The following is a 41614-nucleotide window of genomic DNA, read 5'->3' as shown; positions in this document are numbered from 1 at the left end:
TCGTCTCCTCTCTATCGTCTCCTCTCTATCGTCTCCTCTCTATCGTCTCCTCTCTATCGTCTCCTCTCTATCGTCTCCTCTCTATCGTCTCCTCTCTATCGTCTCCTCTCTATCGTCTCCTCTCTATTTTGCTTGGCGCGAGCTCCACCGCCGGTTTTACCCGATCGCCTCCTCATCTTCCGATCTCTTCCCTCGTCAGGGACTCGTTTTCAGATCGGCGGCCCCGCCCCATCCGCTTCCCCCTCTGCAGACCCATCTTCCGCCCACAACCCTTATATATAATGTCAATATTTAGACATTATCGTACAAAATCATACATTATGGTGATCTCATGGAGTATCTGCAACAGATCGTGGAGGGGAGGGACCTATCCGTCCCGGAGGCGGAGGCTCTCCTCGGGGAGGTCTTCGAGGTAGCGACGGACGCCCAGATCGGGGCCCTCCTCGTCGCCCTCAAGATGAAGGGGGAGTCGGTCTCGGAGATCGCGGGGCTCGCGAAGGCGATGAGGTCCTCATCGGTGAGGATAAGCCCCCGGGTCCCGGGTCCCTTGATCGACACCTGTGGAACCGGCGGCGACGGGACGAACACCATCAACGTCAGCACAGCCGCTGCCATCGTAGCCGCATCCTGCGGCGCCTTCGTGGCGAAGCACGGAAACTACGCCGTCAGCTCGTCTTGCGGGTCCGCCAACGTCCTCTTGGAGCTGGGGGTCGAGGTCGCCCCCGGCCCCGAGAGGGTCTGCGAGGCGATCGAGACCCTGGGGATCGGTTTCATGCTCGCCCCCGTATTCCACCCCTCCATGAAACGGGTCGCCTCCGTCAGGAGGGAGCTGTCCATGAGGACGGTCTTCAACATCCTGGGCCCCCTCACAAACCCCGCTGGAGCGAGGTTCCAGCTGATGGGGGTCTACGACCCAAGGCTCTGCGATAAGCTCGCCGCCGCCCTCAAGATCCTGGGGGCGGAGAGGGCGATGGTCGTCCACGGCTCCGGCCTCGATGAGATCACCAACACCGGCCCGACCCGGATCTCCGAGCTCGACGGGGGGAGGCTCTCGAGCCGCACCGTCACCCCCGAGGACTTCGGCTACCCCATGGCCAGAATCGAGGATATCAGGGGTGGGACCCCCCAAGAGAACGCCGCAAAGCTGGTGGAGATCCTCTCGGGGGCGAGAGGCCCCTGCAGGGACGTCGTCGCGATGAACGCTGGGGCCGCCCTCTTCGTCTCGGGGATCGCCGAGACCCTCTCCGACGGAGCGAGGATGGCGGAGGTCGCCATTGACTCGGGCAAGGGCCTCGAGACGCTGAAGAGGATGGTCTTCTCCTGCGGCAGCCCCGAGAAGCTGGAGAGGTTCCTGTGACGAGAGCCAAGATCTGCGGGATCAGAGACGCTGCGGCGAGGGACGCGGCCGTGGCCTTCGGAGCCGATGCCGTCGGCTTCGTGGTGGAGATCCCCCGGTCGAGGAGGTCCATAGGCAGAGGCGAGGCAAGACGGCTCATCGAGGGGCTTGCCCCCTTCGTCTCCAGCGTCATCGTGGTGGAGCCCGACTCTGTGGCGGAGGCGGCAAGCATAGCCCTGGATACCGGGGCGGACGTCCTCCAGGTGAACGACTCCCTCAGCATCGAGGACCTCTCGGCCCTCGCCGAGATCATCCCCCAGAAGCTGGTGGCTGCGGTGCCGGCGATCCCGGGGATCCTGGACCGGGCCCGGGATCTCGAAGAGGTCGCCGACGCCCTCCTCGTCGACAGCTCCGACGGAGGAGAGCTCGGAGGGACGGGGACGGTCCACGACTGGAAGCTCTCCGCCGATCTGGCGAGGAGGGCAACAGTACCCGTCATCCTGGCGGGGGGGCTCGATCCCGGCAACGTCGCCGAGGCGATAGAGACCGTCCGCCCCTACGCCGTGGACGTATCCTCCGGCGTCGAGACCCATGGAGAAAAGGACCCGGATAAGATCGAGGCGTTCCTTCTGGAGGTGAGGGGTTGCCTATAGCTTCAGAGCTCTTCATCGAGGGGACGGGGAAGGTGCATCAAGATGGTCCAGCTCCGAGGCTCTTCGAGGTCACCGACCTCCTGGACCCCGAGGCTCCCCTCGCCCTCTACTCCGCCCTCCGGCGGGAGAGGTTCCCCTTCCTTCTGGAGTCCGTCGAGAAGTCGGGAGATAGGGCCCGGTTCTCCTTCGTCGGCGCAAGCCCCGCCGCCGTGGTGACGGTGACTGGGAGGCGGTTCGCTATCGAGATATGCAGCCGGGGAAGGGGCCTTGAGGAGGTCTTTAAAGAGAGGCTCGCCGCCTCGGCGGTGATAGACGGCGATGACGGATCGACGATATCCGGGGAGATACGGCGGGGAATGGACCTATTCGACCTCCTCCGGTCCGCCCTTCCCGTCGGCTCTTGCCCCTCGAAGTTCGGAAGGCAGGCCTTCCTCGGGGGCGGCATCGGCTACCTCGCCTACGACCTGGTGGGCGATAGGATAGGAAGGCCCAAGACCTCCGGCGCCCCCGACGCCAAGTTCGGGGTCTTCGAGGAGAGCTTCGTCTACGACCACCTGACGGGGAAGGTCTACCTTGCGGTGGCCCCCCTCCTCCTCGCCGGAGACGACCTCGAAGATATCGCAGCGGAGGCGAGAGACCGGCTCAAAGGCCTCCATCTGAAGGAGCCGGAAGATGGAGGTCTCTCTCCCCTCTCGGTGGAAGCGGATCCCGCCGGCCCCTTCGAGGAGTCGGTCCGAAAGGCCAAAGAGCACATCCTTGCAGGGGACATATTCCAGGCGGTCTTATCCAGGAGGACGAGGGTGAGGCTCGCCAATCCCGACCCCATCATCCTCTATCGGAGGCTCCGGGAGATCAATCCCAGCCCCTACACCTACATCTTCGAGTTCGAAGATCAAGCCCTGGTCGGGGCGTCCCCGGAGACGCTCTTCAGCCTCAGCGACAGGATCGTGACCACAAACCCCATCGCCGGAACGTGTCCCCGGGGCGGGTCCCCCGAGGAGGACGACCTTCTGGCGGCTAAGATGCTGGCAGACGAGAAGGAGAGGGCTGAGCATGTGATGCTCGTGGACCTGGGGAGAAACGACGTCCGGTCCGTCTCGAAGGCCGGGTCGATAAAGGTGGAGGATTTCATGTCCGTCCTGCGGTACTCTCACGTTCAGCATATCGAGACGACGGTCCGGGGGACGCTCCGGGATGGGTGCGACTCGTTCGACGCGGCTAGGGCGATATTCCCAGCGGGGACCCTCTCGGGAGCCCCCAAGATCCGGGCTATGGAGATCATCGACGACCTGGAGGAAGCGAGGAGAGGGATTTACGGCGGCGGGGTGGGCTACTTCTCCGCCGACGGCTCCGCCGACTTCGCCATCGCCATCAGGTCCGTCGTCATCGAGGGCGATACTGCCGTCGTCCAGGCGGGGGCGGGGATCGTCGCCGACTCCGACCCCCACCGGGAGTATCTGGAGACGGAGCGGAAGATGGCGGCGATGAAGCGGGCCCTGGGGGTGGCTGCGTGACGGCAAAGACCATCCTCTTCATCGACAACCAGGACTCCTTCGTCTGGAACCTCGTCGACTATGTATCCCAGTTCCACCCCGAGACGCAGGTGGCTCCAAACAGGATCGAGCCCTCCCGGGTGAAGGAGATCGACCCCCTGGGAATCGTGATATCGCCGGGGCCGGGCCATCCCGCAAACCCCAGGGACATCGGAAGCTGCATCGAGGTGATGAGGAGGTTTCAGGGGACGCCGATCCTGGGGGTCTGCCTCGGCCACCAGGCGATAAACCTCGCCTACGGCGGAACCATCGACCGGACCGCCCCCGTCCACGGGAAGGCCTCCGATATATTCCACGACGGCCGGGGGATATTCTGGGGGCTAAAAAGCCCCCTGAAGGGGGGGCGCTACCACTCCCTGGCGGTGGAGACCCTAGCACCGCCCCTGAGGATCACTGCCAAGACCGCCGAGGGTCTGGTGATGGGGGTGAGGCACATAGCCCTCCCCGTAGAGGGGGTCCAGTTCCACCCCGAGTCGGTCCTGACCCCGGAGGGAAAGAGGCTGATCGCCAACTGGATTGAGGGGCTCGTCAGATGACCTCCAAGGTCGTAAGAGAGATTCTGAGGGAGACCGAGGCGAGGCTCTCGGTCCATCCCCCGACCGCTGATCGGATGAAGGTCGGCGACCCCCGGGACCTCCCGGCTCGGGCGGCGAGCCTCCGGGCGAGGGGGCTATCTCCCATCATCGCCGAGATCAAGCCCCGGATCCTGGATAGATCCCTAAAGGCGGAGGAGGTGGCGGTCATCGCCCGGAGGTACGAGGCTGATGGGGCTTGCGCCGTCTCGGTCCTCACCCAGCCGACATACTTTATGGGGTCGCCGCAGAACGCGAGGGTGGCCAGGAAGGCATCGTCCCTTCCCATCCTCAGGAAGGACTTCATCCTGGTGGAGGGGCAGCTCGACGAGGTTGCATGCGACCTCGTCCTCCTCATCGCCGCATTCTCCGAGGACCTCGACGGCCTGGTGGAGGCGGCAAAGTCCAGGGGGATGGAGCCTCTCGTGGAGGTCCACACAGAGGAGGAGCTCATCGCCACCCTCAAGACCAGCACGAGGGTGGTGGGGATAAACAACAGGAACTTGTCCACCCTGGAGGTGAGCCTCGATACCTTCGAGAGGCTGGGGCCTGTGGCGAAGGGCTCGGGGCTCTTCGTAGTCGCCGAGAGCGGCATCATGACGAGGGAAGACGTCGTCAGGATGGAGGAGGCGGGGGCCGACGCCCTCCTCGTCGGAACATCCCTGATGCGGGAGCCTGCGTTCCTACCCATCCTCAATGGGGCGGCCCATCCCTGAGGGCGGAGCATATACGGAGCGGATGACCATCCTGAGCGGATGACCAGATAGAGATGGGAGCTGATGAAGATTTGATGAAGATCACAAATGCGTCGATGACGAGGTTTGGGAGGTTCGGCGGACAGTTCGTCCCCGAGACCCTGATGCAGCCCCTGAAGGAGCTGGCGGAGGCCTACGGCCGCCTCAAGGTGGACCTGGAGTTCAGGCGGGAACTCTCGGCCCTTCTTTCGAACTATGCCGGAAGGCCCACCCCTCTGTACCTGGCCCGGACCCTATCCCGGGAGCTCTCCCGGAAGGTCTACCTGAAGAGGGAGGACCTCGTCCACGGGGGGGCCCACAAGCTCAACAACGTCCTGGGGCAGGCCCTGGTGGCCAAAGCCATGGGGAAGACGAGGCTCATCGCCGAGACGGGTGCGGGGCAGCACGGCGTCGCCTCCGCCATGGTGGGGGCGAACCTCGGCCTCGATACGGAGGTCTACATGGGTGAGGTGGACATCGAGCGGCAGAAGATGAACGTCTACCGTATGGAGCTGTTGGGGGCAAGGGTGATCCCCGTCAGGTCAGGGTCGAGGACCCTCAAAGACGCCATCAACGAGGCGATGAGGGACTGGGCAGGAAGCTACGAGAGCACCCACTACCTGATGGGTACCGTGGCAGGGGCTCACCCATACCCCCTGATGGTGAAGGAATTACAGTCCGTCATAGGGACCGAGGCGAGGGAGCAGATCCTCGCCGCCGAAGGACGGCTCCCCGACTCCGTCGCCGCCTGCGTCGGCGGAGGCTCCAACGCCATGGGGATCTTCTCCGGCTTCTTGAACGACGACGTGAAGCTCATCGCCGTCGAGGCGGGGGGGAGGGGTACTTCCTCCGGCCGAAAGATCGCCGACCACGGAGCATGCCTCAACTTGGGGGAGGACGGGGTCCTCCACGGGGCGATGACCAAGATCCTCCAGGACCCCTATGGCCAGATCCTGGAGTCCTACTCCCTGGCCGCAGGCCTCGACTATCCCGGCGTCGGCCCCGAGCTCGCCCACCTCGTGGAGGTGGGGAGGGTAACCCCCGCCATCGCCGACGACGGCGCCGCTCTGTTGGGGTTCAGGCGGCTATCAGTCCTGGAGGGGATCATACCGGCCCTCGAGTCCGCCCACGCCGTCGGCTTCGCCCTCAACGACCCCGAGGCCCTCGGCGAGATCTCGATCATCAACCTCTCGGGGCGGGGGGATAAAGACCTCGCCACGGTGATGGACCACGAGGGGAGGGGGGGGATATGAAGCTCGCCGAGGCCTTCGAAAGGCGGCCCCTCCTCATAGCCTACATATCCGCCGGCGATCCCTCACCCGAGTCCGTCCCGGAGATCGCAGAGCTCCTCGCCCGGGCCGGGGCCGACGTCGTGGAGCTGGGCCTACCCCACTCCGACCCGATAGCCGACGGCCCCGTCATCCAGGCGGCGGCCATGAGGGCGATCGAGGCGGGAATGAACACCGACGTATACTTCGAGATGGCCTCTCGGATCCGGGCGGACGTCCCCCTCGTCTTCATGGGCTACTACAACATGATCTTCCGCCGCGGCCTTGAAAAGTTCGCCGGAGACTGCGCTGATAGCGGGATCGCCGGCCTCATCGTCCCGGACCTACCCCCGGAGGAGGCAGGCCCCCTGAGGGCGGCCTGCAGGAAAGCCGGAGTCGACCTGATATCCCTCATAGCACCGAATACGCCGGCCGAGAGGATTCCCCTCATCGCAGAAAGTTCCAGCGGCTTTCTCTACCTCGTCGCCCGCTCCGGGGTGACCGGCGCCAGGGCAGAGGTCCAGGATTCTACGAAGGCGCTGATCGAGAGGGTGAAGACCCCCCTCCCCAAGGCCGTAGGGTTTGGGATATCGACGCCGGAGCAGGCGGCGGAGGTGATCCGGGCCGGGGCCGACGGTGCCATCGTAGGGTCCGCCTGCGTCGACCTGATCTCCCGGGGGGACCTGGCGGGCCTGGAGGATCTCATCCGCCGGATGAAGGCGGCGATCAGAGAGGCGAGGCCGATCGAGGCGGTGGGGAGGGTCTGAGGGATGAGTGAAGGGGGCAGGTCGGTTCTATCCACCCTGCCATCCCCACTTTTCACGGTCCACGGATCGAGCGGTAGTCTCCCTATTTTGAGTTGATACAATTTGGAACTACGACAGTCCTCATAAGCTCTTCAATCGTCCAGATATGATCTGTAAGGCCTGCCGCCATGGCAGACGATCTTGATTTACAGCGACGTTTGCCATCATTAACCTCGACTCTCAATGATTTAACAGGTCTTGTCAGGTTCTAAACCCAATCCTCCCAGACGCAAGATGCTTCAAGCATCTCCTCTTTTTTGGAGAATGATAGTGTTTTTCTAACCATTCGGCAGTTCATCTGCCGCGAGGTCAGATTCGTTCTTTCGACATAAGCTGTGTTAAGGCCCATCAGATTGAGAACTTCTTTAGGATTGCCATAGACTACTCGGTGAATGATACCGATTAGCCGTCCCCCTGAGCGGTGCTTAGTTACCTGAAGACATTTCCACCCAGGTTGTGGTTTTTTACGAGTAGGTGGTCGTCCTCGACCAGCGTATTCCGGTATCTTACCCCACGTTTGAAGCATTGCTTCCGGATAGCTATCGTTTCCATCGCTAGCTATTGCCGGCGGTTCGGTAGGGTTGCTGCGGTCTTTGATTTGAGACATCATTACCATAGCAACATCCTCTTCGTTCTTTCCGATGGCTCTCCCTACTCTCAACCTGGTGTCGATATCTATGGCAGTGCCCCGCCAGAAGCTGCCTCGATCGGGTTCTTCGAAATGTCCACTTTTTTCCCTTTGTGACCCACATAGGTCCACATGGCATCAAGCTGAACACGAGTCAGAGGATAGTTAGCGAGAAGCAGCGACTCGATCTTTTCTACATGGTTTGATGCTTCGCGAAGCCAGCTCATGACGGTCTCCTCTTTGATTCCCTTGATTCTATGGATGGAGGCAAGACTATTCCTTTCGGCAACCATCGCCAGGCATTCAAGGATCTCTTTGGGATTATGATGCCGACCATAGAACACCGTTCCCTTGTTCTCTACGAAGACTTTATCGCAGGTTGTACATTTCAAACGTTGAGTGCCCTTTCCGGTTCGCCCATACTTGACAATATTTCCGTGGTCAACCAGACCGTAATCGGGACAATCTTTGTTCCAGCAAAACGAACCAGCTAAGACCAATCGATTTGCCTTCATTGCTTACCTCGAACATAATATCGATAAAAATAATATATAAACTTAATTGGGGCGAACTACCGAATTATGCCCTTCTCATTTAATGATCTGATTGCCCAATGATGGTCATAGGTGAGTAAAGAAGCCAAAAATGAATCTATAAGCGCCAAATATTCGATATATGGTTCGGTCCTAAAGGGGTGCATTATCTAGGATTGGAATCGTAACCTTAATCTCCGATCGGAGGGCAAAAGCCGGGTATGCCCCCCAAAGTCCTCTTCACCACCGTCTACAAGAACGACCCCGAGCCCTACGATTACATAGGCTCCAACGCCCGGTCGAAGTGGTTTCGGTTCCGCTGGCCCCGGATCCAGTCCTTTGGCCTGCGCTTCCTCAAGCAGAACATCCCCGAGATCGAGATTTTGGAGTACCCGACCTTCGAGGAGTACAAAAAGAGGCTCGCCGAGGACTGGGACGTCGTCGGCTTCTCCTTCTACCTGAACGAGACTTGCGAGATCCTGGAGATGGTCGACGCCGCCAGAGCCTCCGGGACTGTAGGGGAGCTGTGGGCCGGAAACTACGGCGCCCTGACGCCTCAAATTCAGGACAAATTCGACCGGATCTTCGAGGGGTACGCCGAGGGAGCGGTCGCCCCCTACTTCGGCCGCAAGATCGAGCAGAATCAGGTTCTTCACCCGCCGCTGATCGAGTACCTGGCAACCCCCTTCAAGAAGAAGCTGAACATCTACGGGATCATGTTCACGACGAGGGGCTGCGGCGTCGGCTGCAAGTTCTGCCAGACCCCCAAGTTCTGCAACCGTCCCCATCCCGTCCCCCTCGATAGCCTGGAGCGGGTGATATCCTACTACAAGGAGCGCGAGATCAACGTCGTTTTGATCGAGGACGAGAACTTCGGCGCCAACCGCCGCCACGCCGACAAAGTCGTCGAGCTCCTGGACGAGTACGGGATGGTCTGGGGGTGCATGGCCCGGGCCGACTACCTGCGAAAGAAGATCCCCGAATGGGTCGAGATGAGGACGCGGCCCGACCCGACAACGGGGAGAAAGCCCCGGATGGTGAAGGGGTTTGCGGGGGCGGCGATCGGGATCGAAAACCTCCACCAGGAGAAGCTCGACGACGTCAACAAGAAGGAGGGGACCGAGGACGTCCTGGAGACGGTGAGGCTCCTCCAGAAGTATGGTCTGGGAACGGTGGGCTACTACATGATCGGATTTCCCGACGATACGAGGGAGTCCCTCAAGACGGACATCCAGAGCCTCGCGAGCCTCAAGCTCGACATAACCCAGATCTGCATCATGACGCCGCTGCCCCAGACGAAGCTCTGGGACGAGCTGGACGCTGATTACGGAATCTTCGAGGAGGACTGGCACCGCTTCGACATGAAGCACCTCGTCTGGAACCATCCCAACATTCCCCCAGCGGAGATGGAGGAGATATTGAGCTGGTCTTTGAAGAGGGTCTACAACCGGCTGACGCCGCTGCGGACATCTTTCAGAGTATGGGCGAACGCCTACCGGTATGCAGGGATCGACGGTATGAAGGAGGTCGCCTCCTACGTCTCCCGGGCGAACCGGTTCGACTTCCACCCCGAGAAGCCCTGGCTCCTGGACTCGGAGGCGAGAAGGTAACATGAAGGTCCTCCTCCTCTCCTCGCCGGTCGTCCAGCCCGACTTCGACCGGATAGCGAGGATCCCCAGCTACGGCCTTGCGTCCATTGCCGGAAACGTCGACGACCTCTGCACCGTCTCCGTCGCCGACCTCCACGGGACGAAGAGGCCGAAGGAATATCTCGAAGGGGTTCTGAAGAACGGCTACGACCTGGTGGGCCTCAGCTGCATGAGCTTTCAGTATCACGCCGTCCTCCCCCTCGCAAAGATGGCAAAGGAGAGCGGCGCTGCCACGGTCTTCGGCGGCTACCACCCTACCCTCAGCTACGAAGAGATCGGCGATAGTCAGGAGGGGCGGCTCGCCGACTACATCGTCAGAGGCGAGGGGGAGGCGACCTTCAGAGAGCTGATCGAAGCGATCGACGACGGCCGCGACCTCGCCGAGGTGAAAGGGCTCTCCTATTGGAAGGGGGACGAAATGGTCCATAACCCCCCAAGGCCTGTCCTCGACGTCTCACAGATAAGGATGCCCAACCGCGACTGTCGGCTGATCACCACAGGCTTTGAGAGCTTCGGAGTGCCCATAGATTCCGTCGAGACGAGCCGGGGGTGCACCAACGGCTGCAAGTTCTGCTCCATCCAGCACATGTACGGCCGCTCCTTCCGCAGGTACCCCTTTGAACGGATCCTCGAGGACATCCGGGACGCCGAGGCCCACGGCGCAAAGTCGATCTTCTTTCCCGACGACAACATGACCCTGGACGTCAAAAGGATGGAGCGGCTCTGCGACGCCATCGTCGAGGCCGGCCTCTCCCACCTCAAGTACAAGGTCCAGGCCTCGGCCCGGGGGATCGGGTCGAGCAGAAGGCTCGTCGAGAAGATGGCGGCGGCCGGATTCGACGGCGTATTTCTGGGGATCGAGAACACCAGCCGCGAGAACCTGCGGTTTTTGGGGAAGGGGAAGATGTCGGACAACGCCGACAAGGCCGTCCAGTACATGCACGAGAACGGGATCATCGTCTCCGCGGGGCTGATCGGAGGAAACCCCGAGGACGACGCCGAGGACCTCTGGTCGAACTTCGAGCTGGCTCGGAAACTCAAAGTCGACATACCGATCTTCTACATCAGCACCCCTTACCCCAAGACGGAGATGGCGGTGGAGCTAGAGGCGATGGGGCTCGTCGCCTGTGACGACTACCGGTTCTACGACGGCCTCCACGCGAATTTAAATACGAAGCACCTGACCGCCGAGGAGGTCGCCTATATCACCTGGGAGATGAACGCGAAGTACTACGACCTGGCGTGGTTTAGGTACAACAAGATCAAGAGGCTCTACCCGAAGTGGTTCCTAAAGGAGACGCTGCGCCTCGTCCCCTTCTACGCCAAAAGGAAGCTTGGCCTCCTCCTGGGGCTCAAGACCCCCCGGGACTACTTCAGAGAGGACCTGGAGCGGGGGGAGCTGTGCAAGGGGGTGGCCTGAGATATCGAAGTCGGATCTCAGGTTGGACGAAAATTAATCTGACTGCTCGACGGCGGCGTTGCAGGCCCCGTAGAGGCTCACGTCATAGTTCGTGATGACATAGACCGGCGTCCTCTCCAGGATCTGCCGCTGCTTTTCGGCGTTGAGAAACTCATCGGAGAACTCGGGCATTACGAAGACCTCTCTATTTTTGGCGGCGATCCCCCCGGCGATGTAGAGGCCGCCGGTGGCGAGCGCCTCCAGGACGAAGTTCTTGGCGCACCTGCCGAAGCATCTCGCGTAGACGGCGAAGGTCTCCCGGCAGAGAGGGTCGGTCGTTCTGTATTTCGAGATGGCGGCGGCCTTATCCTCGGCCTCCTCGATCTCGGCGGTCAGATCCGTCCCGCCGCGCCTCCCCTTCAGAAAATCGTAGATCCCCTCGATCCCCCGCCCCGATAGAAGATCCTCGTAGCTCGCCGGGGCCTTCCTCCCGCCCCGGATGAAATCGGCGAGGTCGAGGTCGAACTGATCCTGGACCGGAAAGTCCGCGTGGCCCCCTTCGCTCGGGACCGGTCTGTATCTTTTGCCGTCATAGACCAGGATCGCCTTCCCCATGCCCGTCCCGGCGCCGATGACCGCCCGTCCGTCTCCGAAGGCCGGGTCGCCCCCCTTCGCAGAGAAGAGGTCGACCTCCTTCAGGGATTCTATCCCCTGGCCCAGGATCATAAAGTCGTTTTCTATCCTGAACTCATCAAAGCCGAACTCCCTCCTTATCTCCTCGGCGTCCACCGTCCAGGGGAGGTTCGTCGGCTTCGCCCTCCTGGGGTCGGCGACGGGACCTGCGACCCCGACGACCCCCCAGCCGACCTCGATCCCGTATTTCTCCCGGCCATAATCGAGGGCCTCCCGGATCGCCGGGACGAGGGAGAAGAGCCTTCTGCTCTCGAAGTGGGCTGAGTAGAGGAGGGAGGCCTCCCCGTCCCTCACCCCGGCGACAGCGATGTTGGTGTTAGTCCCGCCGACGTCCCCGCCGAGGACGAAGCCGTCAAACTGACCGACCTCGAACTCCGTCTGGTGGATCCTCGTCTTCATCTCATCTATCGCCCCGTTCCTCTTCATCCACGTCTCCGATTATCCTGAAAAGATCCTTCATTTTGAGACCTAAACCCCCTCCAGCCTATCGAGCGCCTCTGCCGCCTTCCTGCGGACATCGGGGTCCTCGTCCTCCAGAGCCCTCTTCAGGGGCTCTTCTGCCCTCGGATCTCCGATCTCGGCCAGGGCCGCTGCCGCCGCAAACCTCACCACCTCGTCCTCATCGGCGAGGGCTTCGATGAGCGGCTCTGCCCTTCTATCGTCGTCGAACCCCGCGAGTCCGACGACGGCCATCAGCCTCACCGCCTGATCGTCGTTCTTCAGAGCCTCAATAAGCGGATCGACGGCCTTCGGGTCGCCGATCTCTCCAAGAGCCCAGGCAGCCCAGATCTGGACGGAGGGGTCTATATCCCCCAGGGCTGCGATGAGGGGATCGACGGCATCGCCGCCTATCTCGGCCAGGGCCGCGGCCGCCACGGTCCTTACCCCCTCCTCCTCGTCGCCGAGGGCGGCGATCAAGGGATCGACCGCCCCAGGGCCGCCGATGGAGCCGAGGGCGAGGGACGTCCAGGTCCTGACGCTCGCCTCCTCGTCGCCCAGCGCCTCGATGAGAGGTGTCACCGCCCTCTCGTCCCCGACGGTCGCCAGGGCGTGGGCAGCACCGGCTCTCACCTCGGGCACCTCATCTTCGAGGAGGTCTATCAGGGGGACGGCCGCCTTATCGCTCCCGATATCCCCGAGGGCGACCGCCGCCATCGCCCTCACCTCCGGCTCGTCGTCTCTTAGAAGATCGATCAGCGGGCCGACCGCCCTCTCGTCACCCAGCCCCCCGAGGATCGTTGCTCCATAGACTCTAAGGGCAGAATCATCGTCCTTGAGGGATGAGATGAGGCCGTCGATGGCCCTCGGATCGCCCCCCATCTCGCCGAGGGCGTGGACCGCTGCCGCTCTGACGGCGGGCTCTCCATCCTTCAGAGCCTCGATGAGAGGATCGATAGCCTCCGGTGATCCCGATCCGCCGAGGACCGTTGCCGCGATCATCCGAACGGTGGCGTTCTCATCTCCGAGGGCGGCAATCAGGGGGCCGACCGCTCTTGGATCCCCGATCCTTCCCAGGGCCTCCGCCGCCATCGCCCGGACGGACCAGTCTCCATCTCCGAGGGCCTCGGCGAGGGGATCGACGGCCTCTGCCCCTCCTATATCCCCCAGGAGGGTGGCGGCGATGACCCGGACGGTGGTGTTCTCATCCCCGAGGGCGGCTATCAGGAATCCTGCCGCCTTCTCAGAATTGATCTCGACGAGGGCGCGGACGGCCGCGGCCCTGACGGCAGGATCGCCATCTGCGAGGGCTTCGGTGAGGGGCTCGATCGCCCTCGGATCAGCGAGCCTTCCCAGGGCGGCCGCCGCCAGGGTCCGGACGGCTGGGTCCTCATCCAGAAGGGCGCCGATGACGGGATCGACCGCCCCGGGGTCTCCGATGCCGGCCAGGGCTATCACCGCAGCCCCCCGGACCTCCCACTCGCCGTCCTTGAGGGCTTCGACTAGGGATCCGACCGCCCTCGCATCGCCCATCTCTCCGAGAGATAGGGCGGCGGCCACCTTCTCCCCAGGATCGCCGTGCTCCAGATCGAATATGAGGCGGGATAGCTCGTCATCTTCTTCTATCGCGCCATCTTTTTCTTTTTCTTCTTCTACTACTTTTTCTTCTTCAGCCACCTCGCCATCGGCAGGAGCTTCAGCTATCTTTCCCAGGGCCTCCGAGGCCTTCGACCTGACCCACGGGTCCTCATCCTGGAGGGCTTCTCTGAGGGGGATTATAGCCCCCGGATCTCCTATATCCCCGAGATGGGTCGCGGCCCACCCCCGGACCCATTTGTCCTCGTCTTTTAGGCCTAAGATCACCCTGTCCAGATATTCGGGCCTGCCGAGCTTGACCAGAGAGCTTGCCGCGTGGAGTCGGACCATGGAGACCTCATCGGATAGGGCCTCGATGAGGGGGTCGATCGCCCGGGGGTCGCCGAGATTTCCGAGGCTCGCTGCCCCGCCGGCCCGCAGCCCCCATTCTGGGTCCTTCAGGTATGCTATGGCATCGTCGACCTTGTCTGCCGCGACTAGACTCGCCAGCGCCGCGATGATCATCAATGTAAAAATCGGCTTAAATTTCATATCGGCATCCCCTGATGAAAAGAGACGGTCCTGAAGGTTGAAAAGAATATCGTCGCTTTACAGCTATAAACAGCCTGAAGCGATCCGGCGGATGCCACCATCCAAGAAAGATCTCTTCATCTCCGGCGACCCCGGTCCATCCGATCGCCATATCTGCAACCTCTCGATATCCCTAACCCCCTCGATCTCCTCAGCTTCTCGATATCCGCAACCGCTAAATCCTCCGGAGGATCTTTGGAAGATGGTGCCATGACCCTCAAAGATAAGCCCCTGGACCTCCTGGAGGAGTCGGAGATCAGGGCCCTTTTGGACGACGAGGTCCCGGAGAGCAAGGTCATCGACTACAAGAAGTTGCTCCCCGGCCCGTCGGACCTGGAGAAGAGGGAGTTTCTCCGGGACGTCTCCTCCTTCGCCAACGCCTCCGGAGGCCACCTCATCTACGGGATAGACGAGGAGAACGGGATCCCCGTCAGGATATGCGGCCTATCTGATATCGATCCGGACCACGAGATCCTCCGCCTCGAGTCGATGGTCCAGACGGGGATCGCCCCCCGGATCCCCGGAATATCCATGAGGGCCGTCCCCCTCTCGGGAGGCGGGTCTGTCATCGTAGTCCGGATCCCCAAAAGCTGGGCCTCCCCTCATATGATCACCAAAGGTTCCTCCCGGTTTTACTCTCGAAACTCCGCCGGCAAGTATCCCCTCGACGTCTTCGAGATCAGGACCGCCTTCTCCCTCACCGGGACCGCCGCCGAGATGATGAGAGAGCACCGGGCCGAGGCCCTGGCGAAGATCGTCGCCGCCGAGACTCCGGTCCCTCTGGGGGTAGGCCCCAGGATCGTCTTCTCCATAGTCCCCTTCGGAGCCTTCGAGCCGTCTTCGTCCTTCGACGTATCGTCCCTGGTCAGGGACTACAGGAGCGGCAAAGGCGCCCTCCCTCTCCCCCTGACGGGCCTATTCACGGGGTGGAGGTACAACTTCGACGGCCTCCTCACCTACGACGACCGGGGCTCCTACACCCAGGTCTTCGTCAGCGGGATCGTCGAGGCCGTCGACTCCGTCATCCTGGGCGACCGTTCGAAGGATCTCGAGGAGAAGACGATACCGAGCCTCCGATACGAAGAGGCGCTCCTGGAGGGCCTCCCTCGGTACACCTCCGTGATGGAGCGGCTGGGGGTCGAGCCTCCTGTCTTCGTGATGGTGAGCCTCGTAGGCGTCAAGGGGAGGTCGATTCTGGTCTCCACCCCGGAGTTCTCGGGAAATAAGGACGTAAAGATCGACCGAGACTCCCTCATCGTCCCCGAGATCATGATGGAGAGCTTCGGCCGGAAGGCCGATGAGGTCTTGAGGCCTGCCTTCGACGCCGTCTGGAGGGCCGGAGGGTGGGAGAGGTCGATGAACTACGACGAAGAGGGCCGCTGGATCGGGAGGATTTGATCAGGAGGAGGTGACCGGGGAGGCAAAGCCCCCAGGACATCAATGGAAAGGATAAATACTTGTAAATCCATACTAAAAGATACAAAATAGATTGGGGTGTTCTTTTGAAGTACGAAGTCCTCGATAAAGTGGCGGCTCTGATGACGGCGGCCTTTGGCCTGGTGGCGGCGCTGGCCTGGAACGACGCGATAAAGTCTCTCTTCGCAGAGGGTGGGCCCCTCTATTTCATGGCAGCTTACGGTATATGGGGCTATGCGATCCTGGTCACCATCATCGCGGTCTTCGCGACCATATGGATCGGAAAGATGGCCGAAGAGGCGAAGAAGAAGGAGAAGGCGAAGGGGGCTTGAGGCGGATAGGTCCTCATTTTTCTTTGGCGATTCCGTCGGTTAAATCCAACTTTTCTAAATGGCGACACTTTTCACCTTCTTTCGCTCCTCCTATTTTTCACCAGCCCTTGAGAAAGCCTTTTAGGGAACCGGGCCGTTCGCCCTCTCATTGCCTTTACATCGGACTTGATCGCCATGTTCCCCGAGGACGCTTACAATCTGGACTTCTTCAAAGAGGAGGGGTTTTTCCGGAAGAGCTGCGATAGATGCGGCGGCCGGTTCTGGACGAGGGACCCCTCCAGGACCACCTGCGGAGACCCCCCCTGCGACCCCTACACCTTCATCGGGTCCCCGGTCTTCCGCCGGGAGATCGGCCTGGACGAGATGAGAGAGCACTACCTCTCCTTCTTCGAGGAAAAGGGCCACACCCGAATAAAGAGGTACCCGGTGATCGCGCGATGGAGGGACGACATCTACCTCACCATAGCCTCCATCGCCGACTTTCAGCCCTTCATAACTTCGGGGGAGGTCCGGCCTCCCGCAAACCCCCTGACGGTATCCCAGCCCTGCATCAGGCTCGACGACCTCGACTCCGTCGGAAGGAGCGGCCGCCACCTCACCACCTTCGAGATGATGGCCCACCACGTCTTCAACACCCCCGATGAGGAGATCTACTGGAAGGAGCGGACCGTCGCCCTCTGCGACGAGCTCCTCCTGGGCCTCGGCGCCGACCCCATGGCCATAACCTACAAGGAGTCGCCCTGGGCCGGGGGCGGGAACGCCGGCCCCTCCGTCGAGGTGATGATGGGAGGCCTGGAGCTTGCGACCCTCGTCTTCATGGACATGAAGGCCTCCCCCGGGGGCGAGTACGAGATCAAGGGGGAGCGGTACGAGAAGATGGAGAACTACATCGTCGATACCGGCTACGGCCTCGAGAGGTTCGTCTGGGCCTCCAAGGGGACCCCTACCATCTACGACGCCATCTTCCCCGACGTCGTGGAGCACATATCTGAGCTGGCGGGGATCGAATCTGCCGTCTCCGACGAAGAGAGGTCCCGGATCCTCGCCCACAACGCTCGCCTCGCCGGGATGGTGGACCTGGAGGATGCGAGCCTGCGGGACCTCCGGGGTAGGATCGCCTCCGATATTGGGATCTCGGCGGAGCAACTCGACGAGATCATCGCCCCCCTGGAGCGGATCTACGCCGTCGCAGACCACACCCGGTGTCTCGCCTACATGCTCGGCGACGGGATCATCCCCTCCAACGTCAAGGCAGGCTACCTCGCCAGGCTTGTCATCAGAAGGACCATAAGACAGATGAGAGACCTCTCGATAGAGGTTCCCCTATCCAGCCTGGTGGCGATGCAGCTGGCGAAGCTCGACTATGGCGACCTCGATGAGCGGCTCGATACCATCGTCGAGATCCTCGACCAGGAAGAGGAGAGGTACGCCGAGACCCTGGAGAAGGGGCGACGGCTCGTGAAGAGGATCGCCGAGGGGCGCGGGAAGAAGGGGGAGACGATCCCCCTCTCGGAGATGATATCCCTCTACGACTCCCACGGGATACCCCCGGAGATCGCCAAGGAGGCGGCCCTGGAGGCGGGGGTCGAGGTTGAGCTGCCCGACAACTTCTACTCCCGGGTCGCGAGCACCCACATAAAGGCAGAGAAGGCCGGAAAGGAAGAGGTGAAGATCGACCTTCCCGAGACCCGCCGGCTCTTCTACGAGCGGCCCTCCGAGAGGAGGTTTGGCGCCCGGGTCCTGGAGGTCGTCGACGGGAACGTCATCCTCGACCAGACCCTCTTCTACCCGGAGGGGGGAGGCCAGCCCGCGGACCTCGGCCTGATTCGGAAGGGGTCGAAGGCCTTCAGGGTCGTCGACGTCCAGCCGGCGGGAAAGGTCGTACTCCACAGGATCGCCGATGAGGAGTCGGGGGCGGCAGCCGCCGAGATCCGCCCTGGGGACGCGATCGAGGGTGAGGTTGATATGGGCCGGAGGACGGCCCACGCAAGGCACCATACTGCGGCCCACATCGTCCACGACTCGGCGAAGAGGGTCCTGGGAAGCCACATCTGGCAGGCTGGAGCCCAGAAGTCGGAGGACCGGGCGCGCCTCGACATCTCCCACTACAAGCGGATATCCCGGAAGGAGCTGAAGGAGATCGAGCTATTGGCCAACAGGATGGTGATGGAAAGCATCCCCATATCGACGGGATGGCTGGATCGGACCGAGGCGGAGAAGAGGTTCGGCTTCGAGCTCTATCAGGGGGGCGTCCCGCCAGGAAACAGCATCAGGGTCGTCCAGGTGGGAAGCGACGTCGAAGCCTGTGCCGGAACCCACTGCACCAACACCGGTACTGTGGGCCCCATCAAGATCCTCAGGACCGAGAGGGTCCAGGACGGGGTCGAACGGATCGAGTTCGCGGCCGGCGAAGCCGCCGTCCTCCGGGGACAGGAGAGAGACGACCTCCTCTTCGCCGGTGCCGAGGCCCTCAGCGTCCCCCCTGAGCAGCTCCCCAGGACCGCCATTCGGTTCTTCGAGGAGTGGAAGGACCTGAGGAAGGAGGCGGCCCGGCTCAAAGAGGACCTGGCTAGAGCCCAGATGGAGGGGCTCACGTCCAAGGCGGTCGAGGTCGGAAGCCTGAAGGTCGTCGTCGAGATCGTCGAGAACGCCGACGTTGAGGAGCTGATCAAGGCCGCCTCTATGATCTCGGCAAAAGACTACGTCGCCATCCTCGGAAGCGAGAAAGGGGGGGCCAAGATCGTCGCCGCCGTCGGGAAGGCGGGCCTTGAAAAAGGCCTGAAAGCCGGAGATATCGTCAAGGCTGCGGCGAAGGTCGTCGGCGGCGGTGGCGGCGGAAAGCCCGAGATCGCGCAAGGCGGAGGCCCCTCGGCGGAACGGCTCTCGGAGGCGCTGGAGGCAGGGCTGGCGAAGGTCAGGGCCGCCTCCGGGGGCTGAAATCTATTTTTCGTTCTCTCGACCTTCACCCAAAAAAATCGGCCCCCTCCCCCACCGTGTCCGCGAACAGCGGCAGGATTCGCGATCCTTTAAAGATCGATCGCCTCGACGCTTAAAAGAGACCTCCATCCCCTTATGGGCGGCCACTCGTCCTCGTGGAAGGTGAAGATCCTCTCCTCGGCGTCAGCCTCGCCCAACTTGATTATGATCCGATTCGTCTCGATGGTGTAGCCCTGGGGCCAGTCGGGGTTCAGCTCCTCCTCCGTCTCGATGACCATCGGCTGGTCGGAGGCAAGTTCAAGATAATTCTCTCCTTCAAGCTCTGCCTCCAGATCCTCGATCTCCACAATCCTCTCGGAAGCGTAGGCGATCTGTCGCAAAAAGGTCATGGTGCTTCTGTTGAGGGCCTCGTACCGGCCAGATCCAGGCGGAACCGCCGCAGACGTCCCGTTCGCGCGGTGTATCGTGTACGATATGGCCGCGGTCATTGAGGTCTCGTTGAGTTCGGCGTAGCCGTCATCGCAGAAGTCCTCTTGGGTCCCACTGCAGATCGCCGTCGAGACGAGTACCAGAACCGTCGCAAGAATGGCGATCCTTGAAAGTATCCCCTTCGCTTTCATCTTCGCTTTCATCTCCGTTTCGAGATTCCTTTATCATCCAAAAAGGGTTGGGGACCCGGAAGAGCGAGTCCCTCGTCGACCTCTACACTTTTATCCAGGATCCTTTGACCCGAGAATATCGACTTGGCTCAGTTTCTTCTGTTTGTAGTTTCTAGGTCACCTGTGAGAGGGGCGTCGTGCTCAGGCGAGGCGTCAACGACACTTCTCTGATGGGTGCTATCGTAGAAATTGTCCTCGACTCAGCGTCCTTAGTACCCTTACCCGGCTCCTGGATGGTGCTCCTGTCGACGGCTCTGCTCCTGTCGGGCTGCTGCAACGGCGTCGTTCCGGCCTTCGTCTTCAGTGCGTACATGAACTCCTGGAACTCGAACTCGCCGTCAGGTCCAGTGGCTAATCCAGAAAAGACGTAGATCGGCTCGGTCACGTCCTGCCTCTCATCTCCTGAGGTCTCGTAGTAAGCGAGATGGACGTCAGTGACCACGGCTTTATCAACGTCGGCAATCTCGGTGGTCAGCCCCTTCTCCTGGAGAAGTCTGAAGGCCTCTTCGGGGACGAGAAGCTCGTAGGTTCTGTCAGCTCTTCTGGGGGTGGCGGAGGCTACGGCCATTCTATCGCCGATAACCCTAGATACTTTGGTATAGCCCTGGACCTGGCCGCCATCGCCCAGGAGTACTGTGATCGTCGAGCCAGCACCTTCCACCGGGAGGCCCTCTAGGGTTCGGGAGTACTTTGCAATCCCCATCATGTTTTCAGCCCGGCCCGTCGGCCCTCTCTCGCTCAGCTGCTGCCGGGTCAAAAAGGACATTCCCGAATACAGATAGCCGTCAGGCAGAAGCCTGTTTTGACTGGCGTAGGCGTCGGCGGTCCGTTTCAGGACGTTTGCGTCAGGAAGTCCCTTCTCCGGATCGGCAAATGCGTTCTTGTAGTCGAGGAATAGAGTCTCCGCGCCGGAGGCCTTCTCGACGGATACGTATTGCCTCTCATTCAAGATGACGAAGTTGGACTCCTCATCCAGGACCTCTCCTTTAGCTCCCCTGCTGCCAGCGACCTCCGAGGCGTAAGCCCTCGTCACGTCGGGGCTTTTCAGGGCGTAAATTCCGAGGGTGTCGGGAACGTCGGGAAGCTTCGCCTCAAGGACGAATTCCGGCGTGGTATCGAATCCTTCTTTTTCGGGCAGCGTCATCGTCAGAATAGAGCTATCCGTGCAGAATCCTGGTTCATGATTCGGGATCAGGGCGTAGGCACCTATCACCAGAGAGAGGCCGATCATAAGGTAAGTGTATTTGCTCATCTTCATCTACATCACCTCTATTTCGTTAGCGTCCACACCCACCATGTCTGTCCCGGGCTGGGATCTGAAGCAACAGAACCTTTGCCCCATATGTGGTCGTTGGCGGTCGCCTGGGTTGCGATAACCCTTGCTGTTACGCCGCTGGGCTGTTTTTCGATGTGCTGTTGGAACCAGGCACCTTTGACGGTCCATCCGCTTAACATCAGCTGAGCCCAGCGGTCACCTGCGTTTCTGGCATAGACGGTGTTCTTGTGGCTGCACATCATATGAGCGCCATTGGCCCCTAAAACCGTGTAGGCCCAGGTCGCGAGGTTTGAGTCCGCAAGAACTGAGCAGGAGTGGGCCCCTATCCATTCCAGGTCCAGGTCTCCCCATCGGGCGTCATCTATTGAACACTTGTTGTCGTCGCAGCAGTCGTTGGGGAAGTAGATGCCGCTTGGAGATCCATGACCTTCAAAGAAGGCGAGATCGGCCGCATCGGCATATCTATCATCCCATCCACCTTTCGTAACGTCTTTCCAGTCCTTCTCAAAGGCAGCGTTGTTTCCCCAGAGAAACTGTCTGTGCCATCCGGCGGCGTCCATCCTGGAGGCGAAGTTGGTGGCGGAGTCATAATTGACGCCGAGACCTCCTGTCGAGTCGTAAGAGACGCCATACTCAGCCGCTTCCCCTGTCCACATCAGGCAAAGGATAAGGGTACAGCCGATCATGTAAGGCTTCAAACCTATCATGCAAATCCCACATCGCTTCTTATAATTGATCATAATTAAATGTGTTGGTTAAATTATACTATAGAAATTATGAAATCAGGCAATTTTTAAAATATTAATATAATAATTTGTGGTATTAAAACTCAAAACCATCGTTTATCTGAATATATCTCAGGTTGCTGCAGGATCCGTTGCCGCCAGTTTGACAGTTATATCAACAGAAGGCAATATTAATATAAACAAATATATATTATAGCATCAATTTTCCTATGAGATCGATGCAAAAAAAGGTTTACCCTTCAACAATAGCGGGCCAAATGCTGAAATTGGCGTCGACGGTTCTAAGTCGCTCAGAAGAGCCGTTATGGATCGCTCTCATCTGTAGGCCGCGTTGTATGTGAAGGGATCGCGGCTCCGCCAGGATCGGGCCATGTAGATCAGGTCGGCCTGCATCTCGGAGTCGTCGACCCCGAGCCTCTTCATCAGGGTCAGGAGATCCCGGCGGGAGTAGCCGCTGCTGCATAATAACTCTGCCACGATCTGCATCATCTCTCTATAGGACAGCTCCCTCCCATCCTCAAAAGCCCGGACGAGGAGGGAGAGGACGGCAGGGCTCAAAGAATCGGAGTCGATCCTCATCCCGATCCTTTTGCTCACTAGATTCTCCAGGATTCTCAATTCTTTAACGTCGAAAACGGGATGTAACACCTTCACGCACCCCCGAAATCCGCCATTTCGGGCCGTATGCTCCGCTTCCAGATCTCTTATGGAACCGCACAAGCCATCAACTAAAACTCGATCTTATTTATAACTTTCTAATATAAATAAGACATATCTTATATTATCCCCAATGATTAATTATGTTAAATTGCTGCGTCGTTCATGAATTGAAATTATAAAAACGCAAAAAAAGGGGGGAAGGGAGTGGGCGGTGAGGGATGGAGGATGAGGAGGTGGAGGAGGGGCGCCTCAGACGTAACCGACGTTGTAATCGATGGGCGTCGATTTTCTTCCACATTCCGCCCCGGTGGAGACCCCTTCCTCCACCAGCCTCTTGAGGAGGGCGGGGTAGGCGGCGCCCACCAGATCCTGGACCGGCCTTCCGCCGCAGAAGAGCTTGAAGGTCGGGGTGGCCATCACCCCGTACCTCTCGGGGACGAAGGAGTTCACCATGACGTCGATCCTCACGAACTTAACCTTCCCCGCAAAATCGGCGGCATACTCCTCGAAGTAGGGCATCATCGTCTGGCAGTGGGGGCATGTTGGGGAGTAGAACATGGCGAGGACAGGGGTAAGAGATCTCTCGACGACCTCCTCCCAGCTCCGATCCGTGGCGTCGATTACATCAGTCATATCATCACCATTAATATGGTATGATGGGTTTCTGTGATTTATCCTTTGCTCTATACGAGAATCTCAAAATGCGGTCGGGAGAGACTTCTCAAAATGCGGTCGAGAGAGATGGCAATACCCCAAGGGGAGTTGAGAAGTAACCTCCGGCAAGATTGGGAAGAGGGGAGACGGCTTGAGAAAACCGGAAGATCCCAGCGGTGACGGCGGGGCGGAAAGCTGCGACCTATCCTTCCTTGACAGCCCCGAGGTGACGAGATGGGTATTCCATCCCAGGAGGACCGGACCGACCCCGAAGGTCCCAGGCAGGCTCCATCCCATCACCTTCATTGTGGATGATATGGTCAACGTCGACGGCGCCGTTCACTTCGCGGAAAGGTCCGTCGAAGACGCGCCTAACATCCTATTCTTCCACGGCAACGGCGAGACGGTCGCCGACTACCGCGAGATGGGCTCCCTTTACGGCAGGATAGGGATCAACTTTGCAGTCATCGATTACCGGGGTTACGGCACCAGCGGAGGAGACCCCTCTTACTCCGCCATGATGAGGGATGCCGTCAGCATCTTCCCCCAGTATGCCGACCTTCTCGCATATTGGGGCCTATCGGGGCCGATCTTCGTCATGGGCAGGTCCCTGGGATCGTCCCCGGCCCTGGAGGTTGCGGTCGGCTTCCAGAAGAGGATATCAGGGCTGATCCTGGAGAGCGGCTTTGCCGATACATATCGGCTCCTGGAGAGGCTGGGGGTCGACCCCCAAAATCTGGATGCGTTGGGGGAGAGGGCCGCCTCAAACCATGAAAAGATGAAAAAGGTGATGCTTCCAGTCCTCATAATCCACGGGGAGGGTGACGAGATAATCCCCCTCTCCGAAGGCGTGATCCTCTTTGAGGATCAAAGCTGCCGGGAGAAGGAGATCCTCATCATCCGCCGGGCAGGCCATAACGACCTATTGATCTTGGGAATTGATGAATACTTCAACGCCATAGCTCGTTTCGTCGGAAGGGTGAGGAGGCTTTAGTCAACCTCCCCCTCGATCTTGAAGGATACCCTCACCTTCGCCCTGTAGGCGACGATCTTTCCACCTTCGAGCTTCACGTCCAGCTCTCTAACCTCGGCGACCCTCAGATCTCTCAGGCTCTTGGCCGCCTTCTCGATGGCGGCCTTAGCCGCATCTTCCCAGCTGGTGGGAGAAGACCCCACCAGCTCCACAACTTTATAGACGCTCTCAGGCATAGGTTATACCTCCACAGAAATGTGATCTCTTATTATTGAAGTCAAAGTTTATATAATTTATTGACGTCCTGCCGCCTCAACAATCGAGATAGATACGGTTTTGGGCCTCCTGAAAGCTCAAAAATCGAAGATACGGATGCGAGACCGTCCGCGAGAAGGAGTTCATGGGGAGCGTCCTGAGATTCCTGGAGAAGAATAGCGGGAATAGGTTTAAGAGATCAGAGCCGATGATGAAGGGATGAACGACGCTGATGGCCCTTTATTTGAGGAGGAGCTCGCGACCCTCGCCAGGATCTCCGATAGGGCCGCAGAGGCGATATGCTGTAAGAAAGAGGTGGTGGTGGCGTCTCACGTCGACGCCGACGGCCTCACCTCCGCCGGGATAATTTCGGCGGCCCTGGACCGGGCAGACGTCGATCGCAGGACCCTCTTCTTCCGGCAGCTGGACCTTCCCGCCCTGGAGACGATCGCCGACCTGGGCCCCGACCTCGTCATATTCACCGACCTTGGCTCCGGGATGCAGTCTGAGATCCTGGAGATGGGGCTATCGGCGGTGGTCGCCGACCACCACCGCCCCCAGGGCTCGGGGGTAGAGCTTCACATAAACCCCCACCTGGTGGGGCTCGACGGAGCCATCCACCTCTCCGGGAGCGGCTCCACCTTCCTCCTGGCAAGAGCCCTCGCGAAGGCGGAGGGCAGACCAGGCGAAGACGACGACCTGGCGGGGCTTGCCATCGTCGGCGCCGTAGGCGACCTCCAGGATATGGCCCTAGGCAGGCTCATCGGCCTCAACCGGTGGATCCTGGAGGTGGGGGTCGGGGCAAAGGTCCTATCCTTCGGGCGCGACCTGAAGCTCTTCGGAAAGCAGACACGGCCTGTATTCAAGATGCTGGAGTTCTCCTCTGACCCATACATACCAGGGCTCTCTGGGGACGAGGACGCCTGCATATTCTTTCTCAAAGAGCAGGGGATAAGGCTCAAGGGGGAGAGGTGGCGGCGGTGGATAGACATGAACTCCGGGGAGAAGGGGAAGATCGCCTCCGCCCTGGTGAGGAGGGGGCTTCGGGCCGGCCTCTCCAACCCCCAGCTCGAACGGCTAGTCGGGGAGGTCTACACCCTCCTTTTGGAGCGGGAGGGTACGGAGCTCCGGGACGCCAGCGAGTACTCGACACTCCTCAACGCCACCGCGAGATACGGCCACTCCGACGTAGGCCTCGCCGTCTGCCTGGGGGACCGGGGAGCCGCCCTGGAGGAGGCGAGGCTCCTTCTCAACAGCCACCGTCAGAACCTGGTATCCGGCCTGAAGCTGGTAAAAGAGGAGGGGATCGTCCCCCTCGCCCACCTTCAGTACTTCGACGCCGGTGACCGGATCCTGGAGACGATTGTAGGGATAGTGGCGGGGATGAGCTTTCAGACCGCCGACAGGAGAAAGCCGATCCTGGCCTTCGCCAGGTCTGATGACGGAAGACTGAAGGTCTCGGCGAGGGGGACCCAAGATCTGGTGAGGTCGGGGTTGAACCTGGCAGATGCGATATCAAAGGCCGCAGAGAAGGTGGGAGGCGTCGGCGGAGGGCACAACGTGGCCGCGGGGGCGACGATACCCCCGGAGGCGAAAGAGGAGTTTTTAGAGCTGATGGACGCCCTGGTAGGCCAGCAGTTTCAAGGTTGAAGGGGTGGCGGAGAGGGGGGGTCCATCGGTACGGAGCCCAAGGGTGGCAGTAGCTTCCCGGGATGATGCTGACCAATCCTCGAGTGGTGGGAGAGGATTCTGATCAGCTCTCCCCTGAGGATCTTCCAGCCTCCGGCTAAGGGCAGCCGAAGAACTCGGTCTCGTTTATCTGCCTCGTCATCACCAGGACCTTCTCGTCGATGCTGAAGTTTCCGATGAACTCGTGGCTGACGTCCACCATCACGTCTCTTATGTCCATCGTCTCCTGGTTGAGGACCAGGTACCCCATCCTGCCGAAACCACTGCTGAAGTTGGCCTGTAGTTCTATGTCAACCCAGTCCGGGTTGCTCTCGAGGCGGATGTTGGAGGATAGCCTCTCGCACGAGTCGAAGTCCTTGTAGGCGGACATACCCAAAAAGTAGTTCTTGAGAGTGGTGGTATCGCTGATCTTCTGGTCGTAGGAGAAGAGGGAGGCTTCAGGGTCGCTCTTGCTCCCCAGCTTCAGCGGCTCGGGACCCTGAAAGGCGAGGCTGCACCCAGCCAAAAGAAGGACCGACGCCAGGACCATCACCATCTTCATCATGCAGATGCCTGCCCCCTTATCAGCTATAATTCTTGCGAGATATCCCAGTGGAACTCGTCGCTGAGGACCCCAGAGTAGACTGTGGAGGCGGGACCGTCCATGTATGCCTCATCCCCCTCGAAGGTTATCAGGAGGGGGCCGCCCCTCGTCTCGACGAAGACCTCGTCATCCACCATCCCCATCTTCCGGGCGACGGCGGCGCTGGCCACAGAACCCGTCCCGCAGGATAGCGTCTCTCCTTCGACCCCCCTCTCGAAGGTCCTCACCTGGAATACCTCGCCAACGAGAACGAAGTTGACGTTCGCCCCCTCCGGGAAGAGGGGGCTGTGCCTTATGAAGGGCGCTACCTCGTCTATCGGCAGATCCAGAAGGTCGTCGACGAAGATCACGGCGTGGGGGACTCCGGTGTTCACCGCCGAGACCTCGAACCCCTCCAGGGGCTCCATCAGGAACTCGCCCTCGCCGACCGCCGGGATCCCGGGACGATCGAAACAGGGGACCCCCATATCCACCCTCGCCCAAAAGTCGCCGCCGATCCCCCTCACCTTCAGAGGGATTATCCCCGCCAGGGTCTCGACATCGAAGGACCGCCCTACCATCCCCGAGTCCCAGGCGTACTTGGCGAGGCAGCGGACGCCGTTTCCGCACATCTCGGCCTCGGAGCCGTCGGGCTGAAATAGGCGCATCCTCAGATCGGCATGATCCGACTGCGATAGAAAGAGGACCCCATCTCCGCCGATCCCGAAGTTGCGATGGCAGCATTCCACCGCAAAAGAGGGCTTTAGGGGGTCTGCCACTGCCACCCGATCGTGCTCATCTATGAGGACGAAGTCGTTTCCGTTCCCCTGGAGCTTGGTGAAGGCGATGCCTCCGGCGCCGGACGGTCCCTTCTCCAGCCTTATATCTGTCATCTCCTCCAGCTTCATTTTATATACCATGGTCTGTTCTCTATCAACTCGGCTTTATGGTGGTGATCTTATTAAACCCATTCTACAGGTTGCCCTGGACCTGCTGGAGCTGGATAGAGCCGTCCAGATAGCTCTGGAGGCGGCAGATGGGGGTGCTGACTGGATAGAGGCCGGAACCCCCCTCATCAAGAGCGAGGGGATGAACGCCGTCCGCGAGCTGAAGAAGGCGCTCCCCGGCAAAAAGATCGTGGCGGACATGAAGACTGTGGACACGGGCTCCATGGAGGTGGAGATGGCGGCGAAGGCCGGGGCGAACATCGTGGCGATCCTCGCCTCCTCCGACGACTCCACCATCCGCGACGCCCTGATGGCGGCGCGACAGTACGGCGTCGAGATCGTTGTAGACCTCCTCGGCGTCCCCGACATCGTAACCAGATCAAAAGAGCTGGAGGCCCTCGGCGTCGACTACATATGCGTCCACGTGGGGATCGACCAGCAGATGGTGGGGATGAGGGCGATAGACCTTCTGAACCAGATCGTCGACGATGTCGATATCCCGGTGGCCGTCGCCGGCGGGATCGATGCCGCCTCGGCGGCGGAGGCGGTCTCATCGGGAGCCTCCATCGTCATCGTCGGCGGGAACGTCACCAGAAGCTCCGACGTCAGAGGCTCCGGCATCGAGATCCGGGAGGCCATGGACAGAGCCCTCGTCGCCTCGGAGAGAGGGGCAAAAAAGAGCATGGAAGAGGAGATGATGGAGATCTTCAGGGAGGTATCGACCCCCAACATCTCCGATGCCATGCATCGGAAAGGGGCGATGCGGGAGATCCTCCCCATAAATCTGGGCACCAAGATCGTGGGGACGGCGATAACCGTCCAGACCTTCGAGGGGGACTGGGCAAAATCCGTAGAGGCGATCGATCTTGCGGGGCCTGAGAACGTCATCGTGATATACAACGGCAGCAGGTACGTCTCCTGTTGGGGCGGCCTCGCCACCCTCAGCTGCCATGTGAAGGGGGTAGCTGGCGTCGTCATCGATGGAGCCGTGAGGGACGTCGACGAGATCCGAGATATGGGATACCCGATCTTCGCCAGCGCCATCACTCCCAACGCCGGAGAGCCCAAGGGGATGGGGGAGATCAACGCCGAGATCACCTGCGGCGGCCGGTCGGTGAAGCCCGGAGATTTCATCGTCGGCGACGACTCCGGCGTCGTAGTCATCCCTCGGGAAAGGGCGTACGAGATAGCCCGACGGGCTAAAGAGGTCGAGAAGACCGAAAGGAGGCTATTTGAGGAGATTAAGAGGGGTAAGACCCTCTCCCAGGTGGCCAACCTGAAGAAATGGGAGAAGAAATGACCTCTGCCCACCGATTCGAATTAACCTCAGACCAAACTCGCTTCGTTGATCCGAATTAACCTCGCTTCGTTGATCCGAATTAACCTCGCTTCGTTGATCCGAATTAACCTCGCTTCGTTGATCCGAATTAACCTCGCTTCGTTGATCCGAATTTATGAAGAAAAGCCGACAAACGACAACCCGTAAATACGTTGAACGCGGTTTGCGCGAAAGAGGATACTTGTATGGACCCAGAGACCTTCATCTCTAAATACGAACCCAAGAAGATGGTGGCGATATCCCTCGCCGTGCTGGCGGTGGCTCTAGCCATCCTGGGCTTCACTTACCTTAAGACGGGATCCCCCGTCAACCTGGGGGTTGAGTTCACGGGCGGTACGATAATCACCGTTCCCGTCGTCGAATCGGAAGGGGAGATTACTGCAAAGCTGGTGGGATACCCAGTCCTGGACATAAGGGAGGTGGGCCACAGGTTTATGATCCAGCTGGGGCCCATGGACGACGCCGAATACAGGGAGCTATCGGCGATGATCGACGCCGAGTACCAGGACCCTGAGATCAAATACATGGGGCCGGTCTACAGCAAGCGACTCCAGGAGCAGGCCAAGACTTACATCCCGCTATCCTTCCTCTTCATGGCGGTGGTGGTCTTCCTGATATTCAGGACGCCCTTCGTCTCCATGACGGTGATCCTCGCCGCCTTCTCCGATATAGTTATCGCAGCCGCCTGCATGACCTTGGCGGGCGTAGATCTCTCCCTGGGGACGGTGGCAGCCCTCTTGATGCTGATAGGCTACTCGGTGGACAGCAACATCCTCCTCAACAACAGAGTCCTGAAGCGGAAGGGGAGGACCGAGGAGAAGGTCCTGGGGGCCTTCAAAACCGGGATCGCTATGACCAGCACCACCCTAAGTGCTGTATTTGCCCTCTTCCTCGTCTCAGCCTTCTCCTACCTCGTATCATCTTCCTTCACCCAGATCAACATCCTCTTTGACATATCCGTAGTTCTGATCTTCGGCCTCCTCGCAGGTCTCATGAACACGTGGGTGATGAACTCCAACGCCCTTCGTTGGTACCTGGCCCGTCCCAAAAAGGCGGGAGCAAGGAGGCATAAGAGATGACAGAGATCACCAAAGATCCAAGGGTTATAATATTCTTCGCGGCCGTCATAGCATCCCTCTTAATCCTGGCTCCGATGCCCGGTGACGGCGGCCTCCAGACGAGGCTGAAGTACGGCCTCGACCTGGAGGGAGGATCCTGGCTGCAGCTCAAACTTCAGGGCGCCATAGTACAGCCTCAGCTCGATCCTATAAAGATCCTGGAGAAGCAGTTCGGCGACGCCCTCAATAGGCCCGTCGAGGTGGAGTGGCGGCAGGGGAGCACCGAGTACACCATCGCCGTGGAGGGAAGGGCGACCAAGGCCCAGGTCGACGATCTCGGCTACCCCCAGTCCACCGTCACCCCGAGAGGGAACGCCACCAGGATCACCATCTCGGCCTCTCCGGTCGGAGTGATGATGAACTACCTGCAGACCTCCCTCGACTCGGACGTCAAGTACCTTGGTCCAGACCCCCTATCCTTCGAGATCAGGTCGAACGTCACCAGGGAGTCCCTCGAGGAGATCCTCGCCGTAGTCGGCGGGACCCTCGCCCCTGGGGATGCTGGCTTCTCAGAAGGGGTGACTGAGGAGACGGTCGACGAGACGAAACAGATCCTGGACAGGAAGCTGAACCGTCTCGGCCTCGCCGACATCAAGGTCAGAGTCGTGGACAACAAGTTCATCCTCATCGATCTCGCCGGGGTCACCGTCACCGACGCCCAGGATATCGTCGGAAAGCCAGGCATCTTCGAGATCAGGATCCAGACTACGGCCAACGAGTCGATCCACGTCCTCTACGGCGGCGAGATCGTGGACGTCTCCCTCCCCACCGGGGACCAGTCAGGAAACTGGGGCGTCCCCTTCACCCTCTCTGAGGAGGGGGCCCTCGCCTTCCAGAAGGCGGCGATAGATACCGGAGCCACCAGAAACAGGATGGATCACGAGGTATCGATGCACCTGGACAACGAGCTGATATTCTCGGCGCCCCTCGCCCCAGACCTCGCCGGGAGCCTAGAGGTGGCTCCCTTGAGGAGCATGGTCGCCCAGGTCGGCGGCGACAGCCAGAGGGCTCACGACCTCTACATTCACCTGAGGGAGGGGGCTCTCCCCGTCAACGTCGAGATCATTGGCTCCGGCCAGGTGACGGCGGCCCTCGGAGATCAGTTCAAAAAACAGGTCTTCATAGCGGGGGTCCTGGCGATGCTCGCCGCCGGCCTCATGGTATTTTTGAGGTACAGAAACCCCAAGATCGTCGTTCCCATGGTGGCCACATCCTTCAGCGAAGTTCTGATGATGCTGGCGGTGGCAGCCCTCCTCAACTGGCAGCTGGACCTCGCGGCGATCGCCGGGCTGATCGTCGTCATAGGGACGGGGATCGACCATCTGGTGATCATCACCGACGAGCTCCTCTACGAGGGGAAGATGCCCAGCGGCAAGGTCTACCTGGCCAGGCTCTCCAGCGCCTTCGGGATCATCATGGCCGCGGCGGCGACGACGATCGTCGCGATGCTGCCCCTGTTCGGGATGGGCTTTGGAGCCTTCAAGAGCTTCGCCCTAATCACCATAGCAGGGGTCCTCATCGGCGTCTTCATAGCGAGGCCCGCCTTCGGCAGGATCGTCGGCAAGATCATGCAAGCGGACCAGTGATCGATACGAAAAAAGGATCCGTCCGGGGTTTGGGTCGGTGACCGGCCCAAACTCGTAATTATTTTTTAAGCTTCGTTCCTGCCCTTCGTTATTTCAGACTCATATCAGCCACTTCAACCCGTATCAGCCACTTCAACCCGTATCAGCCACTTCAACCCGTATCAGCCACTTCAACCCGTATCAGCCACTTCAACCCATATCGGCCATTATGGACCGTATCAACCCTCTTCATTCCTCTTCATTCAGCCAGGCGGCGATATCCTGGGCCGCGCCGATCGTCTCCGGGCAGATGGTGGAGATAAAATCTTCGGGGAGGCTCTGATGTAGCGGGATCGTCTCGCTGGCGGCGAGGGCGTTGGAGCCGTCGAAGTTGACGTAGGCGACCCTGGCCGAGAGCTCGCTATCGGGCCTGCCGAAGGCCGATCCTGGAAGGATGGCGACGCCCCTCTCTGCCAGGAGCCGCTCGCATAGGGTCTCGCCGTCTCTTATCCCCCTCCTCGCGAGGGATTCAGCCATGGGCGAGAAGTCCAGAAATAGGTAGAAACCGCCCTCGGGAGCGTGGACCCTGATCCCGGCGTTGCTTGCTATCTCATAAAACTCCGAGCCGAGGGCCGAGAGGATCCTTCGGGCGTGCCAGAGGTACCTCTCCATGGCGATCCCGCCCCGGAAGGCGTGTACTGCGGCGAACTGTATGGGTGCCGAGACGGAGGTGTAGGTCTCGCTGGCGACGGTGGCCATCGCCTCCAGAAGCCAGTCAAGGTCCGGCGGGAAGGTGAAGGTCCCAAGCCTCCAACCACCGGCGCCGCACCACTTGGAGAGGCCTGAGCTTATGATGGTACCCTCGGGGTAGAAGCGCGCAACGGAAACGTGCTCTCCCCGATGGTGGAGCTGGCCGTAGATCTCGTCGGAGAGGAGGACCACCTCGTACTCTCGCGCCACCCGAGCGATCTCCTCCAGCTCGGAGGAGGTGTATGTTACCCCGTCGGGATTTCCCGGGTAGTTGAGGACGAGGATCCGGGGGCGGTATACGTCCCGTTCCATCTCCAGGAACCGGGCCAGCCTCTCGGAATTTATGTGCCACTTCTCGTCGAAGGTGGTGTGGAGGAGGCGGACCCTCTTTCCCAGGATCTGGGCCTGGGGGACATAGGAGACCCAGGCGGGGGTCGGGACTATGATCTCGCCGTAGTAGACGAGCTGGAGGAGGAACATAAGCTCCTTGGAGCCGGGGCCGACGATGACGTTCTCGGGGCTGGCGCTGACGCCGTCCTTCTTTCGGTGGAAGTCGGCGACCGCCTCCTTCAGGGCCGGAAGGCCTCTCACCGGGAGGTAGTCCTTCTCGTGGGCATAGAGCCGCAGGGCGTTGACGACGGGGGTGGGGACCGGGAAGGGGGACTGGCCGAGGCCCAGGTTTCTCACCCGCACGCCCTGGCTTTCCAGGAGCTTGCACCTCTCGTTGATGGCGAGGGTCGCGGACGGTTCCACCCCCCGGACGTTTATGTTGAGGCTGACGTGTTTTCGAAGGTTCATCTAGCTCGACTCCATCTGGAGGATCTCTTCGCGGATCTCTCTACAGGATCTCCAGGTTCTCCGATATAACATTTATAAAAGAAGCGGATCAAACGGGTCTCTGGCAAAGGGAAGTGAGGTTTCGATGACGGGATTATCGGTGGGTTTGAAGATCGGTCTGGTCGTGGATGGATCTCTTGGTTCGGCGGGCCCGGCTCGTGCAAAGGCGGTCATCTCCGCCCTGGTGGCGTTTCTCGCGATCCTGGCTCCTCCGGCGATGGCGGCGGAGGAGACGGTCACCCTCGGCGGGTACCGGGTCTCCTTCGACCTGGGGAACTATACGGGGTACTCCCTCGAGTTCGAACTGGTTCCCTTCGCCGCCGTCGACGGCGAAGAATATCCGTCCTCGGTATGCTGGATCCAGGGCGAGAGAACGATGATGATCGCCATCACCGATTACGGCGTCCCGGTGGAGGCGACTAGCTCCCTGACCCGCAGGGCGGTGACCCTTTACCTCACCAACGCCGAATGCAAGAACCTCCAGACCCATGAGATCGCGATCGACGGAAAGCCGGCGATCCTAGGCCTCGGGGAGCGGCCGAGCGGCTCGATCCTGATATGCGCCGTCTATTGGCCGGACATCCGCGAGGTCGACGGGTCCCTCGTCGCCCAGGTCGACTGCACCATCGCCTCGGAGGAGTCGGCGGAGCTGACGGAGATGCTCATAAACTCGATTCAGGTCAGGCTCCCGGGGGAGGCGGAAGGTGAGGCGTTGGGGGCGATGTCAGAGTCGGACAGGATAGAGTTGTGAGTTCTAGAATTGCGCAATATGATCCATGGGTCATCGGTTAAGGAATTTAAGCTACACAATATTTCCATTTTTCACACGAATTATGCGTTATCTAGATTTGATCCGATTTCAAGACTGACTTGCTGTAGCCTTTTTGACCAAGCCAATCTCACCGTACTTGCTACCGAGATCGCTGCCTCATCGCGATTCTTCTCTTAACCGATGACCAATGCAATATGATCGAGACTTAGAGATATCATTAGATTTTTGGGCATGTGTGGTGGAGCGACGTTTGATCTGGCCTGCCATCTTCCAGGTAGGTGCGAGTTAGCCTTGCAGTAGCCAACGTTTTGGTGGAGATTCAAGTGGTGGATTATGTGTAAAACGTAGAGTTTAAATATGCAATTCAACTAAGTAGAAGTGGAGATGCTATATGGAAATTGAATTGTCGAAGATGGATCTTGTTATCTTAGCTTCAGCACATAATCCTAGTATAATGTCTCCCGAATGGATAGAGAAGAATAAGCTATTAGATGAGAAATATATAAATTATGTAAATACACCACAATTTTCCGTTTTTGAATCTGAAACATACAATATTACTATTGACCAACAAAGACTGCAAATCAGTCTGAAAAATTTGAGATCAGATCAGAAATCCTTAGCAAAAATAGGTGCTAAATATTTAGAATTGTTGCCTCACATACCATACTCAGCATTGGGTTTAAATTTTATTTGGTCTGCTCAGATTGCCCCGGGTGAGACCATGCCGGAATTTAACATCAATATTAATGATTTAAATATATCTAACAATTTTCAGGACTATGAACTAGAATTGGGATGTATAGTCAAAGCAAAGAAAGACCGTTATTTATTGAATCTTTCAATTAAGCCTAGCGGAGAGAATAAATTGATATTTAATTTTAACTATCATTTTGATGTTGAACCGTTGACTGTAACAAAAGCTATCGAATATATAAGCGGTTTGCCGGAACTATGTGATGATTCTTATCATATTGTAAATAAAATATTAAGTGGAGGAAGTTAATTTGGCTGGTGACGTTTTAAGTCCAACACAATCCTCAGTCAATGTAGAGTTAGGTCCCCCAAATTACTTCAAGCAATTTCAGCGATCTAATCTTAGTATTCGATCCTCATCGATTTTGGAGGAAGAAGGCAAGCAATCGACATTTATCAGTTCCAGTAACGACAGCATAGATAGTTATGAGAATGAAATTAATTCCGAGCTGCGTTTGTCGACCTTTGGATCTTTTAGTTGTGATAGCTCACGTCTCGGTAAAAATCTGATGAGCGCTAGGACCAATGTTTTAAGGGATAATATTGTTAAGGATTTTATAAGCATCGATAAATACTCATTGCATCATATTAAAATACCTGAATTCTTAGTAAATGACTTTAAAATGTTTGATCGGTTTCTGGGAGATATTGAACGTCAAGTTTCAATTGACAAAATTATATCGGAAAGGGATAAAGACAGTCCGATCAAGATTTCACCGATAAGTGCTTATGAATTAGCTATGAATAATCGTGATATTTTTGAAGAGAAGTGGATTCACTTCCTAGATTTGGAATCAAAGCTACAAAATCTATTTTATGAGGAGGATGACTAATAGGTGATCTACGAATTAGTAGAAGATCATATGCCTATTAGACAGGGCGACATATTCTACCCTCTTCCTATTATTTTACCTACCTTGGGACAATTAGCTGTAATGTCAGAGTATGGAGAATATGAGGATACAAAATGGGACATTATACAAGACAGGGACGACGTCCTCTTTATTCTGCCATTTAAAAAAGTTTGGGGTATCGTTGCAACACAAGATTGTGATGCGTCTAGATCACCAGTTATTTCGCTATTTGAAATTGGGACTTTTAAAGAAGTAACTAACCTAACCCTTCCAGAAAAACCTCCCAAATGGGTAAGCTTGATTACTCAAAAGTCTCGATTAAATGCTAGATGGTTTTATTTACCGGCCGATGAAGAATTCGGCTTTAAAGAAAGAATGGCAGTGAATTTTCATAGAGTTTTTCAAATACAATCGTCTGATTTAAAACAGAGTATGAATATATTACGTAAAGGTCGTTTGGTCGATGTGGCTTATCAACATTATAGAGAAAGCATTGCGCATTATTTTAAAAGATATCCGTATGACGAATGGTATTCACTGACTAAAGAAGAGTTCGATCAATATAATCAACAAAATGGTGGATCAATAACACCGTTCGCCTGGCAAGATTAGTATATAAAATCTAAAATAATTCAAGAGACTGTAGAATAAACGATGATATCCGAAGACTGCGACATGGACAGGTTCATCGATGCGATCGCCGACCTCCCCTACCACGACCTCCTCATCTTTACCCTGAAGGAGGGGTACGCCGCCGACGACCTCCTCGTCCACAGGAGAAGGGAAGGCGCCTCCCCCGAGGAGATGGAGAGAATATCCGAGTACAACCGGGGGCTGCGATCTTTCATATTCCTCCTCCAGACCGGCCAGAGGCCGGACCTCGCCTCCGAGGGGGAGAGGGAGAACTACAACAGGTTCCGCCGCGTCGCCGCAAATCTGGTGGAGAGGAAAGAGCTCCTTCCAGCGATCCTCGACTACTTCGATGAATGAGCCCTCTCGCCTCTCAGACCCGCCATATCTCCTGGGGGAGCCTCGTCAGCCTTGTCGGACCGGAATCGGTGGTGAGGAAGGTATCCTCGATCCCTACGACCCCTACCCCCGGATATATCATCTTCGGCTCTACGGCGACGGTCATGTTGGGGAGGATCTCGTGATCGACGGGGCCGAGGACGGGGTATTCGTCGATCTCGAGGCCGACGCCGTGGCCGACGAAGCCGCACTTCGCCCCCAAGGGGCCGCCGAGGGCGTCACTGTAACCGAGCTCCTCGCCCCTGGATTCGGATATCTCATAGATCTCCCGGCCTGAGTTTCCCGGACGGAGCGCCTCGGCGACGGACCTCTCCACCTCCAGGGCGGCGGCGTGGGCCTCCTCCAGATCTTCGGGGAGGCGGCCGAGGGAGAAGATCCTCGTCTCGTCGGCGATGTATCCGTTGTAGACCCCGCCGTAGTCGACGAGGACCGGCTCGTTCCTCTTGATCTTGCGAAATCCCGGCCCCTGGGGCTGGAGGAGGGAGGGGCCTACGCCGCCTGTCGGCGAGGCGACGTAGCTGGGATAGGCGGCGTTGGGCCCCGCCATCAGGTGGCCGAGGGGCAGGTCGTGGTTGAACCTTCGGAACCGGAGGGAACCCTGGTGGCCCAAGGATCTCATCTCCGCCTCGAGCCTCGCCGCCAGCTCAATCTCCGTCATCCCCTCCCGGAGGTGCTCGGGGACCGAGCCGATCCCAGCTTCGAGGATCCGGGCCGCGGCCCTGATGAGCCGGATCTCAAACTTCGACTTGACGGACCTGACCTGCTTGATCTCCTCGGAGACGTCGACGAGCTCTGCATCTCCCAGGGCGGCCTTCACCCGCGCGTAGTTGTTGAAAGGAAGGACGTCGAGCTCCAGGCCGATCCTCGCCCCATCGGGGATGGTGAGGTCAGCCTTGAGGTTTTTGAGGCTCCGCAAGGGCCTGACATCCAGGGGCGACTCCTCCCTCGCCCTCTCCAGGCTCTTTCTCACCATGACGACGGCCTCGGCCTCCGGCTCCGACGGGACGTAGACGAGCCCCTCCTGGGCGGTCCCCGAGAAGTATAGCATGTCCACGGACTGGAAGATGATGGCCCCGTCGAGGTCCTCCATCCTGCTCTGAAGTCCCTTGGTCCTCGCGTCGATCTCCGACCTCGGGTGGAGAACAAGCTCCATATCAGCTCCCCCCGCCTTCTCTGTCATCCTCTGCTTCAATCCCTCGCCTCCGTCCCATGCCCCATCCTATCCCTCATCTTCATCCGAGACATCCTCCTTATTCCTCACCTTCATCCAGGCCCTCATCCTCTCTCCCCTCGTCCTTCTCACCGATCGGTCGGGCTTTCGTCCCTATATCCCTTTCGAGATCTCCTCCTCCAGGTCCGTCAGGTACCTCCTCAAGACCTCGCCCCTCCTTGTTGCGAGCCTTTTCCCCGTCGGGGTGTGCATCCCCTCTTCCAGCTTCAAAAGCTTCGAGAAGAAGTGGTCCAGGTTCCACTCCCCGTCGTCAGCCTCCCGCCCCCGGCAGAAGGGATCGTCGGGGTTGTAGAGGGGCCGGCCGAGGGCGCCGCCCGTCATAAAAACCCTGGCGATCCCTATAGCCCCGATGGCATCGAGCCGATCGGCGTCCTGCAGGACCCTCGCCTCCAGTGTGGCGGGATCGATCCCCTTCGAGTAGCTGTGGACCTCCACGGCGCGCAGGACCCCCTCGATCACCACATCGGGATATCCCCACCTCTTCAAGAGGGGCTCGACGGTCTCAAGGACCCTCTCATCCGCCTCCTCCGACCTATCCCGGTTCTTCGGCCCGGAGGCGGCGTCGTGGAGGAGGGCGGCGAGGGCGACGATCGTAGGGTCCGCCCCCTCCGCCTCGGCTATCGCCATGGCGGTCCTGCAGACCCGCAGGGCGTGGGTGAGGTCGTGGGCGGGGTCCTTGCCTTCGTAGAGGGCTCCGATCTCCTCGATCAGCTCGGCCCCGATGAGATCCTCACAAGCCGACCTATCCGCCGGGAGATCCCCCGCTCGACCTTCAGGGTCGAGCTTCGCCATTCGCCACCTCTGGCCTCTTCCTCATCGATAGGGATATCCTCTTCCTCATCGATAGGGATATCCTCTTTCTCTCCAGGTCCACCGCCAGGACGAAGACCTCCACCCTCTGGTGGACCCTCACCACCTCCGCCGGGTCCCGGACGAACCGGTCGGCGAGCTCGCTTATGTGGACGAGGCCGTCCTGGTGGACCCCGACGTCGACGAAGGCGCCGAAGGCGGCGACGTTGGTCACGACGCCGCGAAGGACCATCCCAGGCCGCAGGTCCTCGATCTTCGCGACGCCGGGGGCGAAGCTGTAGATCTCAAACTCCCGGCGGGGGTCTCTTCCGGGCTTTGCGAGCTCCGCGAGGATGTCCCGGATGGTGGGAAGGCCTGCCGTCCCGGAGACGTACCTCTCAGGGTCTATCCTTTTTTGGAGGGCGGCGTCTTCGATCAGCTCCTCGACAGTGGCGCCCAGGTCTCTTGCCATCGCCTCGACGATGCCGTAGCTCTCGGGATGGACGGCGGAGCCGTCGAGGGGGCTCACACCGCCCCGAATCCGCAGGAAGCCCGCCGCCTGCTCGAAGGCCCGGGGGCCGAGGCCGGGGACCTTCTTGAGCTCCTCCCTCGACCGGAAGGGGCCGCTCTTTTCCCGATAGAGGACTATCGATCCTGCGAGCCTCGGCCCCAGCCCCGAGACCCGGGCTAAAAGCTCCCGGCTTGCGGTGTTCAGGTCGACCCCGACGGCGTTGACGCAAAGCTCGACGACCTCGTCGAGCTTTCCTTTCAGGGCCTTCTCATCTACGTCGTGCTGGTACTGGCCGACGCCGATGGAACGTGGGTCGATCTTGACGAGCTCCGCCAGGGGATCCTGAAGCCTCCTTCCTATGGAGACGGCGCCTCTAACGGTGGCGTCCTCGTCAGGAAACTCGTCCCGGGCGCATTTCGAGGCGGAGTAGACGGAGGCTCCCGCCTCGTCGACCATGACTATGGGGGGGTCGCCGGGGATCTGTAGCCTCCTTAGAAACTCCTCGGTCTGCCTCCCTGCGGTACCGTTTCCGACGGCTATGAACTCGACGCCGAACTCTTCGCAGAGAGAGACGATCTTATCTTTCGCCTCCCGGACCATATTCTGGGGCGGGTGGGGGTATATCACCCCCTTTGCCGCCAGAGACCCCAGAGGATCGAGGACGACGACCTTGCAGCCGGTCCTAAACCCCGGATCGACGGCCAGGACCGTCCTCTCCCCCAGGGGCGGCTCCAGGAGGAGGTGGCGGAGGTTCTCGGCGAAGACCGCGATCGACCTCTCCTCTGCCTTCTCCTTTGCCGCCGAGAGCGCCTCCCTCTCCATGGCGGGGGCGAGGAGCCTCCTGTAGCCGTCCTCGAGGGCGAGGCGGACCTCCTCGGAGGCGGGGCCCTTCCCCCGGATGAATAACCGGCGGAGGATGGCGAGCGCCTTATCGGCAGGCGGCTCGGCGTGGAGGACGAGGTGCCCCTCGTTTTTGCCCCTCAGGACCGCCATCACCCGATGGGACGGCGCCCGAAAGAGCGACTCGGACCAGTCGGCGTAGTCCCGGTACTTGGAGCCGTCGCCGTCGGCTTTCGCCGAAGACTTCGACCGCAAAATACCCTCTTCAGAAAACAGTCGCCTGATCTGCGACCGAGCCTCCGGGTTCTCGCTCGCCCTCTCGGCGATGATGTCCCGGGCCCCCGCCAGAGCCTCCTCGATCGATCCGACGCCCTTCTCCTGATCGACGAACCGGGCCGCCTCGGCGGGAGGATCGATCCTCCCCTGCTCGAAGATCAGATCGGCCAATGGAAGCAAACCCCGCTCCCGGGCGGCGGAGGCCCGGGTCCTCCGCTTCGGCCTGAAGGGGAGGTAGAGGTCTTCGAGGACGGATAGCGTCTGGGCCGCCGTGATCCTCCCTTCGAGGTCGGGGGTGAGGACCCCCCTCTCCCGCAGGGAGTTCAATATCGAGGCCCGCCTCCGGTCGAGCTCGCCGTACCTCTCGACGAGGTCGCGGATGGCGGAGATGGCCACCTCATCGAGCCCCCCCGTCACCTCCTTCCTGTACCGGGCGATGAAGGGGATCGTCTTGCCGTCGGCCAGAAGGCTCGCAGCCGCCCGGACCTGGCCGGCCCCAAGGCCCAGATCTGCCGCGATCCGAGGGGCGTCCATCTAGACTCTCCGCTTGTTCGTCCGCCCCTTCTTCACCTCGAAGAGGTAGGTCTTATCCTCCCCCGCCTCGTGCCAGAGGTTTCTGTAGTAATCCTCCTTCCACCCGGCGGGGCCGTCCTCGAACCCCGGCCCTCCCTCGTCGATGCAGATGAGAAAACCCCTCTCGCAGAAGGGGGCGCAGGCCTTCAGCCTCTCGATCCTCTCCTTGACCTTCGACCGGTCGAAGGGGACGGCCTTCCCTCCTGACCTCGTGGCCGTCAGGATCTCTATGACGACGAGGCATTCGTCCCCCTTGAAGACGGAGATGGCTGGGGTCGCATCCCCGACGGGGCGGCCAATCGAGATCTTCATGATCCTATTTTTGTCGGTGTGGCCCCGGAGGTGGTGGTATAGAGAGGCGAGAAAGTCGTCTTCGGTCTCGATCTTCCCTTTCCTGTAGTCCTCCACCGACCCTCCAAAGGCGGCTACGACCTCCCTCTCGAACTTGCTGACCCTCGATGCCATAATGAATCGCCTCCAATTCCCTGGCCTGATTACTTCCAAACTACATAAATCCGCACATCATCCACCCGTGGATCATCCCTGCCCAAACCATCCATCCGCAGATCATCCGGATTTCTCGATCGCCCTTTGCCATTTTCGCCGACAGAGCCTTCGATATTTTCTTCGAGAAGCGGAACGCTTTTATTTATTGGAGCTTATTGTCGAGATGGCGTCGGCATTGGATTGAGGGAGACTGATGAAGATACTCATAACTCTACTTTCTAAGTTTTGATTCCCATCTCCCTTATCAGATGAAGCAGTCCGCCATCCGGTATCGGCAGGTTAAAATACTCCAAAATATTTTTTACTAATTCTACGAGTCCTTCAGCTCTGATT

The 41614-nt window shown here is 59.4% G+C and carries 38 protein-coding genes and 1 pseudogene; 22 read left to right on the top strand and 17 right to left on the bottom strand.

From position 1 onward, the window contains the following. Window positions 1-331 precede the first annotated feature (331 nt). The 7 genes from trpD (at window position 332) to trpA (ending at window position 6883) form a co-directional block, all read left to right on the top strand. Window positions 332-1357, top strand: a complete 1026-nt coding sequence (gene trpD / locus P0O24_RS08080; protein ID WP_316969241.1) for an anthranilate phosphoribosyltransferase — start codon at window positions 332-334, stop codon at window positions 1355-1357. Next, window positions 1354-1989: a phosphoribosylanthranilate isomerase gene (locus P0O24_RS08075; protein WP_316969240.1), complete on the top strand. Its 636-nt coding sequence runs from the start codon at window positions 1354-1356 to the stop codon at window positions 1987-1989. The genes trpD and P0O24_RS08075 overlap by 4 nt, the downstream gene beginning before the upstream one ends. Further along, window positions 1986-3503: an anthranilate synthase component I gene (trpE, locus tag P0O24_RS08070; protein ID WP_394356748.1), complete on the top strand. Its 1518-nt coding sequence runs from the start codon at window positions 1986-1988 to the stop codon at window positions 3501-3503. The genes P0O24_RS08075 and trpE overlap by 4 nt, the downstream gene beginning before the upstream one ends. Beyond that, the gene (locus P0O24_RS08065) at window positions 3500-4078 is read left to right on the top strand and encodes an anthranilate synthase component II (RefSeq protein ID WP_316969238.1); all 579 of its coding nucleotides are present in this window, start codon (window positions 3500-3502) and stop codon (window positions 4076-4078) included. The genes trpE and P0O24_RS08065 overlap by 4 nt, the downstream gene beginning before the upstream one ends. Beyond that, window positions 4075-4830, top strand: a complete 756-nt coding sequence (locus P0O24_RS08060; protein ID WP_316969237.1) for an indole-3-glycerol-phosphate synthase — start codon at window positions 4075-4077, stop codon at window positions 4828-4830. Before P0O24_RS08065 ends, P0O24_RS08060 begins: the two co-directional genes overlap by 4 nt. A 74-nt stretch (window positions 4831-4904) precedes the next feature. Next, the gene (gene trpB / locus P0O24_RS08055) at window positions 4905-6101 is read left to right on the top strand and encodes a tryptophan synthase subunit beta (protein ID WP_316969236.1); all 1197 of its coding nucleotides are present in this window, start codon (window positions 4905-4907) and stop codon (window positions 6099-6101) included. Beyond that, window positions 6098-6883, top strand: a complete 786-nt coding sequence (gene trpA / locus P0O24_RS08050; protein ID WP_316969235.1) for a tryptophan synthase subunit alpha — start codon at window positions 6098-6100, stop codon at window positions 6881-6883. The genes trpB and trpA overlap by 4 nt, the downstream gene beginning before the upstream one ends. Window positions 6884-7130: 247 nt before the next feature. Here the strand turns inward: trpA and P0O24_RS08045 are convergent. Next, window positions 7131-7259, bottom strand: a pseudogene (locus tag P0O24_RS08045) (transposase); the annotation flags it as partial. Between the two features lie 338 nt (window positions 7260-7597). After that, window positions 7598-8065 carry a hypothetical protein gene (locus tag P0O24_RS08040; protein WP_316969234.1) on the bottom strand — a complete coding sequence of 156 codons (468 nt, stop codon included), beginning with the start codon at window positions 8063-8065 and terminating at the stop codon, window positions 7598-7600. A gap of 239 nt (window positions 8066-8304) precedes the next feature. Between P0O24_RS08040 and P0O24_RS08035 the strand changes: the two genes are divergently transcribed. Both P0O24_RS08035 and P0O24_RS08030 read left to right on the top strand, forming a co-directional pair. Further along, on the top strand, window positions 8305-9693 hold the full coding sequence (locus tag P0O24_RS08035) for a B12-binding domain-containing radical SAM protein (RefSeq protein WP_316969233.1): 1389 nt from the start codon (window positions 8305-8307) through the stop codon (window positions 9691-9693). A gap of 1 nt (window position 9694) precedes the next feature. Beyond that, window positions 9695-11152 carry a B12-binding domain-containing radical SAM protein gene (locus tag P0O24_RS08030; RefSeq protein WP_316969232.1) on the top strand — a complete coding sequence of 486 codons (1458 nt, stop codon included), beginning with the start codon at window positions 9695-9697 and terminating at the stop codon, window positions 11150-11152. 33 nt (window positions 11153-11185) lie between these two features. Here the strand turns inward: P0O24_RS08030 and P0O24_RS08025 are convergent, their stop codons facing one another. Together P0O24_RS08025 and P0O24_RS08020 are read right to left on the bottom strand one after the other, a co-directional pair. Next, complete coding sequence (locus P0O24_RS08025; RefSeq protein ID WP_316969231.1) at window positions 11186-12250, bottom strand: glucokinase; 1065 nt, start codon at window positions 12248-12250, stop codon at window positions 11186-11188. A gap of 42 nt (window positions 12251-12292) precedes the next feature. After that, on the bottom strand, window positions 12293-14362 hold the full coding sequence (locus tag P0O24_RS08020) for a HEAT repeat domain-containing protein (protein ID WP_316969230.1): 2070 nt from the start codon (window positions 14360-14362) through the stop codon (window positions 12293-12295). Window positions 14363-14623: 261 nt separating this feature from the next. On the opposite strand from P0O24_RS08020, the gene P0O24_RS08015 reads away from it, so the two are divergent. From P0O24_RS08015 to alaS, 3 genes are all read left to right on the top strand, one after another. After that, a complete protein-coding gene (locus tag P0O24_RS08015) occupies window positions 14624-15826 on the top strand; it encodes an AlbA family DNA-binding domain-containing protein (protein WP_316969229.1) in 1203 nt (400 codons plus the stop codon). 104 nt (window positions 15827-15930) lie between these two features. Continuing rightward, window positions 15931-16176 (top strand): DUF5654 family protein, encoded by a 246-nt coding sequence (locus P0O24_RS08010; RefSeq protein ID WP_316969228.1) that lies wholly within the window; start codon window positions 15931-15933, stop codon window positions 16174-16176. 174 nt (window positions 16177-16350) lie between these two features. After that, window positions 16351-19113 carry an alanine--tRNA ligase gene (gene alaS / locus P0O24_RS08005; RefSeq protein ID WP_316969227.1) on the top strand — a complete coding sequence of 921 codons (2763 nt, stop codon included), beginning with the start codon at window positions 16351-16353 and terminating at the stop codon, window positions 19111-19113. Between the two features lie 89 nt (window positions 19114-19202). Here alaS and P0O24_RS08000 read toward each other — a convergent pair whose 3' ends face one another. From P0O24_RS08000 to P0O24_RS07980, 5 genes are all read right to left on the bottom strand, one after another. Then, window positions 19203-19745, bottom strand: a complete 543-nt coding sequence (locus P0O24_RS08000; protein WP_316969226.1) for a hypothetical protein — start codon at window positions 19743-19745, stop codon at window positions 19203-19205. Window positions 19746-19884: 139 nt separating this feature from the next. Beyond that, window positions 19885-21030, bottom strand: a complete 1146-nt coding sequence (locus P0O24_RS07995; protein WP_316969225.1) for a hypothetical protein — start codon at window positions 21028-21030, stop codon at window positions 19885-19887. An 11-nt stretch (window positions 21031-21041) separates the two neighbouring features. Then, window positions 21042-21788, bottom strand: a complete 747-nt coding sequence (locus P0O24_RS07990) for a DUF6345 domain-containing protein (protein WP_316969224.1) — start codon at window positions 21786-21788, stop codon at window positions 21042-21044. Window positions 21789-22109: 321 nt separating this feature from the next. Further along, window positions 22110-22391, bottom strand: coding sequence for a hypothetical protein (locus tag P0O24_RS07985; protein WP_316969223.1), 282 nt, complete (start codon window positions 22389-22391; stop codon window positions 22110-22112). Window positions 22392-22703: 312 nt separating this feature from the next. After that, window positions 22704-23087: a thioredoxin family protein gene (locus tag P0O24_RS07980; RefSeq protein ID WP_316969222.1), complete on the bottom strand. Its 384-nt coding sequence runs from the start codon at window positions 23085-23087 to the stop codon at window positions 22704-22706. A 172-nt stretch (window positions 23088-23259) separates the two neighbouring features. On the opposite strand from P0O24_RS07980, the gene P0O24_RS07975 reads away from it, so the two are divergent. Beyond that, the gene (locus P0O24_RS07975) at window positions 23260-24102 is read left to right on the top strand and encodes an alpha/beta hydrolase (RefSeq protein ID WP_316969221.1); all 843 of its coding nucleotides are present in this window, start codon (window positions 23260-23262) and stop codon (window positions 24100-24102) included. Here P0O24_RS07975 and P0O24_RS07970 read toward each other — a convergent pair. Next, a complete protein-coding gene (locus P0O24_RS07970; protein WP_316969220.1) occupies window positions 24099-24317 on the bottom strand; it encodes a dodecin family protein in 219 nt (72 codons plus the stop codon). The genes P0O24_RS07975 and P0O24_RS07970 overlap by 4 nt on opposite strands. Window positions 24318-24555: 238 nt before the next feature. Between P0O24_RS07970 and P0O24_RS07965 the strand changes: the two genes are divergently transcribed. Then, complete coding sequence (locus P0O24_RS07965) at window positions 24556-25986, top strand: DHH family phosphoesterase (RefSeq protein WP_316969219.1); 1431 nt, start codon at window positions 24556-24558, stop codon at window positions 25984-25986. 136 nt (window positions 25987-26122) lie between these two features. On the opposite strand, the gene P0O24_RS07960 is transcribed toward P0O24_RS07965, so the two are convergent. Together P0O24_RS07960 and dapF are read right to left on the bottom strand one after the other, a co-directional pair. Beyond that, window positions 26123-26569, bottom strand: a complete 447-nt coding sequence (locus tag P0O24_RS07960) for a hypothetical protein (protein WP_316969218.1) — start codon at window positions 26567-26569, stop codon at window positions 26123-26125. Window positions 26570-26592: 23 nt separating this feature from the next. Further along, window positions 26593-27507, bottom strand: coding sequence for a diaminopimelate epimerase (gene dapF, locus P0O24_RS07955; RefSeq protein ID WP_316969217.1), 915 nt, complete (start codon window positions 27505-27507; stop codon window positions 26593-26595). Here dapF and hxlA point away from each other — a divergent pair. The 3 genes from hxlA to P0O24_RS07940 all read left to right on the top strand — a co-directional run bounded on the left by hxlA (window position 27506) and on the right by P0O24_RS07940 (window position 31577). After that, window positions 27506-28834 (top strand): 3-hexulose-6-phosphate synthase, encoded by a 1329-nt coding sequence (gene hxlA, locus P0O24_RS07950; protein ID WP_316969216.1) that lies wholly within the window; start codon window positions 27506-27508, stop codon window positions 28832-28834. The genes dapF and hxlA overlap by 2 nt on opposite strands. A gap of 224 nt (window positions 28835-29058) precedes the next feature. Next, window positions 29059-29952, top strand: a complete 894-nt coding sequence (locus P0O24_RS07945; RefSeq protein WP_316969215.1) for a protein translocase subunit SecF — start codon at window positions 29059-29061, stop codon at window positions 29950-29952. Then, window positions 29949-31577 (top strand): preprotein translocase subunit SecD, encoded by a 1629-nt coding sequence (locus tag P0O24_RS07940; RefSeq protein WP_316969214.1) that lies wholly within the window; start codon window positions 29949-29951, stop codon window positions 31575-31577. The genes P0O24_RS07945 and P0O24_RS07940 overlap by 4 nt, the downstream gene beginning before the upstream one ends. A 228-nt stretch (window positions 31578-31805) precedes the next feature. Here the strand turns inward: P0O24_RS07940 and P0O24_RS07935 are convergent, their stop codons facing one another. Continuing rightward, window positions 31806-33104 carry a pyridoxal phosphate-dependent aminotransferase gene (locus P0O24_RS07935; protein ID WP_316969213.1) on the bottom strand — a complete coding sequence of 433 codons (1299 nt, stop codon included), beginning with the start codon at window positions 33102-33104 and terminating at the stop codon, window positions 31806-31808. Window positions 33105-33228: 124 nt separating this feature from the next. Here P0O24_RS07935 and P0O24_RS07930 point away from each other — a divergent pair, with 124 nt between their 5' ends. The 5 genes from P0O24_RS07930 (at window position 33229) to P0O24_RS07910 (ending at window position 36515) form a co-directional block, all read left to right on the top strand. Then, on the top strand, window positions 33229-33894 hold the full coding sequence (locus P0O24_RS07930) for a hypothetical protein (RefSeq protein ID WP_316969212.1): 666 nt from the start codon (window positions 33229-33231) through the stop codon (window positions 33892-33894). 412 nt (window positions 33895-34306) lie between these two features. Continuing rightward, the gene (locus P0O24_RS07925; protein ID WP_316969211.1) at window positions 34307-34921 is read left to right on the top strand and encodes a hypothetical protein; all 615 of its coding nucleotides are present in this window, start codon (window positions 34307-34309) and stop codon (window positions 34919-34921) included. 1 nt (window position 34922) lies between these two features. Further along, window positions 34923-35504, top strand: coding sequence for a hypothetical protein (locus P0O24_RS07920; RefSeq protein WP_316969210.1), 582 nt, complete (start codon window positions 34923-34925; stop codon window positions 35502-35504). 3 nt (window positions 35505-35507) lie between these two features. Then, a complete protein-coding gene (locus P0O24_RS07915) occupies window positions 35508-36137 on the top strand; it encodes a hypothetical protein (RefSeq protein WP_316969209.1) in 630 nt (209 codons plus the stop codon). A 42-nt stretch (window positions 36138-36179) separates the two neighbouring features. Next, complete coding sequence (locus tag P0O24_RS07910; RefSeq protein WP_316969208.1) at window positions 36180-36515, top strand: hypothetical protein; 336 nt, start codon at window positions 36180-36182, stop codon at window positions 36513-36515. A 13-nt stretch (window positions 36516-36528) separates the two neighbouring features. Here P0O24_RS07910 and P0O24_RS07905 read toward each other — a convergent pair whose 3' ends face one another. The 4 genes from P0O24_RS07905 to P0O24_RS07890 all read right to left on the bottom strand — a co-directional run bounded on the left by P0O24_RS07905 (window position 36529) and on the right by P0O24_RS07890 (window position 41239). Beyond that, window positions 36529-37746 carry a M24 family metallopeptidase gene (locus P0O24_RS07905; RefSeq protein ID WP_316969207.1) on the bottom strand — a complete coding sequence of 406 codons (1218 nt, stop codon included), beginning with the start codon at window positions 37744-37746 and terminating at the stop codon, window positions 36529-36531. Window positions 37747-37878: 132 nt separating this feature from the next. Then, complete coding sequence (locus P0O24_RS07900) at window positions 37879-38577, bottom strand: HD domain-containing protein (protein ID WP_316969206.1); 699 nt, start codon at window positions 38575-38577, stop codon at window positions 37879-37881. Next, window positions 38558-40735 (bottom strand): Tex family protein, encoded by a 2178-nt coding sequence (locus tag P0O24_RS07895; RefSeq protein ID WP_316969205.1) that lies wholly within the window; start codon window positions 40733-40735, stop codon window positions 38558-38560. The genes P0O24_RS07900 and P0O24_RS07895 overlap by 20 nt, the downstream gene beginning before the upstream one ends. After that, window positions 40736-41239: a hypothetical protein gene (locus P0O24_RS07890; RefSeq protein WP_316969204.1), complete on the bottom strand. Its 504-nt coding sequence runs from the start codon at window positions 41237-41239 to the stop codon at window positions 40736-40738. Window positions 41240-41614 lie beyond the last annotated feature (375 nt).

Source organism: Candidatus Methanocrinis alkalitolerans (assembly GCF_029167205.1).
GTDB lineage: Archaea > Halobacteriota > Methanosarcinia > Methanotrichales > Methanotrichaceae > Methanocrinis > Methanocrinis alkalitolerans.
The sequence above is the reverse complement of the archived record's forward strand: the minus strand, read 5'-3'. Positions and strand labels throughout refer to the sequence as shown.

Bases quoted from the DNA above. Each gene is read 5' to 3' on its own strand.
- P0O24_RS07940 (WP_316969214.1), top strand. From the start codon at position 29,949: ATGACAGAGATCACCAAAGATCCAAGGGTTATAATATTCTTCGCGGCC.
- P0O24_RS07925 (WP_316969211.1), top strand. From the start codon at position 34,307: ATGGAAATTGAATTGTCGAAGATGGATCTTGTTATCTTAGCTTCAGCA.
- hxlA (WP_316969216.1), top strand. From the start codon at position 27,506: ATGGTCTGTTCTCTATCAACTCGGCTTTATGGTGGTGATCTTATTAAA.
- P0O24_RS07935 (WP_316969213.1), bottom strand. From the start codon at position 33,104: ATGAACCTTCGAAAACACGTCAGCCTCAACATAAACGTCCGGGGGGTG.
- P0O24_RS08030 (WP_316969232.1), top strand. From the start codon at position 9,695: ATGAAGGTCCTCCTCCTCTCCTCGCCGGTCGTCCAGCCCGACTTCGAC.
- P0O24_RS07910 (WP_316969208.1), top strand. From the start codon at position 36,180: ATGATATCCGAAGACTGCGACATGGACAGGTTCATCGATGCGATCGCC.
- P0O24_RS07900 (WP_316969206.1), bottom strand. From the start codon at position 38,577: ATGGCGAAGCTCGACCCTGAAGGTCGAGCGGGGGATCTCCCGGCGGAT.
- P0O24_RS07990 (WP_316969224.1), bottom strand. From the start codon at position 21,788: ATGATCAATTATAAGAAGCGATGTGGGATTTGCATGATAGGTTTGAAG.
- P0O24_RS07980 (WP_316969222.1), bottom strand. From the start codon at position 23,087: ATGACTGATGTAATCGACGCCACGGATCGGAGCTGGGAGGAGGTCGTC.
- P0O24_RS08060 (WP_316969237.1), top strand. From the start codon at position 4,075: ATGACCTCCAAGGTCGTAAGAGAGATTCTGAGGGAGACCGAGGCGAGG.
- trpB (WP_316969236.1), top strand. From the start codon at position 4,905: ATGAAGATCACAAATGCGTCGATGACGAGGTTTGGGAGGTTCGGCGGA.
- trpA (WP_316969235.1), top strand. From the start codon at position 6,098: ATGAAGCTCGCCGAGGCCTTCGAAAGGCGGCCCCTCCTCATAGCCTAC.
- P0O24_RS08020 (WP_316969230.1), bottom strand. From the start codon at position 14,362: ATGATCATCGCGGCGCTGGCGAGTCTAGTCGCGGCAGACAAGGTCGAC.
- P0O24_RS08040 (WP_316969234.1), bottom strand. From the start codon at position 8,065: ATGAAGGCAAATCGATTGGTCTTAGCTGGTTCGTTTTGCTGGAACAAA.
- P0O24_RS08000 (WP_316969226.1), bottom strand. From the start codon at position 19,745: ATGAAAGCGAAGATGAAAGCGAAGGGGATACTTTCAAGGATCGCCATT.
- P0O24_RS07970 (WP_316969220.1), bottom strand. From the start codon at position 24,317: ATGCCTGAGAGCGTCTATAAAGTTGTGGAGCTGGTGGGGTCTTCTCCC.
- P0O24_RS07890 (WP_316969204.1), bottom strand. From the start codon at position 41,239: ATGGCATCGAGGGTCAGCAAGTTCGAGAGGGAGGTCGTAGCCGCCTTT.
- P0O24_RS07995 (WP_316969225.1), bottom strand. From the start codon at position 21,030: ATGAAGATGAGCAAATACACTTACCTTATGATCGGCCTCTCTCTGGTG.
- P0O24_RS07960 (WP_316969218.1), bottom strand. From the start codon at position 26,569: ATGATGAAGATGGTGATGGTCCTGGCGTCGGTCCTTCTTTTGGCTGGG.
- P0O24_RS07930 (WP_316969212.1), top strand. From the start codon at position 33,229: ATGACGGGATTATCGGTGGGTTTGAAGATCGGTCTGGTCGTGGATGGA.
- alaS (WP_316969227.1), top strand. From the start codon at position 16,351: ATGTTCCCCGAGGACGCTTACAATCTGGACTTCTTCAAAGAGGAGGGG.
- P0O24_RS07895 (WP_316969205.1), bottom strand. From the start codon at position 40,735: ATGGACGCCCCTCGGATCGCGGCAGATCTGGGCCTTGGGGCCGGCCAG.
- P0O24_RS08035 (WP_316969233.1), top strand. From the start codon at position 8,305: ATGCCCCCCAAAGTCCTCTTCACCACCGTCTACAAGAACGACCCCGAG.
- P0O24_RS07965 (WP_316969219.1), top strand. From the start codon at position 24,556: ATGAACGACGCTGATGGCCCTTTATTTGAGGAGGAGCTCGCGACCCTC.
- dapF (WP_316969217.1), bottom strand. From the start codon at position 27,507: ATGGTATATAAAATGAAGCTGGAGGAGATGACAGATATAAGGCTGGAG.
- P0O24_RS07945 (WP_316969215.1), top strand. From the start codon at position 29,059: ATGGACCCAGAGACCTTCATCTCTAAATACGAACCCAAGAAGATGGTG.
- P0O24_RS08025 (WP_316969231.1), bottom strand. From the start codon at position 12,250: ATGAAGAGGAACGGGGCGATAGATGAGATGAAGACGAGGATCCACCAG.
- trpD (WP_316969241.1), top strand. From the start codon at position 332: ATGGAGTATCTGCAACAGATCGTGGAGGGGAGGGACCTATCCGTCCCG.